This is a genomic window from Campylobacter sp. RM9331, from assembly GCF_020137685.1.
Lineage (GTDB): Bacteria > Campylobacterota > Campylobacteria > Campylobacterales > Campylobacteraceae > Campylobacter_E.
Genome location: NZ_JACGBA010000001.1, coordinates 115343 through 172329, shown reverse-complemented (window position 1 = coordinate 172329; position 56987 = coordinate 115343). Strand labels below are relative to the sequence as shown.

Sequence of the window (56987 nt, the reverse complement as noted above, 5' to 3'; positions counted from 1 at the left end):
ATCCACTACCATCGTGAAGATTTATTATGAGTTTTACTTCAGGTAAAGTTATTATTTTTTTAATTAATTCAATAGTGTAATAATCAGGGTCATCTTCGCTAAGTTCTGCGAATTTGCGATTTAAATCTCCAAATTCTCCACGACTTCTAGCAATTATTGAATCAAATGCAAGATTTGGCACGACAATTACTTTTCCTTTAGTGATTTTATAATCCGTGATTAATAAGCTAGCAGCGTGAAAACCACCTGGCTCATCTCCTTGAATACCGCCAAAAATCAAAACGGTATTATCACAAACTTTTTCACATTCTCCTAAAGTATTTATAGTAAAATTTAAAGCAAATAAATTAAGACTTAAAAATGTTAAAAATATCTTAAGCATTCAAAAACTCTCTTACCATTTTATCTACACTAAACACATCATCAATAGTATTTATTTTACTATCAGCAAATTTATCTAAAGCCTTAAATACTGCGTCGCTAATATCATAGAATTTACATTCATCTTTTAAATATTTATATACAAATTCTTCATTAGCAGCATTGATAATAACACCTAAATCAGGATTATTTAATAGCTCATCTTTTAGCCTAAAAATAGGGTATTTATTAGGATTTATCTCAAAGAATTCTAATTTAGCAAGTTTTAAAATATCAAAATATTCACAAGCAGCAAAATCACTCTCACCTAAGAGTGCATTTGCAATGCTAAGCTTCATATCAGGCACACTAAAATAAGCACTCATTGAGCCATTTATACTTTCACAAAAAGCGTGAATACTTGAGCTTGGCTCTATGATTGCATCTAATTCTAAATTAGGGTATAAATGTTTTGCTTCTATTAATTCATAAAGCTTATTTGTCATTGTTGCACTATCTATTGTGATTTTTGCTCCCATATCCCAATTAGGGTGTTTTAAGGCTTCGTTTGCTTTTAGATTTGCAACTTCATTGTATTTAAAAAATGCCCCACCACTAGCAGTAATTGTGAGTTTTTTAGGGTGTTTAATACCTCTTAAAAGTGCTGCTAATGCACTATGTTCGCTATCAATAGGAGAGATATTAAAAGTATCAAGAAATTTTCCAGCTACAACCAAGCTTTCTTTATTTGCTAAAAAGAGTTTTTTATCTAATTCTTGAGTTTGTAAAGATATTTTAAGCCCTGCAAATCCTACTATTGCATTGATAATTCCATCACTTTTTAAATCTTGCATTATAAATGCAGCGTCTTTTATTGAATATTTATTAGAATGATTGACTTTATCTAGTATTTCATCACTTGCTAAGACTATTTTAGGATTAAACATTTTTATTTGTTCGTTTAATAATTCATAGTTTTTATAAGCACTAATGCACTCTAATTTAATATCAGCTTGTTTTATTATTTTTAAAGCATTAACACCGATTGAACCAGTTGAGCCAAATACACTTATAATTTCAGGTTTTGTTGGATTTATAGTAAAGCTCATAAGAATACCACCATAATAATACTAGCAAAAATCAAAGCATCAACTCTATCTAATACTCCGCCATGTCCAGGGAAAAGCTCCCCACTATCTTTAACCTTAGCTAAGCGTTTTAAATAGCTTTCAAATAAATCTCCAAATACAGCAAAAAACGCCATTAAAAATGATAAAAATAAAACTCCAAAAAAGCCAATTTCACTATAAACAAAACTAGCATAAATGCTTGAAATTATTGTGCTAATGATAATTCCGCCGATTACTCCTTCTAAAGTCTTATTAGGAGAACTTGGACTAAAGCTAGTTTTTCCATATTTTTTACCTACAAAATAAGCAAAACTATCACATAAAACAACGCTTAAAAGCAACCAAATAAAGCCACTTAATTCAAATCTAATATAAGTTTCAAAAATAAAGCTAATTCCAATTCCTGCATAAATAAATGGTAGAATTTCTTTTAAATCTCCTTGTTTGTATGCTAAAAAAGAAGCAAGAACTAAAATAGCAAAAATCATAGAAACCACAGGCATTTGAGTATAAATTCCTAATATCAATCCTAAGGCTAAAATTAAATAATTATTTTTAGTATCAAATAATTTACAAGCTTCAAAATATCCAATGCCACTAGCTAATAAAAATATTATTAGCCATAAATAATAAGAATTTATCGCTAGAAAAATTACTGCAATTATTGCAAAAATTAAGCCTGTTTTTATTTTTTCATTCAACATAAATACTCCTTAAACAAGTTTATCAAAAAGCCTATCGCTTTCTTTTATTTCTTCAATTTCTTCATCTTCTTCTATCGTAACACCGAAAAAATTAGCTCTTTTATGCTCTTTTTTAGGGCGTTCTTCTTGATATGATTTTTCATCATCAAGATTTGTGTTTGTTTTTGAGCTTTCGCTACTTTCTTCTATTACATTAACTTCTGGCGTAACTAAAGTAATTTGCTCATCAGCAAACATTTTTGCATTATGTTTTGCGTGATTATCAATCGCTACGCCTTGATTTTGATTTATATAATTTATATTTCCAATATTATTTACACTCATAAAAAAACCTTTATAGTATCGTAATTAACATAATTAACGAATGCTTTTTCAATAATTTTTACATTTGCTCTTTTTGTAAAATCTACTAAAAAATTACCTTCTTTTTTACCAGAATAACAAGCACAAAGACTTGCAGCATGATAGATTAAATCTATATCATAGCTTTTTTTGTTGCTTGAAATTATTACATGAGAGCCTTTTAAATCCTTTAAATGAAACCATAAATCATCTTTTTTGCTATTTTTTAGCAAATATTCATTAGCGTTTTCATTAAGTCCTACGCTAATTTTGTAATCATTTACATAAAAATTTAATATGTTTGGATTTTGCTGGGTTTTGCCTTTTTTATTGTTTTTTGCGAATAATGAGCGTAAAAATACTTCATCTTTTGTGCAAATTATTGCTTGTTTTAGGCTATTTAAAGCATTTATTTTTTCGTTTAGATTATCTTTTTCTATGCTTATATTTTTTGCTTTTTGGCTTAATTTTTTAGCGTTTTTATAAATATTATTTAGCTCATATTTTGCAGAGTTGATTAAAGAATATTTATAAATTCCTATTTCAAATTCTCTTTCGTAATCTTTGATTTTATATAAGTTTTCTTTTAGTGCATCGCCTTTTGCGTATTCATAAAGTGCTTTTTTGTTTAGCAATTCTTCATCTTCTAAAGAATTTATTAAAAGCTCTAATTTTTCAATTTTTTTATCATTTTCCATTATTTTTTGAGCCTTTAATGAGTTTAATTTCTCGTTTTGAAGACTTGCAAAAATATTTGCGAAATAAATTTTAAAATCTTCAATTTTTATATTTTTTTCAGTGATTTTTGTAGGTTCTAAATCTATGTAAGGTTCATTTTGTAAAATATCTCTAAGGTTGTTTTTGCCGTATCTTAAGGCACTTATTATATTTCTTTTATCATCTAAGATTAGTGCATTTGTAAATTTTCCTGAAAACTCAAGTATTAAATAAAATTCCATTTTTTTATAAGCGTGAGCTAAGGCTAGTTTAAACTCTAAAATCCTATTATTTATAGGCACTTTAATATCTAAAATACTTGCGTTAAAAAGCATTTTTTTAAGTTGTAAATCAAATGGACTAGTATAATCTTTAGCATATAAATTACCACTATAAATTGCACTTTTGCCCTTGGTTAAATCAAAATATAATTTATCTTTAAACTCAATACATAAGCAATTATCATTTATTCTATACGCACGATTTATCTTTTTATATTGCTTTAAATAATCTTTAATTTGCACTAAATCATAATAATTCATTTTTAATCCTTTTATTAATTTTAACGGCTAAAATTAATAAAATTAGAAAAAAAGGGAAATCTATGACTTTAACAGAACAAATATTTGCTCATCATATAGGAAAAGAAGTAAAAGCAGGTGAGATTATTGATTGTCCTATTGATATGGTAATAGGAAATGATATTACAACTCCAATTTCTATTAAACAATTTAAAAAAAGTGGTGCTACAAAATTAGCTAATCCTGATGGCTTTGCAATTGTGCTTGACCACTATATTCCTGCAAAAGATATTCTAAGTGCAAATCAAGCAAAAATTAGTAGAGATTTTGCAAAAGAACATAATTTAAAATATCTTTTTGATGAAAAAAATATGGGTATTGAACACGCACTTTTACCTGAAAATGGACTGATTAGTCCAGGTGATGTGATAATTGGTGCAGATAGTCATACCTGTACGCACGGAGCTTTAGGAGCATTTGCTACTGGAATGGGAAGCACTGATTTAGCGTATGCAATGATAACAGGTAAAAACTGGTTTAAAGTGCCAAGTGCTATTAAAGTGCAGTTTCGTGGAAAATTAAAGCCTTGGGTTTATGGAAAAGATTTAATTTTAGAAATTATTAGAATTTTAGGCGTTGATGGGGCTTTATATAAATCATTAGAGTTTTTTGGAATTGAAGAGCTTGATATGGATAGCCGTTTTAGTTTATGTAATATGGCGATTGAAGCAGGTGCAAAGAATGGAATTTGTGCTGTTGATAATGTTACAAGAGAGTTTTTAAACTCGGTTAATTTAAAGAGAAAAGGCGTTGAGTTTAGCCACTTGCCAAATGCTGTTTATGAAAGAGTAATTGAGATTGATTTAGACAAGCTTGACCCTGTTGTAGCATATCCGTTCTTACCAAGTAATGGTAAAAGTATAAAACAAGCTGTAAGTGAAAAGGTAAAAATTGACCAAGCATTTGTAGGCTCATGCACAAATGGAAGGCTAAGTGATTTAAGAATTGCAGCGAGTATTTTAAAAGATAAAAAAGTTCATTCAGATGTAAGAATGATAATTACTCCAGCTACAACTAAAATTGCTTTACAAGCTCAAAAAGAAGGCTTAATGGATATATTTGCTAGTGCTGGTGCAGTTGTAAGTAATCCAACTTGTGGTGCTTGTTTAGGTGGGTATATGGGGATTTTAGCTGATGGAGAGCGTTGTATATCAACTACGAATAGAAATTTCGTAGGTCGTATGGGTGCGAGAACTTCAGAAGTTTATCTTGCAAATAGTGCAATTGCGGCTGCTAGTGCAATTAAAGGATATATTTGTTCTCCTGATGAGCTTTAAAAATAGCGTTTGCCTAATTTTAGGTGGTGGAAAATCAAGTAGAATAGGGCAAGATAAGGCTAATTTACGCTTTATTTATAAAAAGCGTGAAATTAGCCTGATTAATTATTTATATGAAAAATTACAGCCTTTATTTAATGAAATATATTTTTGTGCTAAGGCTAAGCCAAGTGATTTAAAATGTAAATTTTTAAAAGATAATTATGAATATTTTCATCCGATTAATGGCTTAAAGACTTTTACAAATATTAAAATTCCTAATTCAAATTCTGTTTTTGTAATTGCAGTTGATTTTGTAAAAATTAATAAAAGCTCTATAAAAAGACTTTTTTATAAACATAAAAGATATAAAAGTTCAGTAGTTGCAAAAAGTATCAAAACTCATTTTTTATGTGGTTTTTATAAGATGAGCGATTTAAAATATTTAGATGAATTAGATGAAAATTGCAAAATCAAAGATTTTTTTATAAAGTCAGGTGCAATTACTTTAAGCTTTAAAAATGATAATGCTTTTTTAAATATGAATACAAAAAGTGATTTTGAAAAGTTTATTAAAAGTTACAGATATTAAACATTTTATGCTATAACTAAGCCTTTTTTATGGAGAGTTTGGCCTACTGGTGTAGCCCTAAGACTTCAAATCTTGTGGTGGGGTAGTTGACTATTCTGCGGGGGGTTCGATTCCTTCACTCTCTAGCCAAGTTTTGGAATTTTAAATAATATTTTAGGTTTAAATTATAAAATATTTTTTGATTTATGGTTTTAGGAAAAATAAGTTGAAAGAGATTAGAAGAGTTGATAATTTTGAATATATAATAAAAGTTACCGTTGTTATTATTGGCTTAGTTCATCTTATATATGCTGTTAGTTTTACTCTAACGGGGCTATATTTCTTATTACCTTCTAGCTTAATTCAAATTATTATTTCTTTATTAGTAGCTTATGTAGTGTTGATAAGAAACAAGGGATATGCAATTGCTACTTTATATGCGCATTTAGATATATTATTTTCTTGTTGTTATTGCACTTATTATCTTGGATGGGGCTATGGTTTTACTATGATAATAGTTCTTTTATTATCATTAGCATATTTACAAAATTTCAATACTTTCTTAGTTCCAATAGGTATAGGACTTGTAGAAGCGACTGCTTTTTTTGTAATGCTTTATATTACAAAAGATACTCCAAATTATCCAAATCCTTATATGCCATATATAAATATAGCTAATTTTTTATTTATGGTAGTTACATTGCTAGTTTATATTTGGCTAAATGATAGAGAAAACGCCAAGATTATTAAGCAACTTGATGCTAGAAAAGAATTCTTACAATATAAAGCTGAAAATGATTATTTAACCACACTTTTAAATCGTCGTGCTATGAATGAGATATTAGATAATATGTTAGAAAAATTAAAAAATAAAGAAGTAAATTCTTTAGCATTAGCAATAGGAGATATTGATAATTTCAAGCATTTAAACGATACTTATGGTCATAATTTTGGAGATTTAGCTTTAAAAGAAGTTTCTAAAGTGTTTAAAAACGAATATGAAAACAATACAAATACTTATGTGGCTAGATGGGGTGGAGAAGAATTTTTGATACTATTTAGCAATTACTCTTACAATGATGTTTTAAATTCTTTAGAAAAAAGTAGAAAATCTATTGAAAAATTACAAATTAAAGATAATTTAAATGAAACTAGCGTTACTATTTCAATAGGTGTTAGTTATTCTATAAATTTAATTAATAAAGATGTATTAATAACAAAAGCAGATGCAGCACTTTATAGTGCAAAAGACTCTGGAAAAAATAGAGTAAAGTTAGTTAATTTAGGTTAGATATGGGAAGTTTTTTAGATCAAGATGATTTAGTTGTAGCAAAAAAAATTGCTAGATATATACTAATTATATTTTCAACATTATATTTTTTATTATCTATTTTAATGGGTTGGTTAGGTCATAACTATCCTATGTTTGTTAATTTGTTTTTAGCTTGTATATATTTGTATTCATTAAAAAAGTTAGATTTATTAGAAGTCAATAGTTTAGTATATACGGTGCATTTTGTTTGTATAGTTTATGCTATTTTTATGGTTCTTTATTTTGGTTGGAGTTTTGGAGCTCAATATTTTTTAATACCTTGTATAGCTTTTTGTTATGTAGGTCAATTTGAAAATAGAAAAATTATCTATACATTAGCAATTTTTGAGAGTATAGTTTTTGAATTATTGTATATATTTATGGAAGTTAATAAATATACCTTACAAAATCAATTATATGTGCTTGGATACAATATTAATGGCATATTTTATATTATTCATAGCTTATTTGCGTGTCTTACAATTATAATTGTTATGTATTTTTTAAAAATTAAAGTTTATAAAACAATTGAGACAAAAGAAAATGCAAATGAAGTTTTAAGTATTAATGCTTCTACAGACCCGCTTACATATTTGCTAAATCGTTGGGCTTTTATGGAAAAAATTCATTTAATTCAATATAAAAAGAATTTTCATTTTGCTTTAATAGATATAGATTTTTTTAAAAAAGTTAATGATACTTATGGGCATAGTGTTGGAGATGAAGTTTTAAGAGTAACCGCAAGTTGCATAAAGCTTAATTTTTCAAGATACACTGATATGATTGCTAGGTGGGGTGGGGAAGAATTCTTAGTATTTGCATTAGGTTGCAGTGAAGAAGAATTTTATGAAGCGTGTAATAATTTTAGAAAAGAGCTAAAAAATAATAAATTCTGTGCTGGCGATTTTACGATAAGTGCTAGTGTTGGTTGTTTGCATGTAAATGGCGATTTTTCATATAGTAATTTTGATAATTATATTAAAAAAGTTGATGAATTATTGTATATGGCAAAAAATAGCGGTAGAAATAGGATAGAAGCAAAGCGTATAGAAGATGAATGAATTTAGAAAGATAGATAATATAAGACAATTAGTAAAAATCACAATGATTTTACTAACAATAACCCATACTACTTATGGGAGTGTGTTTTATTTTCTAGGTCTTTATCCTATGGTTAATATTAAGTTTATTGAAGCTTTTATTGCTTTAGTAGCTACGATTTTTATTTTAAAAATTGACAAATATCATAATATTGCTGTTTATTTTACACATGCTTCTGTTTTGCTGTCTTGTTCAATTTGCACATATATTTTAGGGCAAGGATATGGTTTTTTAATAGTTATGATAGCACTTTTATCTCTTGGCTATGTTCATGACTTTAGCAGTTCTAAATATCCTTTGATTATTGGTATTTTTGAAATTATTTTATTTATAGTTACAATAATTATTACAAAAGATATTCCTGATTTTGAAAGCGAATATATGGTTTTTGTATATGTATTTAATGTTATAAATATTACTTCTGTAATTATTTTTTATTCATTTTATACGCATAGTATTGATGAGAATGAAAGTAAAATATTAGAAAAAGAAAGCATTAAATTACAAAATAAAGCTGATTATGATTATTTGACAAATATTTTAAATCGTCGTGCAATGAATGAAATTTTACATATATATCATAATTATTTTCAAAAAGACCAGATTCGTTCTATGGTAATTGTCTTAGGTGATATTGATAATTTTAAGAGTTTAAATGATGAGTGCGGTCATAATTTTGGAGATATTGTTCTTAAAAATACAGCAAAAATCATTAAAGATAAAATATCTAAAAGAGCTTCTAGTTATGTAGCTAGATGGGGTGGAGAAGAGTTTTTAATGCTATTAACAGGTCTTAGCATAGATGAAAGTGAAGAACTAATGAATGAGATTAGGGAAGATTTTGCTAACTATACTCATAAAGATGGTTATAATGCTAGGAAAACTACAATTACTTTTGGAATTTGTTATTCTTTAAGACTTGAAAGTATAGATTATATGCTATCTCAAGCTGATAATGCCTTATATAGTGGTAAAAAATCAGGTAAAAATAAAGTAGAAACTATAGTTTTAGGACAAATATGATAGATTTTGAAAAAAGAAAATATGAGCTAGTAGAAGTTTTACAAGCTGAAAAAATTATGAAAGGTATTTTAGTTTTTAATTTAGTATATGCTTTAATAATGATAATTAATGATATTCCTTATTTGTTTTTAACGTATTTTATGCTAGCTGGATTATTTTTAGTATCGTTGGTATTTGTTAAGAGTAATAATTTTAATGCTTGTATTTATGTTACTTTTTTTTCTTGTTTTGTTTTTTCTGCTAGCTCAATTTATTATCTTGGGTGGGGTTATGGGTTTGAATATTATATATTACCTATAATATCTTATTTTTATATAGGTATTTATAGGAAAAAATACATTATATATTTAATAGCGACTTTCGGACTTATTTATTATTTGGCAATGTATTATTTTTTTTGTGTGAATGATTATTCTTTAGATATACCTTTATATTTATTTAGCGATAGTTCTAAATTCTATTTTAATTGTTTTAATGGGATTGTAGTATCAACTATTTTCGTAATTGTATCAAGTGTTTTAAGAAAACAAATATATATTGAATTAGAAAATAGACAAAATATAAATAAAAAGCTTGATAAAAGTGCAAATTTTGATTATTTAACAAGACTTATGAATAGATGGTGTTTTATAGATAGTATTGAAGATTTAAATATTAAAAGTAAGGTAAGTATTGCTTTAATAGATGTTGATTATTTTAAAAAAGTAAATGATACTTACGGACATAGTGTGGGAGATGAAGTATTAAAAAATTGTGCAAATTTAATGAGAAAGCATTTTGGAGAATATACTGATTTGATTTGTAGATGGGGTGGAGAAGAATTTTTAATATTAGCTTATAACGTATCTGCTTTAGATTTTGAAAATGCTTGTGAGAATTTTAGAATAGAGTATTCAAATTCTACATTTTCTGTTGAAAGCTTAACTACTAGCGTTAGTATAGGTTTAGTTTTTATAGAAGATAATTTTGCTAATAATATTTTAGATGAATATATAACAAGAGTTGATAAGTGTTTATATGAGGCTAAAAATACAGGTAGAAATAAAATAATAAAAAATATAATTTAATTTAAGCAAAAATTAATTTTATTAGGATAATATACAGCTTTTATTTTTAGTGTGCGTTCATAGCTCAGCTGGATAGAGCAACGGCCTTCTAAGCCGTAGGTCAGAGGTTCGAATCCTCTTGGGCGTACCACTTAGCGGATGTGGTGAAATTGGCAGACACGCCAGACTTAGGATCTGGTGCAGCAATGCGTGGAGGTTCAAGTCCTCTCATCCGCACCACTTATCATCTTAGTTATACTTTTTCAATTATATTTTTAATATTTGTTACGAAAAGTTACATTAACACATAAAAGTGCTAATTTTCTTTGCTTAAAATCTGATTTTATTGTAACATAAGTCCTTTCATTTTATCAAAAAGGAGCCTTAATGGTAGAAAACCAGCAAATCAAACGAAATGGATTTGAAAAAATCTTACACAAAATTGAAGTATTAGGAAACAAATTACCTGATATTACAATTCTTTTTTTAATTGCATTTTTTATTGTGATGATTTTAAGTTTTGCATTAAGTTTTATTGACTTTTCTTATATTCATCCAGTTAGTCACGAAAAAATTGTAGTTAAAAATATGTTTGAAATTCATAATTTAACTGAATTAATAGTTAGATTAGGCGTTAATTTTATAACTTTTCCTGCTTTACAATTAGTTTTAGTTGCTACTTTAGGAGTTAGTATTGCAGAAGGCAGTGGTTATATTAGAGCATTACTAATTAAAATGATAGGAATAGTTCCAAAAAGCATTGTTGTTCCTGTGGTTATATTAATTTCTATATTTTGTCATATAGTATCAGATAGTGCTTATGTATTTTTAATGCCAATTGCAGCTGCTATGTATTATAGTGCAGGTCGCCATCCAATAGCTGGAATTACTACTTCATTTGCTGCACTTGCAGGTGGGTTTAGTGCTAGTTATATTCCAAGTGTAGTTGATCCGTTAATGCAAGAATTTACTCAAAAAGCAGCAAGGACAATTGACCCTGAAATAAGCGTAAATGTATTGTGTAATTATTTTTTAAGTATTTTTTCAACCTTTAGCGTAATTGCTGCTTGTTGGTTTGTTAGCTCAAAAATTATTGAGCCTATGCTAAATAAAACTATGCCTATTGATAGTGATTGTAAAATCGCTCATTTAGAAAATGAGAAATTAAGCTCACAAGAAAATAAAGCTTATTGGGGAGCGACTTTAACATTTATATTTATGGCTTTATTATTATTTGTTGTATCAATCCCAGAGAATTCTGTTATGCGTGGTGCTAATGGCTCACTTACTAGTGCTGATGCAGCTTTAATGAAAGCTATTGTTCCATTAGTATTTTTATTCTTAGCAATTCCAGGATATGTATATGGAAAAATCAGTGGCTCTATAAAAACATCAAGTGATTTATCAAAAATGGCTGCTAGTAGTTTAAATACTCTTACTACCTTTATTGTATTTTGTTTTGTATGCGGGCAGTTTTTATATGTATTTAATACTTCAAATCTTTCAACTCTATTAGCAATTTCAGGAGCTGAATTATTAAAAAGTATGAATATGCCTTCAGTTTTTACAATTTTAGGAGTGATTATATTTACAAGCTTTTTAAATATTTTTGTTACATCAGCTACATCAAAATGGGCTATATTAAGCGTTATTTTTGTTCCTATGTTAATGTTACTTGGAATTAGCCCTGAACTTACTCAAGCAGCATATAGGACGAGTGATAGTGCAGTAAATGTTATGACACCTATGTTTCCATTTTACCCATTAGTGATTGGTTATTGTCAAAAATATTATAAAAAAACAGGAGTTGGAACACTTAGTTCATTAATGCTTCCATTTGGTATTGCTTTATGGATAGCTTTAGTTGGTAGTTTATTTATATTCTGGGCTTTAGGTCTTCCGTTAGGATTTGATACTACTTATGTTTATAATTTTAAAGGTTAGATATGTTGGTAGAAGACTTTATAAAATATGTAAAAATCTCATCTCAAAGCAACGCTAGTAAGAGTAATACTCCTACTAGCGAAGGGCAGTTGCAATTAGCGAAATTATTAAAAAGTGAGCTAGAGAATTTAGGACTTAGCGAAATTAAGCTAAATGATAATGGCATTTTAACCGCACTTTTAGCTGGTGATAAAACTAAGACTAGCTTAGGTTTTGTAGCTCATCTTGATACTATTGATGTTGGGCTTAGTCCTTGTGTAAATCCTAAGATTTTAAGATTTGAAGGCAAGGATTTAGATTTAGGTAAGGCAGTTTTAGAGATTTCTAAACACCCTGAAATTATGAAGTATTTAAATGAAGACATTATTTTTAGCGATGGCTCATCTGTTTTAGGGGCTGATAATAAGGCTGCAATTGCTGTTATTATGAACTTAATTAAAACTCTTAAAAATAGTGATATTAATCATCCTGATATATTTTTAGCTTTTGTGCCAGATGAAGAAATAGGGCTTTTAGGCTCAAAGCAGCTTAATTTAGATGATTTTAGGACAACTCATCCTTATACTATTGATTGTTGCGAGGTTGGAGAATTAATGTATGAGACATTTAATGCAGCAAGTGCAAAGCTTAATATAATAGGTGTATCAGCACACCCAATGAATGCTTATAAAATAATGCTAAATCCAACTTTATTAGCAAATGAGTTTATAAATCTTTTTGATAGATTACAAACCCCTGAAAACACTAAAGATAAAGATGGATATATTTGGATAAATGAAATGCACTCAAATCAAAACGAAGCTAGTGTGTGTTTAAATATAAGAGACCACGATAAAACTAAGTTTGAAGAGAAAAAAGAATACATTAAAACTTGCGTTGATTTTATGCAAAATAAATATAAAAAAGCTAGTTTTAAACTAGAAATGAGTGATACTTATTACAATCTAAAAGATGCTTTAAACGATGATAATAAAGATAGTTTAGATAAATTATATAAAGCTTTTGAATTATCAAATATTAAAGCAAATACAATTGCTATGCGTGGTGGGACTGATGGAAGTGCGTTGAGTGTAAAGGGTCTTTTTACCCCGAATTTTTTCACAGGAGCGCATAATTTTCATTCAAGATTTGAGTTTTTACCTGTTAAATCACTTGAAAAATCTTATGAAGTAGCACTTAATTTAGTAAAAATATATTCAAACTAGGAATTTTAATTCCTAGTTTTAAATTCTTAAAAACTATATCCTAAATTAACTCCGTATCTAATACCTTTAGCTATTACATCATTTGTATAACTTGCTTTAATTCCTGCATAAAAGCCGTCTAAATTGCGAGTAAATTTATAACCTAGCATAAGATTTGCTTCATAATTTAGTCTTTTTTGTTGCTCGTTAAATAATTTATCTCTTTTATTATCTAAATAAAATTTTGCAAAAGCACTAGCTTCAACAACTAATCCTTCATCAAAAATATTCATAGTGCTAGCTCCTAATTTGATTAAATTAGTATTAGCTACTAAATCTTTAGTATTAGTTTTGCTTTTGATTTTTTCATGACCTAAGCCACCTAAGATATTAAAGCCTGATTTAACTCCTACATTATTATTAAAAAATCCAATACCACCCAATACATTAACAGCAGTATAAGTGCTTGAAATTTTGCCACTTTCTATATTATTTTTATATTCTGAATCAAAGTCGTGAATGCTTAAATCTGCACCAAAAACAAAATCATTATCATAATTACTAAGTTTATAAGAATTTATAAAAATTCTTCCTTGATAAATACCATTATCGCTTAAATTAAGCCCGTAATCTTTAGCTTTTCCTACCATAAAATCAGCACCTACGAAGTTTTGTGCGTTTAGGCTGATTACACATATTAGTGTTGATAAAATTTTTTTCATATTATCTCCTTTTTAAAAAATGTTAATTCTATATTTGTATTTTTATATTTTAGTAATTTATAAATTATGACAATATATAGGCTTTTTGATATTAGAAATAAGTTGTCCGTTATTATTTTTAGGAATTGTTGTAAAACCTACATTATTTATTACAATACATATTGAGTTATTTTGGTCTATATTAGTTGATTTGCTTAGTCTAATAATATATGAATTAGCTTTTATTAGATTATAAGTTTTTGATTTATTAGTATATGAACTTGCAAATAATTCTCCTAATTCATTTACCATTATTCTATGAGTTTTTTTGTATTTATTATTTAGATTATAAAATACATCAATTTTAGTTATACCAAAGCTTTTTGTAAGATTTGTCCTTGTTGTAAGCAAATTATCATCTACGCTTATTCCTGCATATCTAGCTCCAATCAGTTTTGTTTTGTCAAATAAATCTTTTGCTAATTCATTTGCATCTGGATTTGATGAGCTAGAACCTATGCTATCGCTAAAAATACTATATCCAAATTCTTGATGATTGCATTTATATTTGTTATATGAAGTTTTTGTATTTGCTACACAATGAAAATATATTTGCCAATATGATTTATCGTAATTTGTCGTATAATCATATACATCGTAATTTAGTGCTAAATCACGAAGTATATAAATATCTTGAGATAAACTCCTAGCTGCTAGGATTAAAGAATTTGAATTGATTTTTGATATTGCTATACTTGAGAGTATTCCAGCAACAACTAAAACTAAAACTAATTCAATTAAAGTAAAACCTTTTTTACTTACACGCAGCTCTGTCAATATGTACAAATCCAGAATATTGTTCTACATAAATACAAGCTATATCACTACCTTTTGAAATTTCTATTTTAAAACCACTTGGATTTTGATTAAAGTTTAAAGGCTCTCCTAATTCATTAAATATAATAGTATCAGTTGGCGTTAGACCACTAGCAGGAGTTGTGGTTGGTGTAGTTGGGGTAAATGTTATATTATATTTTTTAATTTTAAGAATAGCTGTTCTTGTAGCACACGCTTCATCTTTTTCAAAATCACATATTCTTTTATCAGGATTTAAAAAATCTTCAGCATATTCTGCTAAAACTGGTGTTGTTCCTTTTGAGTTATATTCAACTTTACTAATTTTATAAATCTTATTAGAAGCTATTGTAAAACGATAATATTTATTATGATAACTATTTGTTCCATCATAAGCGTCATCTCCTAACGCTAGAATTTTTGTATATCTAATATCGTTTGCAATACTTCTAGCAGCATCTATTAATTCACTTGTATGTATTTTAGAAACAGCAACCGCACTAAGTATAGCACCAACAACCATAACAACTAATAATTCAATCATAGTAAAAGCTTTTTTCATACTTACATCCATTCTAAAACTTGAGCTAACTCATTAGCTACAAAGCATTTAATACCTTTAAAATTACTTTTATTTGGAATTATAGCATTTTTAAAGCCTTGATTTTTTGCTTCATTAAGTCTAATATCAAGGCTAAAAACTTCGCAAATTCCACCATTTAAACTAAGCTCCCCAATAAATACACTCTCATTGCTTAAAACTCTATTTTTAAAGCTAGATATTATAGCAGCCGCAACTGCTAAATCAGCAGCAGTTTCGCTAACTTTTATCCCACCACTAATATTTATAAATACATCATATCTTGCAAGTGGAATTTCTAATTTTCTCTCAAGCAAGGCTAAAATCATATCAAGTCTATTTCTATCAAATCCCGTTGCACTTCTTTTAGCATAAGCACTTTCACATACTAAAGCTTGAACTTCAAGAGTAATTGCTCTGCTACCTTCTAAAATAATAGTTAGAGCACTTCCTGCGTGATTTTTACCTACAAATCTAGTTTTAATATTGTTTGCGCTTATAAGTCCATTTTCGCTCATTTGCCAAATGCCTATTTCGCTAGTGCTTCCGAAACGATTTTTAAAGCCCCTTAAAATTCTTAATTCCTTACTAGCATCACCTTCAAAATAAAGCACCACATCAACCATATGTTCAAGCACTCTAGGTCCTGCAATTGAGCCTTCTTTAGTGATATGTCCTATTATAAATGTGCTAATATTATTGCTTTTGCTTAATTTCATTAGCTCAAATGTAAGCTCTCTTACTTGAGTGATTGAACCAGCACACGAACTTATATTTTCTGAATAAATAGTTTGAATACTATCTATAATTAAGACTTCATAATTATTGCTTAAAACTTCATTTTTAATATTTTCAAAACATAATTCAGTTAATAAAAACAAATTATCTTCATTAGCATTTAATCTATTTGCACGAAGTTTTATTTGACTTTTACTCTCTTCAGCACTAACATAAAGGACTTTTTTGCCATTTTTTGCTAAGTTTGCAGCGGTTTTTAAGAGTAAAGTTGATTTGCCAACGCCAGGAGAGCCACCTAGTAAAACTAATGAGCCTACAACAAGCCCACCACCTAAAACCAAATCAAGCTCTTTATCATAAGTTGAAAATCTATCAACTTGCTCAATTAAAACTTCTTTAATACTAACTGCTTTGTTTGAATTTGGTTTTATTTCGTTTTTTAATACTTCAATTTGAGTTTGATTTAATTCTAAATATGAATTAAATGCCCCACATTCAGGGCATTTGCCTAAAAATCTAATTTGCTGATTACCACAAGCTTGGCATTCATAAAGGCTTGATTTTTTCTTAGCCATTGTTAAAAATTCCGTCTAAAAGAACCTTTAAATATTCATTTGCTTTAAAAGGAGCAATATCATTTGCACCTTCTCCATATCCAAAATATAAAATTGGTAGCTCTAATTCTCTTGCAATTGCAAATAATGAACCACCCTTACTTGTTCCATCAAGTTTGGTAATAATTACTCCATCAAGCTTTATTAAATCATTAAAAACTTTTGCTTGATTAATACCACTATTGCCTTGAGTTGCATCTAGGACTAGAATTTTTCTATGTGGAGCGTTTTCATAAGCACGAGATGAAATTCTTATTATTTTTTCTAGTTCATTTGCTAGATTTTTTTTATTTTCTAATCTTCCTGCTGTATCAATAATAACATTATCATAACCTTTGCTAAGTGCTTTTGTAATGGTATCAAAAGCAACTGCACTTGGGTCATGCCCTTGCTTAGTGCTTACAATATCGCAATTATTCTTACTAGCCCAAAGTTCAAGTTGCATAATTGCACCTGCTCTAAAAGTATCACAAGCTCCTAGTAAAACTTTTTTGCCTTGATTTTTATAAAAATTACTTAATTTTCCTATGGTTGTAGTCTTTCCTACTCCATTTACACCTAATATCAATTCTACAAATGGTTTATCATTAGAATTTGAATTAGGATTTTCATACATAAAATATGAGCTCATTACTCTTTCTAAATCTGCTCTTTCAACTATATCTTTAGGCGGTAAGTAGTATAAAATCTCTTCTACTATTTCATAAGTAATATCAGCATTTACTAGCATTTCTTCTAATAAATCTTTACTTATTTTTTCGTTTTTTGGTTTTACTTGATTTATAGCTTCAAGTGTTTTTGCTAAGCCTTTTTTTAAAAAATCTAACATTATTTCATAACCTTTTGAATATCAATATCAAGCATTTCTTCATAAACTGCACCTAGATAGTTGTTTATGTTTTTACCATTTTGGTCGTATAAAGCAATATATGGAATGCCGTTAATTTCTCCTAAAACTTTTAAAAATGTGTAATTATTATCGCCTGTAACAATATCATAGCTAATACCATTATCCTTAATAAATTTAGCTATTTCTTCATCGCTTTTATCTTCTAATAAAACACCAATAACTCTTAATCTATCTTTATATTTTAATGCTAAATCATTTAAGTGTGGAATTTCAGCTTTACAAGGTGGGCACCAAGTAGTAAAGAAATTAAATAATATAATTTTATCATTTGAAGTAAATTCTAAGTCTTTATTATCATTATTAATTCTTTTAATTTCAAAAATCTCATCGCTATTATAAAATTTTAAAGAGAATTTAATTAGTCTATTAAAATCAGGTTCTTTTTTAACTTCAACTTGAGTAATTTGTTCGCTTTCTTCTTCTTTTTTATCTTCTTTCTTATCAAAACAAGCGGTAAAAAACAATAAAGCAACGCTTAGCAATATAGCTTTCATTTTAATTCCTTATGTAATATGCTTATAAATTTTTTAGGTTAGATTATGGATAAAAAGTTAATAAGAGAAAAATTTCATAAAGAAAATTATAAATTTTGTAAAAATTACGGAAGTTTTAGAGCTATTTTAAAAATAATATCTAAAGTTAAAACAAATAAAAAATTAAATCTTTTAATTTACATTGCAAAAGATAAAGAAATAAATCTATATAAATACAAAAGATTTTTATATAAAAAATTCAATATTTATATTCCAAAAATGCTTAGTGATAATACTTTAGCTTTTAATAAATTAAGGTTTCCATTAAGTGAAGTTAGATTTAAAATAAAAGAAAGCTCAAGTAAGATTGAAAATATTAAAATTGATATTGCAATTATACCTGTTTTAGGAATTGATAAGGATTTTAGAAGAGTAGGTTTTGGTAAAGGATTTTACGATAGAACTTTTTCTAAAATTGATTATGATTTATTAATTATTTTTATTCAAAATATAAAATCCGTTACTAAAAACAAAATTTGTTTAAAATCGGATATTCAAGGCGATTTTTATATCGCAAATGGTAAAACAATAAAAAGAAAGAGAAGTTATGACATTAGTTGAAATTATATCGTTATTAGCGGTATTTATTCTAGGAGGAGCATTAGGGGTTTTAGTAGCCAAAAGAATACACGAAGCTCATTTTAAAATTCACGAAGAACAAGCAAAAGCAAAAGCAAAAGTGATTGAATATGAAGCTGAAAAAATACTAAGAAATGCTGATAAAGTTCTAGAAAATGCCAAAGCAAGTGAGGGTAAGATTGAGTTGAGTTATAAAAAATCTTATGATGAAAAGATTTTAGAACTTCAAAAAGAACACGATAAGAAAATTCTAGAAATTGAGAAAAAAGAGCAAATTCTAGCAATAAACGAACAAAAATTAGATGAATTTAAAGCAAGTATTGTAAAAAGCGAGCAAGCTGCAAATGAATTGATGGAAGAAGCAAATATACTTAAAAAATCTTGCGAAGCAAAAATGCAAGAATTATTAAGCAGTATTGAAAATATAAGTGGTTTAACTCAAAGCGAAGCAAGAGAATTAGTAATAAATCAAGCTAAAGAAGATGCAAGAGATGAAATCGCTCATATCGTAAGAAAATGCGAAGAAGAAGCAAAATCTCAAGCAAAAGCAAAAGCAGGATATATCCTAGCACAAGCTACTACTAGATTTGCAGGTGAATATGCAAGTGAGAGATTAATTAGCGTAATAAATCTTAAAAGCGATGATTTAAAAGGAAGAATTATTGGTAAAGAAGGAAGAAATATAAAAACACTTGAAATGGTTTTAGGTGTTGATGTAATTATTGATGATACTCCAAACGCAATTATTATTAGTTCATTTAATGTTTTACGCCGTGCAATTGCTAAAAAAGTAATTGATTTATTAATAGATGATGGAAGAATTCAGCCAGCTAGAATTGAAGAATTACACGAAAGAGTTTCAAAAGAATTTGAAGAAGAAATGTTTAATGAAGGTCAAAATATCATAATGGATTTAGGACTTACAAAAATGGCTCCTGAATTAGTAAAATTAATTGGCCGTTTAAAGTATCGTGCAAGTTACGGACAAAACGCATTAGCACATAGCTTAGAAGTTGCACATTTAGCAGGAATTATCGCAGCTGAATGTGGTGGCAATACAAGACTTGCAAGGCGTGCTGGAATTTTACATGATATTGGCAAGGCTTTAACTCACGAATATGAAGGTAGCCATGTTGATTTAGGTGCTATGGTTTGTGAAAGGCACAAAGAGCATCCTGTGGTATTAAACGCTATTTTTGCTCATCACGGGCATGAAGATGCTTTAAGTATTGAAGCTGCTGCAGTTTGCACGGCTGATGTTTTAAGTGCCGCAAGACCAGGTGCTAGAAGAGAAGTTTTAGAAGCGTTTTTAAAGCGTGTTAGTGAGCTTGAAGCTATTGCAAAACAACATTCTCAAGTTAAAAAAGCTTATGCAATTAATGCTGGTCGTGAAATTAGAGTTATTGTAAATGCTAAGCTAATTAATGATGATGAAAGTGTTCTTTTAGCTAAAGAAATAGCTAGTGAAATAACAAGCAGCTTACAATTTCCAGGAGAAATTAAAGTAAATGTTATCCGTGAAACTAGAGCTGTGGAGCTAGCGAAATAATGCAAGAATTTATAGAAAAATTTGTAGAATACGGATATATTTTAGTATTTTTATACTCTTTAGGCGGCGGTATGTTAGCACTGCTTGCCTTAGGAGTGTTTGCAAGTGCTTATAATGTAAATCCTTATATTAGTATTTTAGTAGCTTTTGTAGGTAATTTTCTAGGCTCATCGGCTTTATTTTATTTTACTAGAGCTAGTAAAAAAGACTTTCAAAAACATCTTGTAAAGCATAAAAGAAAACTAGCTCTTTTAGTAGTTTTATTTAGAAAAAATGGCTTTATTTTTACTTTAGTTTGTAAGTTTGTTTATGGGCTTAAAACCTTAGGTCCAATAGCAGCCGAGATTTCAAAATTAAGCTTTTTTAGATTTAGCATTTATAATCTAATTTCTTGTTTTATTTGGGCTATTGTGGTGTTTTATGCTGCGTTTTATTTAGGAGATAGCTTGGCTAAAACTTTTGATGAATATTCATCTTATATGCCAATTATTTTACTTGTTTTATTGATTGTAATTTTTACATATTTAAAAATAAAAGCGAAGAAATGAATAGCAAAAAATTATTAAATATTAGATTTTTTTTAAGAAAGATAATTCATTTTAAAAATCATAAATTCCTAAATCAAATTCTACTAGATTATCCGAAATTATCTAAGAAATTTAGCGAGAATTTAAAATATCACAATGATATGTTATGCAAAAAATACGGGGCTACTAATTTTACTTTTGAATATTCAAATGAATGTTTTAAAAGGGATTTAGAAATTATTACAAATAGATTCTCAGATATTTTAAGTAATGATGAGATTATTTTTAACGAATTTGATTTAAAAATTACGCTTAGCTCAAATCCTAAAGTAATTAGCGAAGGACTTTTTACAATTCATTTGCATTATAAAAATGAGCTTTTATATTCTTTAAGTTTTGTTTTATTAAATGATGCTTTATTAATCACAGCTTTACAAGGTAATTTAAATACTAAAGATGAGATAAAAGAATTTACTAAAGTTTATTTTGGCTTAAGACCGCTTAATTTTATTATATTTTTTGCTTTTATTTTTGCTGAGTTTTTAGGTATAAATAAAGTTTGCGGAGTAAAGGATAGATTTTTAGTATCAAGATTTAAACGCAATAGAAAAAGAGATGGAAGAGTATTTGTAATACCAAATTATGACGAAATATGGCAAGAAAATACAAAAATTATTAAAGAAGAAAAATCATTTTATGTATTAGAATATTTGCAAAAAGATTTAGAAGAAATACCATCAAAAAAACGCTCAATGTATAAAAAAAGATTTGAGTTCTTAAAAACGATTAAATTGTAAGCAATAATTATTCCTAACTAGCTAAAATGCTCTTTATGAGAGTAGATAAATTTTTAAATGCAGTAAATATCACAAAACGCCGTTCAATTTCACTTGATATGTGTAAAAACGGCGTAATTTGTATAAATGGAAATGTTGTTAAACCTAGTAAAGAAGTAAAAGTTGGCGATATTATAAGTCTAAATCTTTTAAACGAGCAAATTAGATTTAAGGTATTAGCTTTACCTACAACCAAAAATGTAGCTAAAGCAAAATCAAATGAATATGTGGAAAAACTAGATGATAATCAAGGCTAATTTAGATAATTTAGATTTAGTGGTAAATGAGTTTGGCGATAATGGGATTTATTTATTGCAAGGCGATTTAGCTAGTGGCAAGACTACTTTAGTAAATAAAATAGCAAATAAAAAATTAAATCAAAAAGCAATTTCTCCAACTTTTAGTGTATTAAATACTTATAAAAATGATACTAATACGATTTATCATTATGATATTTATCAAAAAGGAACAAAAGCTTTTATAGAAAATGGTCTTTTTGAGAATTTGTTTAATGATGGTCTTCATTTAATTGAATGGGCTGATGATGATTTTATAAAAATATTAGAGCAATTTGCACTTGAATACAAGATTGTAAAAATTAGCGCTAATAATGAAGGTAGGCTTTATGAGTTTAGTTAATTTAAAAGCGTGTGGTTTAAAAAAAAGTATAAAAAATATAGAAATTATAAAAAATGTAGATATTAGTATGGATAATTCTCAAATAGTAGGATTGTTTGGAAGTAATGGTGCAGGAAAAACTACTACATTTTATATGATTTGCGGACTTGTTAGCCCTAGTGCTGGGGATATTTTTTTAGATGATTTAAATATTACTAACGAGCCACTTCACAAACGCGCAATTCTAGGCATTGGTTATTTACCACAAGATTCAAGTGTTTTAAAAGATTTAAGTGTTTGGGAAAATATGCAAATTGCAGCAGAGCTTAAAGGGCTTAAAAATATAGATGAATTAATAGAAGAAAAATTAAATCTTTTAAAGATTTATGATAGAAAAGACCGCCTTGCAAAAAGTCTTAGCGGTGGGGAGCGTCGTAGATTAGAAATAGCTAGAGCTTTAGTTTTAGAGCCTAAGTTTTTATTACTTGATGAGCCTTTTGCTGGGGTTGATCCAAAAAGTATTAATGATGTTCAAAGCATTATTAAGGATTTAAAAGATTTAAATATAGGCGTATTAATTACTGACCATAATGTCCGTGAGACCCTTAGAATTTGTGATAAAGCTTATGTTTTAGATAGTGGTAGTATTTTAGCTAGTGGAAGTGCTAAAGAAATTGCAAATAATGAAATAGTAAAAAGCAAATATTTAGGTAAAAACTTTTCTTTATAATGTTAAAAGTTCGTCAGCAAGTAAGCCAAAAGCCAAAATTATCTCAAACCCTTAGAAGCTGGTTGCCACTGCTTCAAGCTAGTAGTGATGATTTAGAAGATGAAGTAAATAATCTAGCAAAAGATAATCCTTGTATAAAAATTAGCTCAAAAAAAGAAATAAATGATAAAAAATCTAACAAAAGTATAAGACAATTATATTCTAAAGGCGGTGGTTTGATTGAAGAATTAAATATCGCTAAAAAAAGCATATATGATGATTTAGAATTACAGCTTAATAAGACTTTATTTCCTACTCAAAAATCTCAAGAAATTGCAAGAATTATTATAAGTTGTCTTGATGAGAATGGATATTTTGTATATGATGAAAATATTTGTTTAGGATATTTGTTAGAAGATATAGAAAAAGTTAGAAAGAGATTTTGCTACCTTGAGCCTTTAGGAGTTGGTGCGATTAATTATATTGAAGCTTTAGAGTTTTGCTTATTGAATGCGAATTTAGAAAATGAATTATTTTTATTATGTAAAAAGCTTATAAATGATTTGGATAATTTGTCAAAATATACTAAAAGTCCTTTATATAAAGACGCAATAAGAATTATAAAAAGCTTTAATTTACCGCCTTTTATTGATGATTTAGAAGATAGCAAAGAGATTATTCCTGATATTTATATCTTAAATGAGAATGGAAAATTAGAAATAATTATCAATGATGATTATTATCCGCAGATTGAAATTCAAGACTATAAAGAGCTAAAAGAACAAGTAAAAAATGCTAAAAATTTAGTAGATGCTTTAGAAATGAGAAAGGCGACTTTAAAAAAACTTGCCTTAATGATAGTTGAATATCAATATGATTATTTTTTAGGTGGAGATATTAAGCCATTAAAAATGCAGGATTTAGCAACCGAACTTGATAGAAATACTAGCACAATTAGCCGTGCAATAGCTAATAAATACATTAGCTCAAATCGTGGGATAATAGCTATTAAAGACTTTTTTGCAGCAGAATTAAACGATGGCACAAGTAATAAAACCATCAAAGAATTTGTAAGCGAATTAATCAAAAATGAAAATCACTTAAAACCTTTAAGCGATCAATTAATTTTAGAAAAAATAGAAAAAGAATTTAATGTAAAAATAGTAAGAAGAACTATCACAAAATATAGAAAATTACTAGATATTCCAAGCTCAAGCGAGAGAAAAAAATTATATTCATTAAGGTAGAAAAATGACTTATTTAGAACTAAAAGAAAAATATAAAGATATAAGAATTATAGCGGTTAGTAAATACACAACAGATGAGAAAATAATGGCTTTACATAAATTAGGGCAAATTGAATTTGGCGAAAACAAAGTACAAGATTTAGCTAGAAAAAAAGCTGAATTATCAAGTGATATTAATTGGCATTTCATAGGAAATTTGCAAAAAAACAAAGCTAATTTACTTATAAAAACAAAGCCTGTTATGTGGCAAAGTTGCATTAATTTAGACCTTGCAAAATATGTTGATGCTAGACTTGATTATGAGCTAGATACATTGCTTGAGATAAATGTGGCTAACGAAGATAGCAAGGCTGGTATTAATCCAAGTAAAGCGATTGATGAGTATTTAGCGATTAAACAAAATTGTAAATTCATAAAGCCTGTAGGAGTTATGTGTATAGGTGCTATGAGCGATGATATTAAGCAAATTATTAAGAGTTTTGATTTGTGTTATAAGATTTATGATGAGCTTAAAAAAGATGGAGCTAAGATTTGCTCTATGGGTATGAGTAGTGATTATGAAATAGCTATTAAAAGTGGAGCAAATATGATACGCTTAGGCAGCGTGCTGTTTAATTAATGAAATAAATCAAATTAATTTATTTCATTCCTTTCTAAATGTATTATTTCATCAAGCACGACTGTTGCGTATGAGCCTTTTTGTAGGCTAAATTCAAGGCTAAGTTGTGCTAATTCTTCATTATAATTAATTTTTTCATCATTTGTGTAAGTCCATAAATATCTTCTTGCACCATTTTGAGTTTTTAATAAATCAAAATAATCTTTATATATGCTATTTTCAATTTCGCCTAAAAAACCTTCATTTAATTTAGGTTTATTTCCTAGTATCAATCCAGAAGGGCTAATATCTCTTGCTAAAAATCTTTTTAAACCATCTTCTAAATTCTCATTAAATACCTTGCCGTAAGGATAATGCTCATATATTTCATTATCAAATAATTTAAAAAATTGTTCTTGTTTTTTTAGATTTTCAACTAAAGTTTTATCCTTATAAAGTGCTAATAATTCTTGTTTAGAAAAATCATTGCTAAATCTTGAAATTTCTATTCTTTTTGATAAATATGTGTTGAATAATTCGCTTTGAAATGCAGAAATTAAAAAGTTATTTAATTTATTATTTTTAAATTTTAATTCGTTTTTTAATATTTCTAAGCCTGTTTTTGCATTATCATTATCTTTGCCAAAACGCTGATAGCCATAATAATTAGGAAAGCCATTTTCTTTAATATTTGTAAAAATTTGTTCAATCTTTAAAGCGTCAATTTTATTAACTTTTTTTAATCTTATAAAAAATGAATTACCTTTTAAATGTCCGATTTTTAATTTATTATTGTGTAAAAAAGTATCAATAATTTTACATTTTTCGTGAGAAAATTTAGCTAATTCTTTCTCGTATTTTTTAGGCATTGAAATGTATTGAAATGTAAGTCCTTGCTTGTCTTTAAGACCTGCGTAACCAAAATCTTTTGCTTTAATTCCTGTTGCTGCACTTAAATCTTTTAAAAGTTCATTTGTGCTTAAATCTTTTTTTTGTATATGTAAAATCAAATGCTCTCCAGAGCCACTAAATTCGTATAATGGTATTTCACGCACTACGAAATCGCTAGAATTTTTTGAAAAATAAACATTGATTTTTGAATGAGTGTTTGCTCTTAAATACATATTAAATCCTTTTAATAATTTATAACATTTTTTTGATATAAATTAGTAAAAAAGGAATTTTGTTATGAGAAGTTTTATTTTAAGAGTATTTAGATTTGATGCTAGTAGAGATTATGAGTTTTACTATAAGCCATATGAGATTAATTTAAAAGATATTAACGATAGTTCTACACTTTACGATGTTTTAGGGTTAGTAAAACAACAAGATAGATATTTTAATATGCCAGATTGTAATGAATTTGTAAGGATTGAAAATAAAGTTTTATCACTTAATACAAACATAAATGAACTTATTAAAAAATTTGGAAATGATTTTTGTGTAAGTGCAATTGATTTAAAAAGAGCAAAGCTTGATTTAATGTGTGATGATAGTGATTTTATAAAAGTTTTTGATTATTTTAAAAATATTTGCAATGCAGATGATTATAAAGATTATTTAACTTATAAATTTTTATATTATGCAAGTGATATTCGTGAATATAATGATGAATTTTTAGGTGATAGTGCGTTTGTGTTTGCAAATAAATTATTAGAAAAATATCCTAATAAAAGAAAAGATATTTTAGATATTGTTTTTGATAAGGAAAAAGGAATTGAGTATAGTGTAAGCTTAAAACCATTCTTATATAGTGATTATGAAAAATATGAAGAAATTAAAAATTCTTTAAAACATCAAAAGGAGATTAGATGATAACTTTAATAAATGATGATTTTAATTTTTCTAATTTATTAAAAGGTGATTATAGAAAAACCTACGTAAAAACACCTAGTTTTATGAGTGAATATAAAGCAGATGCATATAAAAAAGAATTTGATTCTTGTTTAGGAGAGATGAATTTAATCTGCGATACTAGTATTTTAGATTATGCAAAGAAAAATTATAAAAACGCTTCATGTGTTATTCAAGATTTACAAAATATAGAAATTAAAAACGATTTTAATGGTTTTAATGTAGCTGTTTATCGTGGTTTTACCATTGATTTATTTTTACATTTTTTAAAAAAGACTAAGGCAAAATTAATAAATTACGAAACTCAAGAATTTGAAAATGGTTTTAGATTTTTAGATTTTGATAAACAAGTAGCATATAAAAAAGCAGCTAAGATAGTTTTAGATGCTTATGATAGCGGTGCTGATTTTTTAGTAGTTGGCGATAGTTTAAGCTTTAAAATGTTTGATACTTTAAGTGGTGAATTACAAAAAGTATCTAATAGAGATTTTAGTGATTTTTATATTTTACATATGGCTGAGTTCATAGCTTTAGCTAATGGTAATATTCCAGCTAGTCTTAAAGAACATAAATTAAAGGTTAGTTTGGTATGAAAATAGCCATTGCGTGCAAAGATATTTTATTAGAAAAGACTTTAATATTATTTTTACAAGATTATTTAGCAAATAAAAAAGATTGCGATTTTTTAATCACTGATGAAAAATTAATGCACGCAAAAAAACCACAATTTATAATAGGTTTTAATAATGCACATTTAAAATTGCCTTTTAGTAAAGAGCAATTAATTGATGCTTTATATGAGTTTTCAAGCACAATAAATCAAGATGATAATAAGGTTTTAAGTTTTGAAGAAAAACTTGATAAATTACTTAATAAATTTAAATATGATTTACTTCAATTAATGTATGAAAAATAATGTTTTAAGAGTTCAGAGTGGTTTTTTAAAAGGTAAAATTTTAGAAAATCCATCAAAAGATACTACAAGAGCTACAAAAAGTATAGTTAAGTCTTGTGTTTTTAATGTTTTAAGAGATGAATTAAGGGAATATGTTTTTATAGAAGCATTTGGCGGTAGTGCTAGTATGGCGATTGAGGCTATTAGTAATTATGCAAAAAAGGCATTTGCTATTGAAATTGATAAATTAGCGTATAAGAGTGCTTTAAAAAATACAAAAAATTTAAATATAGAAGTTTTAAATGACGATACTTTTAAAGCTTTACCTAATATTATTGCCAAATTACAAAATGAAAAAACTATTCTTTATTTAGACCCGCCATTTGATATTAGAGATGGTTTTAGCGATGTATATTTGAAAATCAAGAATTTGTATGAGAATTTAGATTGTGATATTGTCATTATAGAGCATTCTAGCAAGGTTGAATTTGCATCTTTAAAATATACCTTATTTAAGGTAAAAAAATTCGGCAACACAACTCTTAGTTTTTTTACTAGGTCTTAATTTATTTACTTTAGCTTAATAGAATATAGAGCATAATTTTTTTAGTAGGGATACGCAAGCCGAAAGGAAAATTATATATATTTTTATTAGGAGATTTTATGAAAAAGTTTTTATTAGTTTTACTTGCTTTTTCTAGTGTTGCTTTTGCTGCAGAAACTGAAATCGGTAGCGAGTTATTAAAAGCTTGTTCTGTTTTAGCTGCTGGTATTGGCTTAGGTGTTGCTGCACTTGGTGGTGCTATTGGTATGGGTCATGCTGCTGCTGCGACTATTGCAGGAACTGCTAGAAACCCTAGTTTAGGTGGTAAATTATCAACAACTATGTTTATTGCTATTGCGTTAATTGAAGCACAAGTAATTTATGCTCTAGTTATTGGATTAGTATTATTATACGCTAACCCATTTTTAGGATAATTTTAGGCTACTTTTGTAGCCTTTTTTGCGTTTATGGTGGAATTGGTAGACACGCTATCTTGAGGGGGTAGTGCCAACAGGTGTGCGAGTTCAAGTCTCGCTAAACGCACCATGAAAAATAATATTACAAAAGGATTTTGAAGTGAAATTATTAGTAGTAGATGATAGCTCTACAATGAGAAGAATTATTAAAAATACTTTACAAAGATTAGGTCATGAGGATGTTTTAGAAGCTGAACATGGCGTGGAAGCTTGGGGATTGTTGTGTGCAAATAGCGATATTGATGTTTTAATAACAGATTGGAATATGCCTGAAATGAATGGTCTTGAACTGGTTAAAAAAGTAAGAGCTGAAGCTAAATATGCAGATATGCCAATCATCATGGTAACTACTGAAGGTGGTAAAGCAGAAGTTATTACAGCATTAAAAGCTGGTGTTAATAACTATATAGTAAAACCTTTTACTCCACAAGTATTAAAAGAAAAATTAGAAGATGTTTTAGGATAATTATGCGTAATACTTATCAAGAATTAGTTATTAAAACAAATAATTTGGAGTTTATTAGTGATTTTGTATTTGCGTTTGATGTTGATGCAATTGAAGAAAAAAATGATGAATTAATTGTAAGAAGTGATAATAATCTTGATGATTTAGTTTTTGCGTTAGGCGAGTTAAAACAAAAACTTAATGATGCTAATTTAAATATTAATCTTACTTATGAACTTTGTGAAAAAGAGAATAAGGATTGGATTAATGAATATAAGAAAAATATAAAGCCAATTTTAATAGATAATATATATATACATACTACTTGGCAAGAGCCTAAAGCAGGCTATGTAAATCTAAAAATAGATCCAGCTTTAGCTTTTGGCTCAGGTCATCATGAAAGCACAAATTCTTGTGTAGAATTTTTGCAAAAATATTATAAAGGTTGCAAAACAGGTCTTGATGTAGGATGTGGTAGTGGAATTTTATCTTTAGTTATGGCTAATTATGGTATTAGTGTTGATTCTTGTGATACTGATGAATTAGCAATTATGAGTACTAAAAATAATTTTGAGTTAAATAATCTTAAAATTAATAATATTTGGCAAGGTTCTTGCGATAAAGCCAAAAAGAAATATGATTTAGTAGTAGCAAATATAATTGCCGATGTGATATTAATTATTAAAAATGATTTGATAAAAAGTCTTAATGAGAACGGAGTTTTAATTCTTTCTGGTATTTTAAATACTTATTCTGAAAGGATTAAAAGTCAATTTTCTTCACTAACTTTAGTTGATGAGAAAATAAAAGGAGATTGGCTAACTTTAGTTTATAAGGTGAAAAATGAATAATAATGAAAATAAGAATTCTAATAAAAATCCAATAGTTATATTTTTAATTTTTTCACTATTGGTATTTGGTGGGTTTTCTTTATTTTTTGAAGAAGGTGGAATAGCTGATAACGGAAATAAAATAAGTTATTCTGACTTTAAGAAAAAAATAGAGACAGGTGAAATAACAAAAGTTCAAATAGGACAAACTCAAATAAAAGGTAGCGGGCTTAACTCTAGTTATACTGCAAACTTAGTAAGAGATTCAAATCTTACTACTTTACTTGATAGTAAAAATGTAAATTACACATCTTATTCTGAAAATAACTTTTTATCTAATTTATTATTTACTTGGATAATTCCAATTTTTATATTTTTTGCTATTTGGGGATTTATTACAAACAGAATGCAAAAGAAAATGGGTGGTGGAATTTTAGGAATTGGAAACTCAAAAAAATTAGTAAATTCTGAAAAACCAAAAGTAAAATTTGATGATGTAGCAGGTGTAGAAGAAGCAAAAGAAGAAGTAAAGGAAATAGTAGATTTTCTAAAATATCCAGAAAGATATATTAAATTAGGTGCTAAAATTCCAAAAGGTTTATTATTAGTTGGACCTCCAGGCACAGGTAAAACTCTTTTAGCAAAAGCAGTTGCAGGTGAAGCTGATGTTCCATTTTTTAGTGTTTCGGGTTCAAGTTTTATAGAAATGTTTGTAGGTGTTGGCGCTAGTCGTGTTAGAGATTTATTTGAAAACGCTAAAAAAGAAGCTCCGGCAATTATTTTTATAGATGAAATTGATGCTATTGGTAAATCTCGTGCAGCAGGTTCACATATGGGTGGGCACGATGAAAGGGAACAAACTTTAAATCAGCTTTTAGCTGAAATGGATGGGTTTGGTTCAGAAAGCCCTGTAATTGTATTAGCAGCTACAAATAGACCTGAAGTGCTAGATGCAGCATTACTTAGACCGGGTCGTTTTGATAGACAAGTTTTAGTTGATAAGCCAGATTTTAAAGGAAGATGCGATATTTTAAGCGTTCATATGAAAGATGTAAAAATTGCTAAAGAAGTTAAAGTTGAAGATATTGCAAGACTTACGGCAGGACTTGCTGGAGCTGATTTGGCAAATATAATAAATGAAGCTGCATTACTTGCAGGAAGAAATAATAAAAAAGAAGTAGAGCAAGGCGATTTAACTGAAGCAGTTGAAAGAGCTATTGCAGGACTTGAGAAAAAATCAAGAAGAATAAGTGATAAAGAGAAAAAAATTGTAACATATCATGAGTGTGGACATGCTTTAATAGCAGAGACAACAAAAGGTGCTAAAAAAGTTACAAAAGTTTCTGTTATTCCTAGAGGTTTAGCAGCGCTTGGTTATACTTTAAATACTCCTGAAGAAAATAAATTCTTAATGCAAAGACACGAGTTGATTGCAGAAGTTGATGTTCTTTTAGGTGGTCGTGCAGCTGAGCATGTATTTATTAAAGAGATTTCAACAGGTGCTAGTAATGATTTAGAAAGAGCAACCGATATTATAAAAGCAATGGTTTCTATGTATGGTATGAGTGATATTGCTGGGCTTATGGTTTTAGAAAAACAAAGAAATCAATTCTTAGGTGGTGGTCAAACTATCAAGGATTATTCAGATGATATGGCTCATAAATTAGATGAATATGTTAAAAACTTACTTGATGAGAGATTTAAATCTGTTGTTGCTACTTTAGAACAATATAGTGGAGCAATTGAAACAATGGTTGAAAAACTTTATGAAAAAGAAGTAATAGAAGGTAGTGAAGTAAGAGAAATAATTAAAAATTATGAAATAGAAAATAATTTTGAAACTAGATTAAGTGAGATAGAAAAATGAATTTAATAGCAAATTGTGGAAAAAAGATAATATTAATTGCTTGGATAATATTTATATTATTTACTTTAATATTTTCTTTTTCTTGTTTGTTATTTTTAATTTTAGTATTACTACATTTATTTTATAAAAGGGTTGAGAGAGAAATCACTGATTATGATAATAATACTATAGTAAGTCCAATTGATGCAAAGGTAGTTGGAATATATGTTGATGAAGATAATAAAAATATAGTATTAACTTTAGAAAAAAATTATTTTAGCTTATTTTTAAATTCTTCAGAAGTTAGAAGTGTGATAAAGTCTGAAGATATTTATAAAAAGCAATTTAATGGTTTAAAATATAATGATAATTTTTATTCTAATGCTACTGAAATAGTATTCAATAAAGATATTTCATTAATTTTAAAACCTGCTAGGTATTGTGTAAATTCTTTTTATGACATAAAAAAAGCTTTTAAAGGTCAAAGAATTGGATTTTTTTCAACAGGATTAGTTGATATAAAATTACCATATAATTGCACTTTATTAGTTGGAATGCACGATAAAATCTTAGCTAATGCAGATATTGCAAAGATTGGAGAATAAAATGGAAAAAAATTCTCATAAATTAGCTTATATTTTACCTAATTTATTTACAGCAGCATCTATATTTTTAGGCGTTTTAAGTATTTTAGCGTCTATTAAAGGCGATTATGATAAAGCTATGATTTTAATTATAGTAAGTTTGATTTGTGATGGCCTTGATGGTCGTGTGGCAAGACTTACAAATACAGCTTCAAAATTTGGAGTAGAATTTGATAGTTTAGCTGATATTATTGCTTTTGGAGTTGCACCTGCAGTACTATTTTATTTTAATTTAGGTCAAGAGTATGGAAGACTTGGTTCTCTTGCTATGGCTGTTTTTATAATATTTGGTGCAATTCGCTTAGCTAGATTTAATGTTACAACAGGCACATATGACCCAAGAGTTTTTATAGGTCTTCCAATTCCAACGGCTGCGGTTGTTTTAGGTATTTGGGTTGTGTTTTATAAACACCATTTTGATAATAATTCATTTATAGAAATTTTTATTATATTTCTTACGTTTTTATTGTCATTTTTGATGGTGAGCAATGTAAGGTATCCAAGTTTTAAAAAGATAGAATTTCAAAAAGCAAATATTTTAAAAGCTTTAGTAATTTTAATTTTTATTTGTTCTCTTATATATTTACGTCCTTTAGAGATTTTTACTTTAATAATGAGTGCTTATGTTATTTATGGTTTATCAAGAGCGATTTATAATTTATATATAAAAAAGATTAAAAAAGTAGGATAAATATGTTGGATAATAGTAGCGTAGCAGTATTTATAGATGCAGAAAATATACCTGCAAAATATGCTAGAGAAATATTTGACTACGCTTCTAATTATGGAAATGTTATTATTAAAAGAATATATGCTGATTGGAGTAAAGAAAATATTCAAAATTGGCGTGAAAAAATATTTGATTATGGCATTATTGCAATGCAGCAATTTTCTACTTCATCGGGTAAAAACTCATCTGATATGTATCTTACAACCGAAGCTTTAAGCATATTTTATGAAAAACAAATAGATGTTTTTGTTATAGTTTCAGGTGATAGTGATTATACGAGTTTGGCTCAAAAATTAAGAGAAAACAAAAAATTAGTAATTGGAATAGGGACTAATAAATCTTTAAAATCATATGTAAATTCATTTAATGAGTTTTTTTATTTGGATAATGAAAAAGTTAAAAGTAATGATAAAGACAGATTAAAAGCAATTCCAAAAGAGCAATTAAAAGAATTAGAGCAAATAATAGATAATTTAATTGATGAAAAAACTAGAGCAGAATATGCAGTAATAAATACATATATGCAGAAAAAATATTCTGATTTTCACGCTAAAAATTATGGTTTTAGTAGTTTTAGACAATTAATTGAGAATTTTATTTTAAAGCATAAGGAATATCAAGAAAAAGTATCTGATGATAGATGTACTTATTATCTTGTGAAAAATTCTACACTCCTTCGCCCAAACAAGGGCGATATAGACTAAAAATTTATTAATAATACATATACTAACAATACATTAAATTAAAGGAAAGAAAAAAATGAGTGAAAGAATTATAATATTTGATACAACTTTAAGAGATGGTGAGCAAAGTCCAGGTGCTTCAATGAATACAGAAGAAAAAATCCAAATTGCTTTAGCGCTTGAGCGTTTGGGTGTTGATGTTATGGAAGTAGGGTTTGCAGCATCTAGTCCAGGAGATTACGAAGCGATTAATAAAATTGCGCAAATTATTAAAAACTCAAGCGTTTGTTCTCTTGCAAGATGTGTAGAAAACGACATTATTCAAGCAGGTAAAGCGCTTGAGCCAGCAGCTAAAAAACGCATTCATACATTCATTGCAACAAGCCCAATTCATATGGAATACAAGCTTAAAAAAACTCCAGCAGAAGTTTTAGCAACTGCAGTTAAGAATGTAAAATTAGCTAAGAGTTTATGTGATGATGTTGAGTTTTCTTGTGAAGACGCTTTAAGAAGTGATGTAAATTTTTTAAAAGAAATGGCTGATGCAGTTTATGAAGCAGGTGCAAGGACATTTAATATCCCTGATACTGTTGGATATAGATTACCTGATGAGATTTATAAGGTATTTAAAGAAATTAGCGATTATACAAAAGGAAGACTTATAGTATCAGCACACAATCACAATGATTTAGGTTTAGCTACTGCAAACACACTTGCTGCTATTAAAGGTGGTGCTAGACAAATTGAAGTAACTCTAAACGGCTTAGGTGAGCGTGCAGGAAACGCTGCTTTAGAAGAAGTTGTGATGGCTTTAAAGGTTAGAGCTGATGAATTAGGCGAGTTTTATACCACAATTAATCATAAAGAAATTTATCCATCAAGTAGATTATTATCAAACATAATCGGTGTAAATCCACAACCAAATAAAGCAATAGTAGGTAAAAATGCCTTTTCTCACGAAAGTGGAATTCATCAAGATGGCGTGTTAAAACACCCTGAAACTTATGAGATTATGAAAGCTAGTGATATAGGCTTAGTTCAAGATAATTTAGTTTTAGGAAAACATAGTGGAAGAGCAGCGTTTAATGATAAATTAAAATCTCTTGGCTTTACATTAGATACTGATGAGTTAAATCGTGCATTTGCAGAGTTTAAAGACCTTTGCGATAAGAAAAAAGAAGTATTTGATGAGGATTTAATAGCAATAGTGGCTGCTGATAAGATTAAAATAGAAGAGAAATTTAAGCTTATAAATCTTCAAGTAAGCGATTGTTCATCAGCACTTGCGACTGCTGCTGTTACTATGGAGTGCGATGGAGAAATATTTAGCGAAGCAGCTATTGGAGATGGTGTAATTGATGCGGTATTTAAAGTAATTGATAGAGCTAGTAAGGTAAATGGTAGCTTGCTTGATTATAAGGTTGATGCGGTCAGTAAAGGTAAAGATGCTTTAGCTCAAGTTAGTGTAAAAGTTAGCTTTGAAGGTCAGCGTGCAATCATTGGTCACGGGCTTGACCTTGATACTATGAAAGCTAGTGCTAAGGCATATTTAGGTGCATTAAATAGCTATATTTCAATGAACAAATGATGAAAAAAGTTATAGAATTTGTAACGGAATTTAATAAGTTTGCTAAGGATAATTCCTTAGCACTTATAGAATTAGAACAAGCAAATTTTATAGCTAGTGCAAAAGACACTTTAAATCTTAGTAATATTGTAAAAAATATTATTTCTATTAAATTTTATAACCTTTATAAAGGAATAATTTTTTCTGATTTAGATTTATTTGTAGATAGAATACAAATATCACAATTTAGCCTAATTGATAAAAAACATATGTTGCTTTTATTAATAGCTAGTAGAAGTGAAAAATACGCTCAAACTCTAACCAGTAGTTTAAGAGAAGATGAAAGAAAATTTCTTAATACTTATCTTAAAAAAACTAAGGAATTTGTAAATTATGTATTGGATAAAAACAATAAAGACGAAATAGCTTTATTTTTATATGATTTAAATTCTTTTAGAAAATACTTAAAAAAAGATGAATTTTTAATGCCTACGAAAATTTCTAATGCTTTTAATTGGGTTAAAAAAATTGATGATAAAAATATTTTAGATGAATTAGAAAATAGTAAAAAATCATTATTTTTATCAAGAAGAAAATATTATGATAAATTAAATATATATGAAGATGTTGTGAAAGATTATAAAAAATATGAAAAAAAATTAGATTTAATTATTAAAGAGTTTAAATCAAATTCTAATTTATAAATTAAGTAAAATTCAAATATACTAAAAGTTCTTTATTATTATGATTTTTTATACTAAAAGTATTGCCTAATGCTTCGTTTAAAGTCCCACTATTTAGATATTTAAAATTAAAATTATTTAGCTCATATTTAAGGTTTTGTGAGCTAAATTTAGCTCTTTTATCAAGGCAAAATAATGATATTTGCTGACCTTTATAAGAATTAGCAGTAAAATCAGTATTTTTTATAAAAAATTCCCCGTAATTTGTGATTAGTTTTAGATTTATTGTCTTATTAAAGCGATTTTTTAATTTAAAATATTGAAATAATAAAGCTATATTTGCTATAAAATGATCATCTCTTTTGCCCCCAGCACCAAGGATAAAAATATCACTAAAATCCATTGATAAAGCGTATTTATAGGCTTTTGTTAAGTCATTTGTGTTTTGATTTTTTACTTTAATTATTTTTGCTTTTGTTTTTAGATTTTGAAAACTATCTAAATCCCCAATAATTACATTAGGCTCATAATTATTAGCCAAAAGCAAATTAGCAGCCCCATCACAAGCTATTAAAAAATCAGCATTTTTTAGATAATTTAAGGTTATTTTATTAGTACAAAACTCCCCATTAGCCATAATCACGCAAGTCATTTTAAATCCTTTTTCCAAGAAAATAAGTAAATAATACCTAAGATAAAAAACAAAATCATAAGCATTAATACAGCTAAATTAGAACTATCTTCAATGTAAAGAATAGTCCAAATATAAATAGAAGCAATGTTTGAAATACTTATATAAATATAATGATTTATTATTTTTTTTAGACTTAAAATAGTTGCTATAAGCCCACTTGAGAATATAAAGCTTTCAAGATAAATAAATCTTGATTCTAAATTCTGTAAATAAAAAGAATAAAAATAAGCAATAATAAAAATTGCTATATAAATTAATATAAAATTTTTCAAGCTTAAAGTCTTAATTAAAGTATTTTTATTCCAATAAAAATAGCCATAAATCATCATAGGAAAATAGCATAATAAATACAAAAATACTTCTCCAAAAAGTCTATTTATATAAGCAATATAAGCATAAATTAAAGCATTAAATACACCTACAATAAAGCATAATTTATTTTTTACTCCCATTAATAATACATATAAAATTCCAGTAAAAAGGGCAAAAAAGTTTAAAACATTCGAATTGGTAAAATAAGCAAAAGCTAAACTAAAAATAAGCGAAGTTAAAAATAATCTCATAATATCTCCTTAATCAGCATTACCTGTCCAAGTTCAATGGGTTTAATCTCAGCTAAAAGCACCCCAAAAAAATCTTATTATAATTATAAAAATTAATAATCTTATTAATCAATTTGTTTTATAATCACAGCTTTTAATTTACACCAATTTGGAGGTCAAAATGGCTTTGGATTCGGCAAGAAAAGCTGAAATTATCAGCAAATATGCAAGATTTGGTGGCGACACAGGTTCGTCTGAAGTTCAAATTGCTTTACTTACAGAAAGAATTGCAATATTAACAGAACACTTAAAAGTATTTAAAAAAGACTTTTCATCAAGACTAGGACTACTTAAATTAGTTGGTCAAAGAAAAAGACTTTTAAAATATTTAAAAGCTACAAAATACGATGTTTATGTTAAATTAATTAACGAATTAAACATTAGAGATAAATAATTCTTAGCCCCTTTTTGGGGCAAAATACTATGATTTTATACGATAATTTAGAAGAAATTACCTACCTTGAAAAACTAGCAAATTATCTAAGCTCTAAAGATATTGAGCTTGTTTTAACCAATAATGATGAAATGCAAGAAATCAATAAAAATACAAGAAATATTGATAAAACTACTGATGTTTTAAGTTTTCCACACGATAATTCTTTTTTATATACTAATTTTTTAGGCTCATTAGTTATTAATACCGAACTAGCAAAAACTAAAGCTTGTGAATTAGGGCATAGTTTAGAAGATGAAATATCTTTATTATTTATTCATGGAATGTTACATTTATTAGGGTATGACCACGAAATAGATAATGGCGAAATGAGAGCAAAAGAGATTGAGCTAATAAAAGAATTTAATTTACCAACAAGCCTTATAGTAAGAACTTTAGATTAAATCTTTTTATGTAGAATGATAACTATTTTATTTTTTAAAAGGATATTCTATGGAACAAAATGCTTTAGTTCAATTTTTACCATTAATCGTATTATTTGCGATTTTTTATTTTTTAATTATTCGCCCACAACAAAAACAAGCAAAAGCACATAAAGAAATGCTAAATTCACTTACTAAAGGTGATAAAATAGTTACCAATGGTGGTTTAATTGTTGAAGTTGTAAAAGCTGAAGATGATTATTTAAAAATTAGATTAAATGATGATGTTGTTGCTAAATTAGATAAAAATTTTGTAGCTAGAAAAGTAGAAAACACAAATAATTCGGAAGCAACAAAATAATGCGTAATCAAAAAACAAAAAGTATCACATATCGTTTTTATGTTTTAGTTTTTGTTACACTTTTTGGCATATTTTTAAGTGTGCCAAGCTTTTTTTCTATAAATGGTCCTAAGATTAATTTAGGGCTTGATTTACAAGGCGGACTTCATATGCTTTTAGGTGTAGAAACCAATGAAGCTATAAAGTCTAAAGTAAAATCAATCGCTTCAAGTATTAATTATTCTTTTAATAAAGAAAATATTTTAACTGATGGATTTAAAAGTAATGATGGTGTAATACATTTTGAACTACTAGATAAAGATGATACTGCTAAAGTAGATAAAATAATTAAAGAACTAAAAGGCTTAAAAGTTAGTGTTAATAATTCTTTTTATGAGATTACTTTAACACCTGAAGAAGAAGTTCAAACTGCTAAATTTGCAATAGATCAAGCTGTAGAAACTATTAGAAATAGACTTGATTTATTTGGACTTTCAGAGCCAACTGTTGCTAAACAAGGTGAAGATAAAATCTTGGTTGAAATTCCAGGCGTAAAAACTGCTGAAGATGAGCAAAGAGCTAAAGATTTAATAGCTAAAGCTGCACATTTACAACTGATGGAAGTAGATAGAGCTAAGGCTGATCAAGGCAATATGTTAAGTCCTGAAGAAGCAGCAAGTTATGGAGATATTATTTTACCTGATGTAAAAGATAAAAATATTAAATATGTTTTAAAAGAATTACCTATTTTAGATGGCTCTATGTTAATTGATGCTAGAGTAGGATTTTCTGATAAAACTGCTCAACCTGTTATTAATTTTACACTTAATTCAGAAGGTGCAAAAATATTTGGAGATTTCACAGGTAAAAAAGTAGGTCATCAATTAGCAATAGTTTTAGATGGTAAGGTATATTCAGCTCCTAGAATTAATGAAAGAATAGGTGGTGGTAGCGGACAAATTAGTGGGAATTTCAGTGTTGAAGAAGCACACGATTTAGCTATTGCACTAAGAAGTGGGGCTTTATTAGCACCTGTTAAATTACTTGAAAAAAGAAGCGTAGGACCAAGTTTGGGTGCTGATAGTATCGAGCAAAGTTTAGTTGCACTTTTAGGTGTATTTTTGATGATTGTTGTTTTTATGGGAGTTTATTACGGAATTAGTGGTTTGTTTGCAAATATTGCTCTAATTTCTAATATATTCTTATTAGTAGCAGTAATGGCACTTTTTGGAGCAACGCTTACTCTTCCTGGTATGGCTGGGATTGTTCTAACCGTCGGTATGGCTGTAGATGCGAATGTTATTATTAATGAGCGTATTAGAGAGCTTATAAGAGATGGCGTTAATTTAAGAGATGCTATAAATAATGGTTATCATAACGCAATGAGTGCGATTTTAGATAGTAATCTAACTACTTTAATTACAAGTGCTGCATTATATGCTTATGGAACTGGTGCTATTAAAGGATTTGCTGTTACTATGAGTATAGGAATAATTGCATCAATGATAACAGCAATTATAGGAACTCATGCTTTATTTGATTTGTTTGCTAATAGAATTGAAAAAAGTGGCAATACAAGACTTTGGTTTGGTTATAGGAGAGTGTGATGCAAGTATTTTCTAGTAAAAAAATATATGATTTTATGAGGCTTAGATTTGCATCTATTGGCTTATCTTTTGTTTTAGTTATTGGCTCTATTATTTTATTATTTACACAAGGTCTAAATTACGGAATTGATTTTAGTGGTGGGACTTTAGTTCAGATAAAATATACTAATAAAAATGCTCCTTTAGATGATATTCGTAATATTTTAAATCAAAATGAAGCTTTAAAAGGTGCTAGCGTTACGGAATTTGGAAGTAGTGATGAAGTAGTAATTAGATTTTCAAGTTCAAGTGATAGTTTAGGTAAAGATGTAGGAGATACTATTGTAAAAATGTTATCTTCAACAGGTGATATTGAGCTAAGAAGAGTTGATATTGTTGGACCAAAAGTTGGTGGAGAATTAAGACAAAAAGGTTTAATGGCTATTTTGGTATCTTTTGCACTTATTTTAGTGTATATAGCTATTAGGTTTGAATGGCGTTTTGCTATGGCTGCAATTATTAGTGAAATTCACGATATTGTAATAGTTATTGGAGCGATTTCTCTTTTTCAAATTGATGTTAATCTTGATACTTTAGCAGCTATTTTAACCGTTTTAGGCTATTCACTAAATGATACAATTATTATTTTTGATAGAATTCGTGAAAGCATAAAAGAGAGTAAAAGCACTAATTTAGGTAGTATTATTAACGAAAGCGTATCAGCAACTCTATCAAGAACAACTCTTACATCAGGAACAACACTCTTTACGGTTTTAATTTTGTTTTTTTATGGTGGAGATATGATACACGGCTTTTCTCTTGCTTTAATAGTTGGGGTTATTGCAGGAACTTTAAGTTCAATTTTTGTAGCAAGCCCACTTTTAATGTGGTTTAATTTTAGCGTTAGTAATTATAGAACTAAAGAGCTTGATAAAATCAAGAAAAAAGAAGAAAAAGAACGCCTAAGAGCAATGTATGAAAAAGGACAATTATAATGGATTTTGGAAGAGTAATTCATATATTCTTTACATTGATGAGCTTAACTACAACGGCTGGCTTTTTATATTATCAAAGCCCTGTGGCATTATTTATAGCAGCTAGCATTAATTTGGTTTCAACACTTTTAAAAATTGGTGTTAGAAATATTTTAAGCACAGAGATTTTTGCAAGTTCACTTGTAACTGATGTGCATTTAATAATAGCTTTTGTTTTAACTCAAATTTATGGAACTAGTATGAGTGATTTGGTATATAGTATGACAATAGGTGCTGTAATATCAAATATATTTACACTTATTTTAGTATTGATTGAAGCTATTAAAAATAAAGATGAATTTTAAGGACTAATTTATGTATAACGCAAAAGAAGTTGAGAAAAAATGGCAAGAAATTTGGGATAAAGAGAATTATTACGAACCTAGTAATGATTTTAGTAAAGAAAAAAAATATATATTATCAATGTTTCCATACCCAAGTGGTAAAATCCATATGGGACATGTAAGAAACTATGCAATAGGTGATGCTTTAGCAAGACGCTTTAGAACTATGGGCTATAATGTTTTACACCCACTAGGGTTTGATAGTTTTGGTATGCCTGCTGAAAATGCTGCTATAAAATATGGGCTTCATCCTAAAAAATGGACTTATGAAAATATTGATTATATGAAAAAAGAGCTTTATTCTTTAGGTTTTTCGTTTTCTAAGACAAGATTGCTTGCTACAAGTGATGAGATTTATACTAAATTTGAGCAAGAAATTTTTGCAAAAATGTATGAAGCAGGTCTAATTTATACAAAAAAAGCTAATGTAAATTGGTGTGATAATGATAAAACCGTTTTAGCAAACGAACAAGTTGAAGATGGCAAATGCTGGAGATGTGGTCATGAAGTAGAGCAAAAATCTATGAATGGCTATTATGTAAGAATTACAAAATATGCTGAAGAATTATTAAAAGATTTAAAATATTTAGAAGATAAATGGCCAAATCAAGTTTTAACAATGCAAGAAAATTGGATAGGCAAAAGCGATGGATTGGAATTTGAATTAGATGTATCAAGTTCTAATAAAGATTTAGATGGATTAAAATTCAGTGTATTTACAACCCGTGCTGATACGATTTTTGGACTTTCTTATTTTGCTTTAGCACCTGAACATGAAATTACTAAAAAAGTTTTAGAAACTAATTTAATAAGTGAAAATGATAAAGACAAAATTAAAGCTATGCAAAATATGAGTGCTAAAAATAGAGCTCAAAGTGAAAAAGAAGGCGTATTTTTAGGTATTTATGCAATTCATCCAATAACTAAAGAAAAATTACCTGTATGGGTAGCAAATTTCGTTTTAGCTGATTATGGTAGTGGTGCTGTTATGGCAGTTCCAGCTCACGATGAAAGAGATTTTGAGTTTGCTAAAAAATATAATTTAAATATAAAATATGTAATAAATGGCGAAAATAAAAAAGATAATGAACCTTTTACTGAATATGGAATTTTATTTGATAGTGCAGAATTTAGTGGCTTAGATAGTGCTAGTGCTAGAATTGCGATTGCTAAAGAATTTGAAAATAGAAAAATCGGTAAAAGTATAATCAATTATAAATTAAGAGATTGGGGTATATCTCGTCAAAGATATTGGGGAGCTCCTATTCCGATTGTTAAATGCGATACTTGTGGAAGTGTAGTTGAGAATAATTTACCAGTGGCTTTACCTGAAGATGTAGTAATTGATGGAGAAGGAAATCCACTTGAAAAACACCCTACATTTAAACAATGTAAATGCCCTAAATGTGGAAAAGACGCAATTAGAGAGAGCGATACAATGGATACATTTTTCCAAAGCTCTTGGTATTTTGCAAGATTTGCAAGTAATCCTAGCAATTGGAATACAAAAGCAATTGATGATGAAGCAAAATATTGGATGAATGTAGATCAATATATTGGCGGTATTGAACACGCGATTTTACACTTATTATATGCTAGATTTTTCCAAAAAGCTTTAAGGGATTTAGGATATTTAAATGTAGATGAGCCGTTTGAACGCTTACTTACTCAAGGTATGGTTTTAAAAGATGGTGCTAAGATGAGTAAAAGCAAGGGTAATACGGTTGATCCTGATGATATTATTAAAAATTACGGAGCTGATACTGCAAGACTTTTCATACTTTTTGCTGCACCACCTCAAAAAGAATTAGAATGGAATGATAGTGCGGTTGAAGGTGCTTATAGATTTTTAAATAGACTTTATGATAAGGCTTTAGGGATTAATGTAGTTGATTTTAGTAATATAAATCACGCAAATCTTAGTAAAGATGATAAATTAGCAAGACTTAAAGTATATGAAGCTTTAAAAAAGGCTGATGATGTATTTAATAAAACTTACGCATTTAATACATTAATAGCTGCTTGTATGGAAGGCTTAAATGCTTTAAATAACGCAAGTAGTGATGAAGTTTTAAGTGAAGGTTTTGCAATAATTTTAAGCATACTTGACCCAATTATCCCACATTTAGCAAGTGAGTTAAGTGAGAAATTATTTAATAGAACAAATATTAAAACTTATGAATTAAAAGAAGAAGTATTTGTAAGCGATACAATAAAACTTGGAATTAGTATTAATGGTAAAAATAGAGCAGAGATTGAAGTTGATGCAAATGCTAATCAAGATGAAATTATCAAAATAGCAAAAGATAAAGCAGCTAAATGGCTAGAAGATAAGATTATCGTAAAAGAAATTTATATTCCTAATAAATTAGTAAATATTGTAATTAAATGAAAAAAATACTTTTAAGTTTTACATTATTTTTTTGTGCTTGTGGCTATGCACCTTTGAATGTAGCCACTAGCAAAATGTTAGGCGAAAGTGTCAATGTAATTACTATTATAAATAAGGCTGAACCTAAAGATAGTATTACTTTAAATGATAATTTTACGAATTATGTAGAACATTATATGCATAAAAGTGTTAGTAAAACTGCAGATAGTAAGATTATTTTAAGAATTCTTAGTAGTGAATTTATACCTTTATATTATGATGAATTTGGATACGCTAAGAGTTATAAAGCTATTATTAGATTAGAATTTAATGTAACTTTTCAAGATGAAACAACTAAAAAAATTATAACTTCAGGCGAGCATATTTTTAATACAAATACAATTAGTGTTTTAAGTGATGAGCAAAAAAGTAGAGCTATTAATTTAGCTAGCCAAAAGGCGTTTAACGAATTTGCTTTAAGAATTATTATGTAGTTAATAATTAATTTTGTTTTGTTAGTATTAAGAAAAAATTTTAAAGAGAAAAAATGTCTATTAATATTAATGTGATTGCTAAAGAAACAATTGTAGAACTTACCAAAAGGAACTTATTATTAACTCCTGAAAATTATTCAGAAGTTTTTGATGAGATTGCTAAAAAGTATGGAAGAACAACTCAAAATATTGATAAAATTCAAGGGTATATTTCTAAATTAAATCCCACATTAGCTCAAGATGTAAAAGGAAGAAATGTAAAAAGCTTAGAAGAATTAGTAGTATTTTTAATCTCTAAAGCTAATGGTATAAAAGAAGATAATAGTGATAAAAAGCTCATAATAAACTATAATATAATTTGTAAAAAATTATTAAAAATATTATCAAATTTACCAAATAAATCAACTAAAACTCTTAGTGAAGAAGCTTTAAATAAATTAAATAATTCAAGTCTAAAAACATTAGAAGAATTAAAAAAAGATTGGATTAGGGTAGATGATGATTTATTAGAACTTAATAATAAAATTCAACATTTAGGATTAAACTCAAGAGATGATTTTTTAGAAATTTTAGATGAATTATCTTTAAAAATTGAAAGAAATAATTCTAATGCAGTGTGTGAAAATTTAGCTCCATCTGTGGCTTATTCTTTAACTCCATCAATTGCTAATTATGTAAATGATGAAATCAATCAGTTTTGTGAGAGTATAAATGCAGAACCGCAAATATTAGGCGTAAAGCAAATTACAGAGCAATTTAGAAATCTAGTTAAAAAAAGAATAGATATTGATAGAGCAGAAATTTCAAGTTCAAATAAAGTTTTAAATGATGTTTTGGAGCAAATTAGCGATAAGATTGTAAGTATTCTTAGTATGGCTACAAATTCTCAACAAAAAGTTCAAGAAATTAAAAAAGAAATTGAAAGTATTAAAGCTGAAGATGAAGCTATGCAGACTATTAAAGCAAGATTGATAGCTATAGTTGCTATGTTTGAAAAAGAAATAATAGATTTAAAAGAAAAAACAAAATTAGATGCCGATACTTTAGGTGATCTTAAAATTAAAGTTCAAGGATTAGAGCAAGAAATTAACAAACTAAGAGAAGAAACTCAAGTAGATTTTCTAACTCAACTTGCAAATAAGCGTCAATTAGAAGAACAATTAAAATTAGCTGAAGAATCTTATGAAAGATATAATATAAATTATTCAATAGCATTTTTTGATATTGACCATTTTAAGTTTATAAATGATACCTATGGACACGCAGCAGGAGATACTATACTTGCTAATTTAGGAAATATTATTTTAAATAACATTAGAAAATTAGATTGTGCGGGAAGATATGGTGGGGAAGAATTTATGGTAATTCTTCCACATTCATCAATTGATGATGCAGTAAAATTTGCTGAAAAAATTAGAGTTTTAGTATCAGAGCAAAAGTTTTTATGTAAAGGTAAGACTATTAGTATAAAAGTAAGCGGTGGGGTTAGTGATAGAAGAAGCTATGAGACCCAAGAGCAATTTATTGAAGCTGTTGATAAATTATTATACGCAGCAAAAAATGCAGGTAGAAATAATATAAAAAGTGCAAGTAGAAAATAAACTTTCAAATTATTTAGATAATTTAGCGGAATTTTACGAGAAATTTGACCTTTTTAAGGCTCATAGATTTAAGCATTTGCTAAATTATGATTTTGATACAAAAGTAGTGCAAATTTTAGGCACTAATGGTAAAGGTAGTACGGGAAGATACCTTGCTTTAATGCTTAGTGATAGCGGGTATAAAGTAGGGCATTTTATAAGTCCACATATATTTTCTTATAAAGAAAGATTTAGTATATTTCAAAATCAAGTTATGCAAGATATTGATTTAGACATAGCTCATAATATTTTGCAAGATAAATTAAAAAAGCTTAATTTAAAAGAAAATCTTAGTTATTTTGAATATTTATGTTTTTTATCACCTATTGTTTTTAGTGAGTGTGATTATGTAATTTTTGAAGCTGGACTTGGTGGAGAATACGATGCTACAAGTATTTTTAAAAGAGATTTATGTGTATTTACTCCGATTAGTATTGACCATGCTGATATTTTAGGTTCTAATTTAGATGATATTTTTAGAACTAAAATTAAAGCAATGTGTGGTGTTAATATTTTTGCTAATAAAAATGAGATGATATTAAAAGCGGCCATTCAAAAAGGAGTTAAGGCTAGTTTTTTGAGTGCTGATTATTCAAAATTATGCCTTGATGAAAATGAGTTTTTAAAACATAATTTTAGCTTAGCTCAACTTGCATATTTTGAGTTAGAAAAACATTTTTATATAGGTAAAGCAATTAAATTAGATTTAAGAGCAAGATGTGAAAAATTAGCAAGTAATTTAATAATAGATGTAGGGCATAACGCTGCAGCTGCAAAGAATTTAAATCAAGAAATTAAAAAACAATTCCCAACTAAAGTTAGTTTAATTGCTAATTTTTTTGCTAATAAAGATGTAAAAGATATTTTAAGTATTTTAAAGCCAAGTATTAATGAAGTTTTGGTTTTTAACTATGAAAGCGAACATAGAGCCTTAGCAAATGTTAAAGAGATTTGCAAAGAATTAGATATTAAATGTAGTGATTTTAGTGATTTTGATACAGATAAAAATTATGCAGTTTTTGGCTCTTTTATGCTAGTAGAAAGGTTTTTGAGATTTTATGCAAGCAAATCTTTATGAGTATTTAATAAATAATAAAAATTATGCAAAAATTATTATATGTGAAGACTTAAACGAAGCAAAATCTTTATCAAATGTAGCTTTATATTTAGGGATAAATAGTTTTATTTTACCTGATTTTAGAGCAGAGATTAATGACGATTTACGCTCGTTTTCTATGGAATTATTTGATATTTCAAAAGTTTTAAGTGATTATTATGATTATCAAGATAAAAAGATTTTAATAATACCTATTAATACTATTAAAAAACCACTTCCAAGTAAAGATGATTTAAAGTGTTTAAAGATTGAATTTGGCGATAGGATTAATTTAAATTCTTTAGCAAAAGAGCTTTTAAGGTTAAATTATAATTTAGTTGATATGGTTCAAAGTCCAGGAGAATTTAGTATAGGTCATGAAAAAATTGATATTTTTTCATTGAAATATGAAAATCCAATTAGAATAGTTTTATTTGATGATGAAGTAGAAAGTATTAAATATTTTGATGCAAGTTCTGGACTTAGCTATAAAGAAGAGTGTGAATATTGTGATATTTTGCCGTTAATTTCATATGTAAGCGAAGAAAAATACGAAGAAATCAAAGAAAGTATTTTAAATAATGATGATTTAAATGAATACGAAAGTGTATTTTATTGGCATTTAAAGCTTAGTAATTATTTAGAGTTTTCTTATGTTTGCACGAAAGAATTTGAATTAGGAAATATAATTTCTAAAGCTAAAAAATATAGCGATATGGTGTTTAATCCTAGCAATGATTTTTTCAAATTAAACTCAAATAAAAAGATAAAATTACTAGCTAGTAACGAGAATAAATTCTTAGATTATAAATTAGGTGAAAATGTAGAAAAAATCATCTCAAATGCAGTTTTAAATATTCAAAGCGATGATGAATTAATATTAAGTCTTAATAAATATTATAAAAAAGAGAAAAAATATAAATCAAGCATAGTTTTAGATGAGCTTATAAAAAATGATTATGTAGTTCATGAGCGATACGGCGTAGGTAGATTTTTAGGATTAGAATTAATAGAAAATGAAGGAAAAAAGCAAGAATTTATTGTGATTGAATATCAAAATGAAAATAAATTGCTACTTCCAACTAGCTCACTTTATTTGCTTGATAAATATATTTCAAGTTCAATTCCTGAACTTGATAAATTAGGCAAAAATACTTTTGTAAAACTCAAAGAAAAACTTAAAACTAAATTATTAGCAATTGCAGGTGCTATTACTGAACTAGCAGCAAAAAGGCAGTTAATTGTAACAAAGGCTATTAAAAAACCACTTGATTATGAGATATTTAAGGCTAAAGCAGGATTTGTTTTAACAAGTGATCAAGAAAAAGCAGTTAATGATATTTTTGAAGAGATAAGCAAATGCACTCCTATGGATAGATTACTTAGTGCTGATGTTGGTTTTGGTAAAACCGAAGTCGCAATGCACGCAATTTTTGCCTGTGTTAAAAATGGTTTAAATGCCTTATTTTTTGTCCCGACTACACTTTTATGCTCTCAACATTATAAAACACTTAAAAATCGTTTAGAGCCTTTTGGAATTCAAGTTTTTAGACTTGATAGATTTTCTAATACTAAAAAAGCTATTATGAATACAAAAGAGCCAAAGGTTATTATAGGAACTCACGCTTTACTTAGCTTAGCAATTGATGATGTTGGGCTAATCGTAATTGATGAAGAGCATAAATTTGGCGTAAAGCAAAAAGAAAAATTAAAAGATATAAGTATAAAAGCTCATCAATTAAGTATGAGTGCTACTCCAATCCCAAGAACGCTTAATCAAGCTTTAAGCACACTTAAGACTTATTCTCAAATTCTAACTCCGCCTAATGATAGATTAGATGTAAGAACTTTTGTAAAAACTTATGATGACGCTTTAATTAAAGAAATCATAGCAAGAGAGCTTAGGCGTGGTGGGCAAGTATTTTACATACATAATCACATAGCTTCAATTGAACATAAAAAACGCTATTTAGAAGAGCTTTATCCAAAGCTTAGAATTTTAGTTTTACATTCAAAAATACCAGCAAATGAAGCTGAAGAAAAATTATTTGAATACGAAGAGAAAAAATATGATTTATTATTATGCACGAGCATTGTTGAAAGTGGAATTGACTTAGCAAATGCAAACACCATAATAGTAGAAAAATCAAATCATTTCGGCATAGCTGATTTGCACCAACTTCGTGGTAGAGTAGGTCGTAGCAAAATACAAGGATTTTGTTATTTTCTAGTTGATAACGAAGAAAGTGTTAGTGAAGATTCTAAGAAAAGATTATTAAGCTTAGCTAGTAATTCGTATTTAGGCAGTGGTAGCACTCTAGCTCAAATGGATTTAGAAATAAGAGGCGGTGGTAATTTATTAGGTGCTGAACAAAGCGGTCATATAGAACAACTTGGCTATGCACTTTATATTAAAATGCTAGAAGCTGAAATTAATCGACTAAGTAAAGGAAATATCACAAAAGAGATTAAATACGAGCAAAAATTATTAGTAAATGCTTATATAAGCGATTATTTAGTGCCTAATGATAAGCTAAGATTAAGCCTTTATAGAAAAATAAATGAGTGTGATAATTTAGCTAGTTTATCTACTATGCAAGATTCTTTTAACGATAGATTTGGCAAATGCGATAGCTATACAAGAAATTATTTTTCACTTATGGCAATTAAAATTTTATGTATTAAGCACGGATTTTGTGAAGTTAGTAATTATGAGCAAAATATAAAACTTTTAAAAGATAATGGTGAAAGAATTATTTTAAAAGCACCAAGCAAAAGCGATGATGATATAATAGATACTTTATTAAAATATTTAAATTCTTTATAAGAATTTAAATATTAATTCGGATTAATTAATTTGCTCAAGCATACTTAAAACTTCTTCAAAAGCAAAAGCCTCATCATTTCCTTGTCTTAAAAAATCATTCATATAATCTTTTTTACTCATTGCAAAATCAAGCTCTTTATCGCTACCTTTTACATAAGCACCAATTCTAATTAGAGTTTCGTTTTCTTTTAAAACTGAATTAAGCCTTTTAAACTTAGCAGCATTTTTTTTATGTTCAGGCGTTACTACATCTCCCATAACCCTACTTGCTGAATTTTGAATATTAATCGGAGGATATATTCCAAAATCAGTTAGGCTTCTATCTAATACAATATGCCCATCAAGAATTGACCTACTTTGATCAGCAATAGGATCACTCATATCATCGCCATCAACTAACACGGTAAAAAATGCTGTAATAGTTCCTTTACCTTCTTCTTTACCAGCTCGCTCCATTAATTGCGGCAATAGATTAAATACACTTGGTGGATAGCCTTTAGCAGTAGGTGGCTCTCCAAGAGCAAGACCGATTTCGCGTTGAGCCATAGCAAAACGAGTAACGCTATCCATTATAAATAATACATCCATTCCTTGCTCTTTAAAAAATTCAGCCACACTCATAGCACAAAATGCCCCATATTTACGCATTAATGCACTATCATCGCTAGTGGCAACTATCATAACGGTATCATCCATTTTACCACCTAAATTCTTATGTATAAACTCAGGAATTTCTCTACCACGCTCACCTATTAAAGCGACTACTTTAACGGCTGCAGGGGCATTTTTAACTATCATTCCCATAAGAGTTGATTTACCAACCCCAGAACCAGCAAAAATGCCTAATTTTTGTCCTACTCCACAAGTTAAAAGCCCATCAATACTTTTAATACCAACAGGAAAAGGCTCACTTATAAGCCCACGCTTAAGTGCGTCTATTGGTGCTCTTAAAATAGGCATCATTTTACTTGGTGTGATTTTTCCTTTTCCATCTTTTGGACGCATAAATGGATCAACCACACGCCCAAGTAATTCCATAGAGCAAGGAATTTTCATTCCTGCTTCTTCTAAAAATGCTTTATCTCCGATTTTAAAGCCTTCTACAAAATCAAAAGGGCTTAAAAATGAAATATGCTCCTCAATCTTAACAACCATTGCATAAGCGGTTTTTTCTTCATTTTCAAGTCTTATAACATCGCCTACGCTAGTGATTAATCCTTTAATCTCTATACTAATTGCAGAGATTTTGTATATAAAGCCAAAATTTTGTGAAATTGGTATTTTTGATATTTTATTTTTAAGTTTTTCTAAGTTCATTTTATTAGTGAATAAAATTCTTTCCTAGTTCTTTCATCGCTTAAAAATATGCCTTTAAGAGAACTTGTTATTGTTTTAGAATTTACTTTTTGAATTCCACGCATTTGCATACATAAATGCTCAGCTTCAATAGTTACAGCAACACCTTTTGGCTTTAATATTTCATATAAAGCTAGGCTAATTTGTTCGCATAATTGTTCTTGGATTTGCAATCTTCTTGAATAAACTTCAACAAGTCTAGGTAATTTTGAAAGCCCAACTACTTTTCCATTAGGTATATAAGCAATATGAACTTTTCCAAAAAATGGTAATAAATGGTGTTCGCATAAGCTATAAAAATCAATGTCTTTTACTAAAACCATTTCATTGTTATCAGTGTTAAAAATAGCTTCGTTTAAAATTTCTTTTGGATTTTTTGTATAGCCACTACATAAGAATTCATATGATTTTTGAACCCTTTCAGGTGTTTTTATTAATCCTTCTCTATTTGGATTTTCACCAATTTTTATTAATAAATTTTTAATTAAGTCTTGCATTCTTTACCTTTATATTTTGCCAATGATTAATTTTTTTAGCTAGAATTGTGCGAAATATTTTACAAAAGGTAGTTTAATGAAACTTAGTACAACAAAAATTGATGAAATTAATTACTCAGTAAGTGGTGTTATAGAAAAATCTTTAATAGATGAAAAGGTTAAAGAAATAGCTGTAAAAGCTAGTAAAACTATGCAAGTTGCTGGTTTTAGAAAAGGCAAAGTTCCTGTAAATGTTGTTTTAGATAGATATAAAGATTCTTTACTAAAAGACGCAGAACAAGAAGCGATTACAAGTGCTTATAAAAATGCAGTTAAAGAAACAGGTAAAGATGAAAAAGAATTAATCGGTGAGCCAAGCTTTAAAAAATTCGATAGAAAAGATAATGGAATTGAATTTGAATTCGTAGTTTCTTTTAGACCAACAATTGATTTAAGTGGTTATGAAGCATTAGTTCCTGCATTAAAAATAGAAGAAATTAAAGAAAAAGATATTAAAGCTAGAAAAGAAGCTATGCTTAAGCAATTTGCTCCATTAGAAAAAACTAAAAAACAAATCTTAAAAAAAGGTGATTATGCTAAGTTTGATTTTGAAGGATTTGTTGATGGCGTTGCTTTTGAAGGTGGTAAAGCAGAAAATTATATGCTAGAGATTGGAAGTGGTCAATTTATACCAGGATTTGAAGATGGTATGATAGAGCTTAAAGTTGGCGAAGAAAAAGATATAGAAGTAACTTTCCCTGAAAATTATCAAGCAGCTCATTTAGCGGGTAAAAAAGCAGTATTTAAAGTGAAATTACATGAAATTCACGCAAGAAAATTACCTGAAATTGATGAAGAAATGCTTAAAAAATTACTTCCTGGTGTAGAAAACCCAACTGAAGCAATTTTAGATGAAAAAATAAAAGAACAATTAGAAACAGAAGCTAAATTTAAACAAATTGATGAGAAATTAAAACAAGAATTTGTTGAAAAAATGCTAGAAAAATATACTTTTGCAGTTCCACAAAACATTTTGGAACAAGAAACTAATTTACAATTTAATCAAGCTGCAAGAAGCTTTAGTAAAGAAGAATTTGACAAATTAAAAGATGATAAATATTTAGAAGAAAAAAGAAAAGAATATGAAGCAGAAGCTTTAAAAAGCGTAAAATTAACTTTCATTGTTGATGAATTAGCAAAATTAAGAAATGTAGTTGTAAATGACCAAGAAGTAGCACAAGCTATTTATTTTGAAGCTTTAAGATACGGAATGGACCCTAAACAACTAATAGAAAACTATACAAAAAATGGCACATTACCAGCTGTTAGAATGAGTTTGGTAGAAGAAAAATTATTTGCTGATTTATTTTTAGGAAAAGATAAATGAGCTACATACCTTATGTAGTAGAAAAAACTAGCAAAGGCGAGAGAAGTTATGATATTTACTCTCGCTTACTTAAAGATAGAATTATTCTTTTAAGTGGTGAAATAAATGATGATGTAGCTGCTAGCGTAGTTGCACAATTATTGTTTTTAGAAGCTCAAGATTCTACTAAAGATATTTATTTGTATATAAATAGTCCTGGTGGAGTTGTAACTAGTGGTCTTAGTATATTTGATACAATGAATTATATTAAACCTGATGTTAGTACAATTTGTATAGGACAAGCTGCTTCAATGGGAGCATTTTTACTTAGTTCTGGAGCTAAAGGTAAAAGGTTTGCTCTTCCAAATGCTAGAATTATGATACATCAGCCTTTAGGCGGTGCAAGAGGTCAAGCGACTGATATTGAAATTCAAGCAAAAGAAATTTTAAGATTAAAAGCAATGCTTAACAAAGTATTAGCTGAAAATACCGGTAATAAATTGGCAAAAGTTGAGAAGGACACTGAACGCGATTATTTTATGAGTTCAGAAGAAGCTTTAAAATACGGACTAATTGATAAGGTATTAGAAAAAAGTTTTAAATAGGATAGGGCTTTGAATAAAGAGATAATACACGATGAATCTCCTAAGATTCAGAAATTAAGCGGTGGAGAATTTGAGAAATTTACTCAACAAGTAATTAAACAACTTATAGAGGATAATGTTCCACCAACTCCTACTAATTATTCTATTTATTTTGAAAAAATGTTAGATACTAAGCCTATGGCCTTTAAAAAAAGAGTAACAGAAATGATTACTTATGAAAAAGAAGACCAAAGTAATAAAGTTGCTGTAATAGAACAAGACATTAAAGAAACCTTTGTAAATATAAAACAGCTAGTAGGTTCTATTGCAACAATTTATAAAAATATAAGCACAATGAAAGCTTTAATTAAGAAAAAAATAGGCGATTTAAGTATCGCTACTGGTTCTTTATCTATTCAAAATATTTTAAGGTCTTTAGATAGTGATATGGCTAAACTCACCACAGCCCTTGATATTCAATTAAATAGTATAAAAAAAGGTTATGATGAGATTGTAAAAATACATAATAGGGTAAATGAGCAGAGTGAATTTGATGATAAATTCGGAGTGTTTAATAAAAGATATTTATATAATAATATTACTCAAGACATAGAAGATATTAAAAAATATGGTTATTCAATATCATTGATGTTTGTAAAGATTAAAGATAGTTTATTAAATACAATTGAATTACAAAAAGATAAAAATCTTTTGATGAGAAATGTTGCGAAATTATTATTAAAAACCTCAAGAAGAAGCGATGTTGTGGCACATTATGGAGATGGTATTTTTGTAATGGCAATGAAACATACAAATATAGTTAATGCAAAAAAAGCTTGTGAGAGAATTTCAGACTTATTTTACAATACAACATTTTTTATAAATGATAATGAAATTGATATTAATATAGAAATGAGCGTTGTAGCACTTAGTGGCGATAATTATGAAGAACAAATTCTTGAGGCTATTAGCGTATTACCGAATACTGGTAAAAATAAAGAAATTTATGCTGTAGTTGGAGATAGTGAAGAAAATGATGCTTAAATTAATAACTTATCCTAATAAATTATTATTTACTAGGAGTGAAGAAGTTAAGGTATTTGATGAAGAGTTACATACATTTTTAGATGATATGTATGAAACTATGATTTCATCTAGTGGTATAGGTTTAGCAGCAATACAAGTTGCAAAACCTTTAAGAATATTTTTGATTAATTTATTAAATGAAAATGAAGAACAAAATAAAGATGATTTGATTGAATTTATTAATCCAATAATAACACCTATTGGAGAAGGAACGCAAGTTTATGAAGAAGGTTGTCTTAGTGTTCCTGGTTTTTTTGAAGAAGTAACTAGATATAATAAAATTAAAGTTGATTATTTAGATAGATTTGGAAATCAAAAAACTTTAGAAGCTGAAGGGCTTTTAGCAGTTGCTATTCAACACGAAAACGACCATCTTGATGGACATTTATTCATAGAAAAAATATCATTTAGCGGAAGAAAAAAATTAGAAAAACATTTAAAAAGTTCTAAAAAGCCTAAAAAATAATTATGGCTTTTTAGATTATTGTTTATATCTTCATTTATTTTTCAAAATAATTTATATTTTTATAATTCATAGTGATATTTTAAAAAAAGTATAAAAATATTTGTTGTTAAAATCTTTTGGAATTTAATTTGCAATGCTTTTATAGAACTTACTTTGTATTATGCTTGTAGTTTAAATCATTTGATTAGTTTGTAAATATTATTAGACAGATTTGATATTTAAAACTTAAGTGAATATTAAAAATTACGCAGCTTATAAATATAGTAATTTATATTAATTTAAATAAAATAATTGGTTTTAATAAGATATTAAAATACTTAAATTGATACTAAAAATTAAAATTGTAACTAAGCAGAAAAAATCGGATATTATTTTTTATTACAAAATAATTTTTAACAATACAAGTACTAAATACTAGATATTTTTATAAGATTTTCATTAGCTATTTTATACTTTTAAAAACTATTAAACAAACCTAGAAATTAAATTAATATCAAGATTTTAAATATTTTATAGGTAATATATCATTTCTATAATTTAAAATATTGACTATCTTAGACTTAAAATTTATATTAAAATCTTAAAAATAAATTTATATTTGACACTTTTTTGCCACTACATATTTTTATAATAAATTGATTTTTTAGAAGGAGTATAGATGTTATCAAGGAGAAATTTTATAAAAGGAGTAGCAGGAGTTGGCCTTAGTGCACCTTTAGCATTAAACGCTAATGACAATTTAGGAAAAGACATAAAATTTGATGAAATAGCTGATGTTATTATAATCGGAAGTGGTGTGAGTGCTCATATTTGTGCTGCTTATTTAGTAAAGAATAAAATTGATGTTTTAATGATTGAAAAGATGGATAGAATTGGTGGTAATTCTGCTTTATCTCAACAAGATTTTGCTGTTCTTAATTCAGATTTACAAATTAAAGCTGGCATAAAAGATAGCGAAGAATTATTTTTAAATGATTTAAATAAAGCTGGAGCTGGATATAATCATTTAGAACATTCTTTAAGAATTATAAGAAATTCAAATGAAGCATATGAATTTGCTAAAAGTTGTGGGGTTAAATATGCTGATAAGCTTAAGTTTTTAGGCGGTCATAGTGTTGCTAGAAGTGTTGAAACTATTGGCGGTGGTGGTGCTTGTATTAGCACTTTAAATGAATTTTTTATAAAACATAATGGAAAGATTAAAAACGAAACTAAATGTGATGAAATCATTCAAGATGAAAGTGGCAAAATAATTGGCGTAAGCGTTAGAGAAAATTATAGATTTAATAGAAATCTAGCAAATGATGATAGAGAGAATTTAAGTGGAGATAAAAAACACTATAAAGCAAGGCTTGCGGTAGTTTTTGCAACAGGTGGATTTAGCCGTGATATTGAGTTTAGAAGTATAGTAAATCCTAGATTAAGGTTGGCAAAAAGCCCTTCAAGTTTAGGTCAGACTGCTGGTGCATTAAAACAAATGTTAAAGGTAGGAGCAATCCCAACTCAATTAGCACTTAGTAGATTTTCTTTTGGAATTCCTACAGAAGATTTAATTTATGGGATTATGGTTGATTGCAATGCTAAAAGATTTTTAAATGAAGATGGGGATAGACAAGGTTTATCAAATAAAATTTTAGCTCATATGGAAAAGATTAACACAACAATTTATCCAATAATTATTTTTGATAGCACAGGATTTGCTAATTCGCACGACCCTAATAGAATGCAAAGTTTTATTACTGCAGGG

Annotated in this window: 62 protein-coding genes and 4 tRNA genes (2 of these 66 running past the window's edge); 50 read left to right on the top strand and 16 right to left on the bottom strand. The window is 27.8% G+C overall.

Annotated elements, in window-relative coordinates; all coding sequences use genetic code 11:
- The 5 genes in view from AVBRAN9331_RS00875 to AVBRAN9331_RS00855 are tightly spaced (at most 32 nt apart) and all read right to left on the bottom strand, a layout consistent with a single transcriptional unit that may run on beyond the window.
- Positions 1 to 382, bottom strand: the 5' portion of a protein-coding gene (locus AVBRAN9331_RS00875) for a M99 family carboxypeptidase catalytic domain-containing protein (RefSeq protein WP_336612225.1). The gene continues 896 nt to the left of window position 1, outside the view; the window shows 382 of its 1278 coding nt (coding positions 1–382); the start codon lies at positions 380 to 382; its stop codon lies off the left edge, out of view.
- Entirely contained in the window at positions 375 to 1433 is a 1059-nt protein-coding gene (locus AVBRAN9331_RS00870; protein ID WP_214116014.1) for a 1-deoxy-D-xylulose-5-phosphate reductoisomerase, read from the bottom strand. The genes AVBRAN9331_RS00875 and AVBRAN9331_RS00870 overlap by 8 nt, the downstream gene beginning before the upstream one ends.
- Before the next feature lie 32 nt (positions 1434 to 1465).
- Positions 1466 to 2194 (bottom strand): phosphatidate cytidylyltransferase, encoded by a 729-nt coding sequence (locus AVBRAN9331_RS00865; RefSeq protein ID WP_267524286.1) that lies wholly within the window; start codon positions 2192 to 2194, stop codon positions 1466 to 1468.
- Between the two features lie 9 nt (positions 2195 to 2203).
- Positions 2204 to 2518, bottom strand: coding sequence for a hypothetical protein (locus AVBRAN9331_RS00860; protein ID WP_336612224.1), 315 nt, complete (start codon positions 2516 to 2518; stop codon positions 2204 to 2206).
- Positions 2515 to 3795, bottom strand: coding sequence for an NFACT RNA binding domain-containing protein (locus AVBRAN9331_RS00855; protein ID WP_214115953.1), 1281 nt, complete (start codon positions 3793 to 3795; stop codon positions 2515 to 2517). The genes AVBRAN9331_RS00860 and AVBRAN9331_RS00855 overlap by 4 nt, the downstream gene beginning before the upstream one ends.
- A gap of 62 nt (positions 3796 to 3857) precedes the next feature.
- On the opposite strand from AVBRAN9331_RS00855, the gene AVBRAN9331_RS00850 reads away from it, so the two are divergent.
- The 11 genes from AVBRAN9331_RS00850 to pepT all read left to right on the top strand — a co-directional run bounded on the left by AVBRAN9331_RS00850 (position 3858) and on the right by pepT (position 13292).
- Positions 3858 to 5111, top strand: a complete 1254-nt coding sequence (locus AVBRAN9331_RS00850; protein ID WP_214115951.1) for a 3-isopropylmalate dehydratase large subunit — start codon at positions 3858 to 3860, stop codon at positions 5109 to 5111.
- Positions 5101 to 5682, top strand: a complete 582-nt coding sequence (locus AVBRAN9331_RS00845; RefSeq protein ID WP_336612223.1) for a molybdenum cofactor guanylyltransferase — start codon at positions 5101 to 5103, stop codon at positions 5680 to 5682. Before AVBRAN9331_RS00850 ends, AVBRAN9331_RS00845 begins: the two co-directional genes overlap by 11 nt.
- A gap of 30 nt (positions 5683 to 5712) precedes the next feature.
- A tRNA-Sec gene (locus tag AVBRAN9331_RS00840) sits at positions 5713 to 5811 on the top strand.
- A gap of 76 nt (positions 5812 to 5887) precedes the next feature.
- Positions 5888 to 6952 carry a GGDEF domain-containing protein gene (locus AVBRAN9331_RS00835; RefSeq protein ID WP_214115946.1) on the top strand — a complete coding sequence of 355 codons (1065 nt, stop codon included), beginning with the start codon at positions 5888 to 5890 and terminating at the stop codon, positions 6950 to 6952.
- Positions 6953 to 6954: 2 nt separating this feature from the next.
- Entirely contained in the window at positions 6955 to 8034 is a 1080-nt protein-coding gene (locus tag AVBRAN9331_RS00830) for a GGDEF domain-containing protein (RefSeq protein ID WP_214115944.1), read from the top strand.
- On the top strand, positions 8027 to 9097 hold the full coding sequence (locus AVBRAN9331_RS00825; RefSeq protein WP_214115941.1) for a GGDEF domain-containing protein: 1071 nt from the start codon (positions 8027 to 8029) through the stop codon (positions 9095 to 9097). Before AVBRAN9331_RS00830 ends, AVBRAN9331_RS00825 begins: the two co-directional genes overlap by 8 nt.
- Positions 9094 to 10164 carry a GGDEF domain-containing protein gene (locus AVBRAN9331_RS00820; RefSeq protein ID WP_336612222.1) on the top strand — a complete coding sequence of 357 codons (1071 nt, stop codon included), beginning with the start codon at positions 9094 to 9096 and terminating at the stop codon, positions 10162 to 10164. Before AVBRAN9331_RS00825 ends, AVBRAN9331_RS00820 begins: the two co-directional genes overlap by 4 nt.
- 53 nt (positions 10165 to 10217) lie before the next feature.
- A tRNA-Arg gene (locus AVBRAN9331_RS00815) sits at positions 10218 to 10294 on the top strand.
- A gap of 4 nt (positions 10295 to 10298) precedes the next feature.
- Positions 10299 to 10383, top strand: a tRNA-Leu gene (locus tag AVBRAN9331_RS00810).
- A gap of 147 nt (positions 10384 to 10530) precedes the next feature.
- Entirely contained in the window at positions 10531 to 12087 is a 1557-nt protein-coding gene (locus AVBRAN9331_RS00805) for an AbgT family transporter (protein ID WP_336612221.1), read from the top strand.
- A 2-nt stretch (positions 12088 to 12089) separates the two neighbouring features.
- A complete protein-coding gene (pepT, locus tag AVBRAN9331_RS00800; RefSeq protein ID WP_214115934.1) occupies positions 12090 to 13292 on the top strand; it encodes a peptidase T in 1203 nt (400 codons plus the stop codon).
- A gap of 26 nt (positions 13293 to 13318) precedes the next feature.
- On the opposite strand, the gene AVBRAN9331_RS00795 is transcribed toward pepT, so the two are convergent.
- The 6 genes from AVBRAN9331_RS00795 to AVBRAN9331_RS00770 are packed head-to-tail and all read right to left on the bottom strand — an operon-like array spanning position 13319 to position 18163.
- Positions 13319 to 13993, bottom strand: a complete 675-nt coding sequence (locus AVBRAN9331_RS00795) for a hypothetical protein (protein WP_214115932.1) — start codon at positions 13991 to 13993, stop codon at positions 13319 to 13321.
- Positions 13994 to 14050: 57 nt separating this feature from the next.
- Positions 14051 to 14809, bottom strand: coding sequence for a pilus assembly FimT family protein (locus AVBRAN9331_RS00790; RefSeq protein ID WP_214119724.1), 759 nt, complete (start codon positions 14807 to 14809; stop codon positions 14051 to 14053).
- Positions 14787 to 15389, bottom strand: coding sequence for a pilus assembly FimT family protein (locus tag AVBRAN9331_RS00785; protein WP_336612220.1), 603 nt, complete (start codon positions 15387 to 15389; stop codon positions 14787 to 14789). Before AVBRAN9331_RS00785 ends, AVBRAN9331_RS00790 begins: the two co-directional genes overlap by 23 nt.
- 2 nt (positions 15390 to 15391) lie before the next feature.
- On the bottom strand, positions 15392 to 16720 hold the full coding sequence (gene radA / locus AVBRAN9331_RS00780; RefSeq protein ID WP_214115925.1) for a DNA repair protein RadA: 1329 nt from the start codon (positions 16718 to 16720) through the stop codon (positions 15392 to 15394).
- Entirely contained in the window at positions 16713 to 17588 is an 876-nt protein-coding gene (gene ftsY, locus AVBRAN9331_RS00775; RefSeq protein ID WP_336612219.1) for a signal recognition particle-docking protein FtsY, read from the bottom strand. The genes radA and ftsY overlap by 8 nt, the downstream gene beginning before the upstream one ends.
- Positions 17588 to 18163 (bottom strand): TlpA family protein disulfide reductase, encoded by a 576-nt coding sequence (locus AVBRAN9331_RS00770; protein ID WP_214115921.1) that lies wholly within the window; start codon positions 18161 to 18163, stop codon positions 17588 to 17590. The genes ftsY and AVBRAN9331_RS00770 overlap by 1 nt, the downstream gene beginning before the upstream one ends.
- Positions 18164 to 18208: 45 nt before the next feature.
- On the opposite strand from AVBRAN9331_RS00770, the gene AVBRAN9331_RS00765 reads away from it, so the two are divergent.
- Genes AVBRAN9331_RS00765 through AVBRAN9331_RS00725 form a run of 9 tightly spaced genes read left to right on the top strand, consistent with a single transcriptional unit; the run spans position 18209 to position 24886 of the window.
- Positions 18209 to 18763 carry a 5-formyltetrahydrofolate cyclo-ligase gene (locus tag AVBRAN9331_RS00765; protein WP_336612218.1) on the top strand — a complete coding sequence of 185 codons (555 nt, stop codon included), beginning with the start codon at positions 18209 to 18211 and terminating at the stop codon, positions 18761 to 18763.
- Entirely contained in the window at positions 18750 to 20330 is a 1581-nt protein-coding gene (gene rny / locus AVBRAN9331_RS00760) for a ribonuclease Y (protein WP_214120025.1), read from the top strand. Before AVBRAN9331_RS00765 ends, rny begins: the two co-directional genes overlap by 14 nt.
- Positions 20330 to 20878: a DedA family protein gene (locus AVBRAN9331_RS00755; protein WP_214115909.1), complete on the top strand. Its 549-nt coding sequence runs from the start codon at positions 20330 to 20332 to the stop codon at positions 20876 to 20878. The genes rny and AVBRAN9331_RS00755 overlap by 1 nt, the downstream gene beginning before the upstream one ends.
- The gene (locus AVBRAN9331_RS00750; protein ID WP_336612217.1) at positions 20875 to 21654 is read left to right on the top strand and encodes a DUF535 family protein; all 780 of its coding nucleotides are present in this window, start codon (positions 20875 to 20877) and stop codon (positions 21652 to 21654) included. The genes AVBRAN9331_RS00755 and AVBRAN9331_RS00750 overlap by 4 nt, the downstream gene beginning before the upstream one ends.
- Before the next feature lie 35 nt (positions 21655 to 21689).
- On the top strand, positions 21690 to 21950 hold the full coding sequence (locus AVBRAN9331_RS00745) for an RNA-binding S4 domain-containing protein (RefSeq protein WP_214115905.1): 261 nt from the start codon (positions 21690 to 21692) through the stop codon (positions 21948 to 21950).
- Positions 21934 to 22332 carry a tRNA (adenosine(37)-N6)-threonylcarbamoyltransferase complex ATPase subunit type 1 TsaE gene (gene tsaE / locus AVBRAN9331_RS00740; RefSeq protein ID WP_239803385.1) on the top strand — a complete coding sequence of 133 codons (399 nt, stop codon included), beginning with the start codon at positions 21934 to 21936 and terminating at the stop codon, positions 22330 to 22332. The genes AVBRAN9331_RS00745 and tsaE overlap by 17 nt, the downstream gene beginning before the upstream one ends.
- Entirely contained in the window at positions 22319 to 23041 is a 723-nt protein-coding gene (gene lptB, locus AVBRAN9331_RS00735) for an LPS export ABC transporter ATP-binding protein (protein WP_214115900.1), read from the top strand. Before tsaE ends, lptB begins: the two co-directional genes overlap by 14 nt.
- Positions 23041 to 24267: an RNA polymerase factor sigma-54 gene (locus AVBRAN9331_RS00730; protein WP_336608457.1), complete on the top strand. Its 1227-nt coding sequence runs from the start codon at positions 23041 to 23043 to the stop codon at positions 24265 to 24267. The genes lptB and AVBRAN9331_RS00730 overlap by 1 nt, the downstream gene beginning before the upstream one ends.
- Positions 24268 to 24271: 4 nt before the next feature.
- On the top strand, positions 24272 to 24886 hold the full coding sequence (locus tag AVBRAN9331_RS00725) for a YggS family pyridoxal phosphate-dependent enzyme (RefSeq protein WP_336612216.1): 615 nt from the start codon (positions 24272 to 24274) through the stop codon (positions 24884 to 24886).
- A 14-nt stretch (positions 24887 to 24900) separates the two neighbouring features.
- On the opposite strand, the gene truD is transcribed toward AVBRAN9331_RS00725, so the two are convergent.
- A complete protein-coding gene (gene truD, locus AVBRAN9331_RS00720; protein WP_336612215.1) occupies positions 24901 to 25989 on the bottom strand; it encodes a tRNA pseudouridine(13) synthase TruD in 1089 nt (362 codons plus the stop codon).
- Between the two features lie 64 nt (positions 25990 to 26053).
- Between truD and AVBRAN9331_RS00715 the strand changes: the two genes are divergently transcribed.
- The 14 genes from AVBRAN9331_RS00715 (at position 26054) to AVBRAN9331_RS00650 (ending at position 36083) form a co-directional block, all read left to right on the top strand.
- Positions 26054 to 26680, top strand: coding sequence for a DUF5644 domain-containing protein (locus AVBRAN9331_RS00715; RefSeq protein WP_214115889.1), 627 nt, complete (start codon positions 26054 to 26056; stop codon positions 26678 to 26680).
- Positions 26677 to 27312, top strand: a complete 636-nt coding sequence (locus tag AVBRAN9331_RS00710) for an HdrB C-terminal domain-containing protein (RefSeq protein WP_336612214.1) — start codon at positions 26677 to 26679, stop codon at positions 27310 to 27312. Before AVBRAN9331_RS00715 ends, AVBRAN9331_RS00710 begins: the two co-directional genes overlap by 4 nt.
- Complete coding sequence (locus AVBRAN9331_RS00705; protein ID WP_214115885.1) at positions 27309 to 27635, top strand: ornithine carbamoyltransferase; 327 nt, start codon at positions 27309 to 27311, stop codon at positions 27633 to 27635. Before AVBRAN9331_RS00710 ends, AVBRAN9331_RS00705 begins: the two co-directional genes overlap by 4 nt.
- Positions 27625 to 28179, top strand: a complete 555-nt coding sequence (locus tag AVBRAN9331_RS00700; RefSeq protein ID WP_336612213.1) for an RsmD family RNA methyltransferase — start codon at positions 27625 to 27627, stop codon at positions 28177 to 28179. Before AVBRAN9331_RS00705 ends, AVBRAN9331_RS00700 begins: the two co-directional genes overlap by 11 nt.
- A gap of 98 nt (positions 28180 to 28277) precedes the next feature.
- Positions 28278 to 28592 carry a F0F1 ATP synthase subunit C gene (locus tag AVBRAN9331_RS00695; protein WP_214115881.1) on the top strand — a complete coding sequence of 105 codons (315 nt, stop codon included), beginning with the start codon at positions 28278 to 28280 and terminating at the stop codon, positions 28590 to 28592.
- 27 nt (positions 28593 to 28619) lie between these two features.
- Positions 28620 to 28704 (top strand) — tRNA-Leu (locus AVBRAN9331_RS00690).
- Between the two features lie 30 nt (positions 28705 to 28734).
- Complete coding sequence (locus AVBRAN9331_RS00685; protein ID WP_214115879.1) at positions 28735 to 29100, top strand: chemotaxis response regulator CheY; 366 nt, start codon at positions 28735 to 28737, stop codon at positions 29098 to 29100.
- A gap of 2 nt (positions 29101 to 29102) precedes the next feature.
- Positions 29103 to 29930, top strand: coding sequence for a 50S ribosomal protein L11 methyltransferase (locus tag AVBRAN9331_RS00680; protein ID WP_214120017.1), 828 nt, complete (start codon positions 29103 to 29105; stop codon positions 29928 to 29930).
- On the top strand, positions 29923 to 31776 hold the full coding sequence (gene ftsH, locus AVBRAN9331_RS00675) for an ATP-dependent zinc metalloprotease FtsH (protein WP_214115875.1): 1854 nt from the start codon (positions 29923 to 29925) through the stop codon (positions 31774 to 31776). Before AVBRAN9331_RS00680 ends, ftsH begins: the two co-directional genes overlap by 8 nt.
- Positions 31773 to 32360: a hypothetical protein gene (locus AVBRAN9331_RS00670; protein ID WP_214115873.1), complete on the top strand. Its 588-nt coding sequence runs from the start codon at positions 31773 to 31775 to the stop codon at positions 32358 to 32360. The genes ftsH and AVBRAN9331_RS00670 overlap by 4 nt, the downstream gene beginning before the upstream one ends.
- Position 32361: 1 nt before the next feature.
- On the top strand, positions 32362 to 33090 hold the full coding sequence (gene pssA, locus AVBRAN9331_RS00665; RefSeq protein ID WP_214115871.1) for a CDP-diacylglycerol--serine O-phosphatidyltransferase: 729 nt from the start codon (positions 32362 to 32364) through the stop codon (positions 33088 to 33090).
- 5 nt (positions 33091 to 33095) lie between these two features.
- A complete protein-coding gene (locus AVBRAN9331_RS00660) occupies positions 33096 to 33833 on the top strand; it encodes an NYN domain-containing protein (RefSeq protein ID WP_239803716.1) in 738 nt (245 codons plus the stop codon).
- Between the two features lie 55 nt (positions 33834 to 33888).
- On the top strand, positions 33889 to 35400 hold the full coding sequence (locus AVBRAN9331_RS00655; protein WP_214120014.1) for a 2-isopropylmalate synthase: 1512 nt from the start codon (positions 33889 to 33891) through the stop codon (positions 35398 to 35400).
- Positions 35400 to 36083, top strand: a complete 684-nt coding sequence (locus tag AVBRAN9331_RS00650; protein WP_336612212.1) for a hypothetical protein — start codon at positions 35400 to 35402, stop codon at positions 36081 to 36083. Before AVBRAN9331_RS00655 ends, AVBRAN9331_RS00650 begins: the two co-directional genes overlap by 1 nt.
- A gap of 1 nt (position 36084) precedes the next feature.
- Here AVBRAN9331_RS00650 and AVBRAN9331_RS00645 read toward each other — a convergent pair whose 3' ends face one another.
- Both AVBRAN9331_RS00645 and pnuC read right to left on the bottom strand, forming a co-directional pair.
- Entirely contained in the window at positions 36085 to 36714 is a 630-nt protein-coding gene (locus tag AVBRAN9331_RS00645) for a thiamine diphosphokinase (protein ID WP_214150232.1), read from the bottom strand.
- Positions 36711 to 37319, bottom strand: coding sequence for a nicotinamide riboside transporter PnuC (gene pnuC, locus AVBRAN9331_RS00640; protein WP_336606832.1), 609 nt, complete (start codon positions 37317 to 37319; stop codon positions 36711 to 36713). The genes AVBRAN9331_RS00645 and pnuC overlap by 4 nt, the downstream gene beginning before the upstream one ends.
- Positions 37320 to 37479: 160 nt before the next feature.
- Between pnuC and rpsO the strand changes: the two genes are divergently transcribed.
- Genes rpsO through AVBRAN9331_RS00585 form a run of 11 tightly spaced genes read left to right on the top strand, consistent with a single transcriptional unit; the run spans position 37480 to position 49906 of the window.
- The gene (rpsO, locus tag AVBRAN9331_RS00635; protein ID WP_214115856.1) at positions 37480 to 37752 is read left to right on the top strand and encodes a 30S ribosomal protein S15; all 273 of its coding nucleotides are present in this window, start codon (positions 37480 to 37482) and stop codon (positions 37750 to 37752) included.
- A 29-nt stretch (positions 37753 to 37781) separates the two neighbouring features.
- Positions 37782 to 38195: an rRNA maturation RNase YbeY gene (ybeY, locus tag AVBRAN9331_RS00630; RefSeq protein ID WP_336612235.1), complete on the top strand. Its 414-nt coding sequence runs from the start codon at positions 37782 to 37784 to the stop codon at positions 38193 to 38195.
- A 49-nt stretch (positions 38196 to 38244) separates the two neighbouring features.
- Complete coding sequence (yajC, locus tag AVBRAN9331_RS00625) at positions 38245 to 38535, top strand: preprotein translocase subunit YajC (RefSeq protein WP_214115855.1); 291 nt, start codon at positions 38245 to 38247, stop codon at positions 38533 to 38535.
- Complete coding sequence (secD, locus tag AVBRAN9331_RS00620) at positions 38535 to 40121, top strand: protein translocase subunit SecD (protein WP_214115854.1); 1587 nt, start codon at positions 38535 to 38537, stop codon at positions 40119 to 40121. Before yajC ends, secD begins: the two co-directional genes overlap by 1 nt.
- Complete coding sequence (secF, locus tag AVBRAN9331_RS00615; protein WP_214115853.1) at positions 40121 to 41095, top strand: protein translocase subunit SecF; 975 nt, start codon at positions 40121 to 40123, stop codon at positions 41093 to 41095. Before secD ends, secF begins: the two co-directional genes overlap by 1 nt.
- Positions 41095 to 41439 carry a DUF6394 family protein gene (locus AVBRAN9331_RS00610; protein WP_214115852.1) on the top strand — a complete coding sequence of 115 codons (345 nt, stop codon included), beginning with the start codon at positions 41095 to 41097 and terminating at the stop codon, positions 41437 to 41439. The genes secF and AVBRAN9331_RS00610 overlap by 1 nt, the downstream gene beginning before the upstream one ends.
- Before the next feature lie 10 nt (positions 41440 to 41449).
- Positions 41450 to 43870, top strand: a complete 2421-nt coding sequence (leuS, locus tag AVBRAN9331_RS00605; RefSeq protein WP_214115851.1) for a leucine--tRNA ligase — start codon at positions 41450 to 41452, stop codon at positions 43868 to 43870.
- The gene (locus AVBRAN9331_RS00600) at positions 43867 to 44343 is read left to right on the top strand and encodes a hypothetical protein (RefSeq protein WP_214115850.1); all 477 of its coding nucleotides are present in this window, start codon (positions 43867 to 43869) and stop codon (positions 44341 to 44343) included. The genes leuS and AVBRAN9331_RS00600 overlap by 4 nt, the downstream gene beginning before the upstream one ends.
- Before the next feature lie 53 nt (positions 44344 to 44396).
- Positions 44397 to 45944, top strand: coding sequence for a GGDEF domain-containing protein (locus tag AVBRAN9331_RS00595; RefSeq protein WP_214115849.1), 1548 nt, complete (start codon positions 44397 to 44399; stop codon positions 45942 to 45944).
- The gene (locus AVBRAN9331_RS00590; protein ID WP_336612211.1) at positions 45928 to 47061 is read left to right on the top strand and encodes a Mur ligase family protein; all 1134 of its coding nucleotides are present in this window, start codon (positions 45928 to 45930) and stop codon (positions 47059 to 47061) included. The genes AVBRAN9331_RS00595 and AVBRAN9331_RS00590 overlap by 17 nt, the downstream gene beginning before the upstream one ends.
- Positions 47042 to 49906 (top strand): DEAD/DEAH box helicase, encoded by a 2865-nt coding sequence (locus tag AVBRAN9331_RS00585; protein ID WP_336612210.1) that lies wholly within the window; start codon positions 47042 to 47044, stop codon positions 49904 to 49906. The genes AVBRAN9331_RS00590 and AVBRAN9331_RS00585 overlap by 20 nt, the downstream gene beginning before the upstream one ends.
- 21 nt (positions 49907 to 49927) lie before the next feature.
- Here AVBRAN9331_RS00585 and fliI read toward each other — a convergent pair whose 3' ends face one another.
- Both fliI and folE read right to left on the bottom strand, forming a co-directional pair.
- Positions 49928 to 51223, bottom strand: a complete 1296-nt coding sequence (fliI, locus tag AVBRAN9331_RS00580; RefSeq protein WP_442862285.1) for a flagellar protein export ATPase FliI — start codon at positions 51221 to 51223, stop codon at positions 49928 to 49930.
- Positions 51220 to 51759: a GTP cyclohydrolase I FolE gene (folE, locus tag AVBRAN9331_RS00575; RefSeq protein ID WP_336612209.1), complete on the bottom strand. Its 540-nt coding sequence runs from the start codon at positions 51757 to 51759 to the stop codon at positions 51220 to 51222. The genes fliI and folE overlap by 4 nt, the downstream gene beginning before the upstream one ends.
- A gap of 76 nt (positions 51760 to 51835) precedes the next feature.
- Between folE and tig the strand changes: the two genes are divergently transcribed.
- From tig to AVBRAN9331_RS00550, 5 genes are all read left to right on the top strand, one after another.
- Positions 51836 to 53125 carry a trigger factor gene (tig, locus tag AVBRAN9331_RS00570; protein ID WP_214120539.1) on the top strand — a complete coding sequence of 430 codons (1290 nt, stop codon included), beginning with the start codon at positions 51836 to 51838 and terminating at the stop codon, positions 53123 to 53125.
- Positions 53122 to 53709: an ATP-dependent Clp endopeptidase proteolytic subunit ClpP gene (gene clpP / locus AVBRAN9331_RS00565; protein ID WP_214115843.1), complete on the top strand. Its 588-nt coding sequence runs from the start codon at positions 53122 to 53124 to the stop codon at positions 53707 to 53709. The genes tig and clpP overlap by 4 nt, the downstream gene beginning before the upstream one ends.
- Before the next feature lie 9 nt (positions 53710 to 53718).
- Entirely contained in the window at positions 53719 to 54732 is a 1014-nt protein-coding gene (locus AVBRAN9331_RS00560; RefSeq protein ID WP_214115842.1) for a GGDEF domain-containing protein, read from the top strand.
- Positions 54722 to 55240, top strand: a complete 519-nt coding sequence (def, locus tag AVBRAN9331_RS00555) for a peptide deformylase (RefSeq protein ID WP_214115841.1) — start codon at positions 54722 to 54724, stop codon at positions 55238 to 55240. Before AVBRAN9331_RS00560 ends, def begins: the two co-directional genes overlap by 11 nt.
- A gap of 658 nt (positions 55241 to 55898) precedes the next feature.
- A protein-coding gene (locus AVBRAN9331_RS00550) for a flavocytochrome c (protein WP_336612208.1) crosses the window boundary here: on the top strand, positions 55899 to 56987 show its 5' portion. The gene runs 399 nt beyond the window's last position; the window shows 1089 of its 1488 coding nt (coding positions 1–1089); it begins with the start codon at positions 55899 to 55901; the stop codon falls past the right edge of the window.

What these genes read in the sequence shown, in the direction of transcription:
- ftsH (WP_214115875.1), top strand. Translation starts at nt 29,923, where the DNA reads ATGAATAATAATGAAAATAAGAATTCTAATAAAAATCCAATAGTTATA.
- ftsY (WP_336612219.1), bottom strand. Translation starts at nt 17,588, where the DNA reads ATGTTAGATTTTTTAAAAAAAGGCTTAGCAAAAACACTTGAAGCTATA.
- tsaE (WP_239803385.1), top strand. Translation starts at nt 21,934, where the DNA reads ATGATAATCAAGGCTAATTTAGATAATTTAGATTTAGTGGTAAATGAG.
- AVBRAN9331_RS00715 (WP_214115889.1), top strand. Translation starts at nt 26,054, where the DNA reads ATGAGAAGTTTTATTTTAAGAGTATTTAGATTTGATGCTAGTAGAGAT.
- def (WP_214115841.1), top strand. Translation starts at nt 54,722, where the DNA reads ATGATGCTTAAATTAATAACTTATCCTAATAAATTATTATTTACTAGG.
- AVBRAN9331_RS00770 (WP_214115921.1), bottom strand. Translation starts at nt 18,163, where the DNA reads ATGAAAGCTATATTGCTAAGCGTTGCTTTATTGTTTTTTACCGCTTGT.
- AVBRAN9331_RS00830 (WP_214115944.1), top strand. Translation starts at nt 6,955, where the DNA reads ATGGGAAGTTTTTTAGATCAAGATGATTTAGTTGTAGCAAAAAAAATT.
- AVBRAN9331_RS00860 (WP_336612224.1), bottom strand. Translation starts at nt 2,518, where the DNA reads ATGAGTGTAAATAATATTGGAAATATAAATTATATAAATCAAAATCAA.
- secF (WP_214115853.1), top strand. Translation starts at nt 40,121, where the DNA reads ATGCAAGTATTTTCTAGTAAAAAAATATATGATTTTATGAGGCTTAGA.
- AVBRAN9331_RS00595 (WP_214115849.1), top strand. Translation starts at nt 44,397, where the DNA reads ATGTCTATTAATATTAATGTGATTGCTAAAGAAACAATTGTAGAACTT.
- AVBRAN9331_RS00805 (WP_336612221.1), top strand. Translation starts at nt 10,531, where the DNA reads ATGGTAGAAAACCAGCAAATCAAACGAAATGGATTTGAAAAAATCTTA.
- AVBRAN9331_RS00730 (WP_336608457.1), top strand. Translation starts at nt 23,041, where the DNA reads ATGTTAAAAGTTCGTCAGCAAGTAAGCCAAAAGCCAAAATTATCTCAA.
- AVBRAN9331_RS00755 (WP_214115909.1), top strand. Translation starts at nt 20,330, where the DNA reads ATGCAAGAATTTATAGAAAAATTTGTAGAATACGGATATATTTTAGTA.
- AVBRAN9331_RS00585 (WP_336612210.1), top strand. Translation starts at nt 47,042, where the DNA reads ATGCAAGCAAATCTTTATGAGTATTTAATAAATAATAAAAATTATGCA.
- leuS (WP_214115851.1), top strand. Translation starts at nt 41,450, where the DNA reads ATGTATAACGCAAAAGAAGTTGAGAAAAAATGGCAAGAAATTTGGGAT.
- AVBRAN9331_RS00600 (WP_214115850.1), top strand. Translation starts at nt 43,867, where the DNA reads ATGAAAAAAATACTTTTAAGTTTTACATTATTTTTTTGTGCTTGTGGC.
- tig (WP_214120539.1), top strand. Translation starts at nt 51,836, where the DNA reads ATGAAACTTAGTACAACAAAAATTGATGAAATTAATTACTCAGTAAGT.
- rpsO (WP_214115856.1), top strand. Translation starts at nt 37,480, where the DNA reads ATGGCTTTGGATTCGGCAAGAAAAGCTGAAATTATCAGCAAATATGCA.
- AVBRAN9331_RS00850 (WP_214115951.1), top strand. Translation starts at nt 3,858, where the DNA reads ATGACTTTAACAGAACAAATATTTGCTCATCATATAGGAAAAGAAGTA.
- AVBRAN9331_RS00750 (WP_336612217.1), top strand. Translation starts at nt 20,875, where the DNA reads ATGAATAGCAAAAAATTATTAAATATTAGATTTTTTTTAAGAAAGATA.
- AVBRAN9331_RS00695 (WP_214115881.1), top strand. Translation starts at nt 28,278, where the DNA reads ATGAAAAAGTTTTTATTAGTTTTACTTGCTTTTTCTAGTGTTGCTTTT.
- pepT (WP_214115934.1), top strand. Translation starts at nt 12,090, where the DNA reads ATGTTGGTAGAAGACTTTATAAAATATGTAAAAATCTCATCTCAAAGC.
- AVBRAN9331_RS00785 (WP_336612220.1), bottom strand. Translation starts at nt 15,389, where the DNA reads ATGAAAAAAGCTTTTACTATGATTGAATTATTAGTTGTTATGGTTGTT.
- pnuC (WP_336606832.1), bottom strand. Translation starts at nt 37,319, where the DNA reads ATGAGATTATTTTTAACTTCGCTTATTTTTAGTTTAGCTTTTGCTTAT.
- AVBRAN9331_RS00795 (WP_214115932.1), bottom strand. Translation starts at nt 13,993, where the DNA reads ATGAAAAAAATTTTATCAACACTAATATGTGTAATCAGCCTAAACGCA.
- radA (WP_214115925.1), bottom strand. Translation starts at nt 16,720, where the DNA reads ATGGCTAAGAAAAAATCAAGCCTTTATGAATGCCAAGCTTGTGGTAAT.
- AVBRAN9331_RS00645 (WP_214150232.1), bottom strand. Translation starts at nt 36,714, where the DNA reads ATGACTTGCGTGATTATGGCTAATGGGGAGTTTTGTACTAATAAAATA.
- AVBRAN9331_RS00725 (WP_336612216.1), top strand. Translation starts at nt 24,272, where the DNA reads ATGACTTATTTAGAACTAAAAGAAAAATATAAAGATATAAGAATTATA.
- AVBRAN9331_RS00655 (WP_214120014.1), top strand. Translation starts at nt 33,889, where the DNA reads ATGAGTGAAAGAATTATAATATTTGATACAACTTTAAGAGATGGTGAG.
- AVBRAN9331_RS00710 (WP_336612214.1), top strand. Translation starts at nt 26,677, where the DNA reads ATGATAACTTTAATAAATGATGATTTTAATTTTTCTAATTTATTAAAA.
- AVBRAN9331_RS00610 (WP_214115852.1), top strand. Translation starts at nt 41,095, where the DNA reads ATGGATTTTGGAAGAGTAATTCATATATTCTTTACATTGATGAGCTTA.
- AVBRAN9331_RS00865 (WP_267524286.1), bottom strand. Translation starts at nt 2,194, where the DNA reads ATGTTGAATGAAAAAATAAAAACAGGCTTAATTTTTGCAATAATTGCA.
- AVBRAN9331_RS00745 (WP_214115905.1), top strand. Translation starts at nt 21,690, where the DNA reads ATGAGAGTAGATAAATTTTTAAATGCAGTAAATATCACAAAACGCCGT.
- fliI (WP_442862285.1), bottom strand. Translation starts at nt 51,223, where the DNA reads ATGAACTTAGAAAAACTTAAAAATAAAATATCAAAAATACCAATTTCA.
- AVBRAN9331_RS00845 (WP_336612223.1), top strand. Translation starts at nt 5,101, where the DNA reads ATGAGCTTTAAAAATAGCGTTTGCCTAATTTTAGGTGGTGGAAAATCA.
- AVBRAN9331_RS00765 (WP_336612218.1), top strand. Translation starts at nt 18,209, where the DNA reads ATGGATAAAAAGTTAATAAGAGAAAAATTTCATAAAGAAAATTATAAA.
- AVBRAN9331_RS00650 (WP_336612212.1), top strand. Translation starts at nt 35,400, where the DNA reads ATGAAAAAAGTTATAGAATTTGTAACGGAATTTAATAAGTTTGCTAAG.
- pssA (WP_214115871.1), top strand. Translation starts at nt 32,362, where the DNA reads ATGGAAAAAAATTCTCATAAATTAGCTTATATTTTACCTAATTTATTT.
- lptB (WP_214115900.1), top strand. Translation starts at nt 22,319, where the DNA reads ATGAGTTTAGTTAATTTAAAAGCGTGTGGTTTAAAAAAAAGTATAAAA.
- ybeY (WP_336612235.1), top strand. Translation starts at nt 37,782, where the DNA reads ATGATTTTATACGATAATTTAGAAGAAATTACCTACCTTGAAAAACTA.
- yajC (WP_214115855.1), top strand. Translation starts at nt 38,245, where the DNA reads ATGGAACAAAATGCTTTAGTTCAATTTTTACCATTAATCGTATTATTT.
- AVBRAN9331_RS00680 (WP_214120017.1), top strand. Translation starts at nt 29,103, where the DNA reads ATGCGTAATACTTATCAAGAATTAGTTATTAAAACAAATAATTTGGAG.
- truD (WP_336612215.1), bottom strand. Translation starts at nt 25,989, where the DNA reads ATGTATTTAAGAGCAAACACTCATTCAAAAATCAATGTTTATTTTTCA.
- AVBRAN9331_RS00820 (WP_336612222.1), top strand. Translation starts at nt 9,094, where the DNA reads ATGATAGATTTTGAAAAAAGAAAATATGAGCTAGTAGAAGTTTTACAA.
- clpP (WP_214115843.1), top strand. Translation starts at nt 53,122, where the DNA reads ATGAGCTACATACCTTATGTAGTAGAAAAAACTAGCAAAGGCGAGAGA.
- AVBRAN9331_RS00855 (WP_214115953.1), bottom strand. Translation starts at nt 3,795, where the DNA reads ATGAATTATTATGATTTAGTGCAAATTAAAGATTATTTAAAGCAATAT.
- AVBRAN9331_RS00825 (WP_214115941.1), top strand. Translation starts at nt 8,027, where the DNA reads ATGAATGAATTTAGAAAGATAGATAATATAAGACAATTAGTAAAAATC.
- rny (WP_214120025.1), top strand. Translation starts at nt 18,750, where the DNA reads ATGACATTAGTTGAAATTATATCGTTATTAGCGGTATTTATTCTAGGA.
- AVBRAN9331_RS00705 (WP_214115885.1), top strand. Translation starts at nt 27,309, where the DNA reads ATGAAAATAGCCATTGCGTGCAAAGATATTTTATTAGAAAAGACTTTA.
- AVBRAN9331_RS00700 (WP_336612213.1), top strand. Translation starts at nt 27,625, where the DNA reads ATGAAAAATAATGTTTTAAGAGTTCAGAGTGGTTTTTTAAAAGGTAAA.
- secD (WP_214115854.1), top strand. Translation starts at nt 38,535, where the DNA reads ATGCGTAATCAAAAAACAAAAAGTATCACATATCGTTTTTATGTTTTA.
- AVBRAN9331_RS00670 (WP_214115873.1), top strand. Translation starts at nt 31,773, where the DNA reads ATGAATTTAATAGCAAATTGTGGAAAAAAGATAATATTAATTGCTTGG.
- folE (WP_336612209.1), bottom strand. Translation starts at nt 51,759, where the DNA reads ATGCAAGACTTAATTAAAAATTTATTAATAAAAATTGGTGAAAATCCA.